The following is a 57671-nucleotide window of genomic DNA, read 5'->3' as shown; positions in this document are numbered from 1 at the left end:
ACCTCCGTGGGGCCGGTGCTCCCCCGGATGGCGGACGAGCTGGCGCTGTCCGAGCCGCTGCAAGGGCTGCTCGGGGCGCTGCCGCTGCTCGCCTTCGCCGTCGGGTCACCGCTGGTGCACCGGCTGACGCGGCGCACCGGGGTGGATGTCGCGCTGCTGCTCGCGCTGCTGCTGCTCGCCGCCGGACTCGCGCTGCGTTCGTTCACCGGGCTGCCGGGGCTGTGGATCGGCACCGTGATCGCCGGCCTGGCGATCGCCGTCGGGAACGTCCTCGTGCCCGTGGTGGTGCGCCGCGACTACCGCTCCCGCGTGGCTGTGGCCACCGGCTTCTTCACCATGTTCATGACCGTGGCGGCCGCGACCGCGTCGGGCACCGCAGTGCCGCTCGCGGACGTCTGGGGCTGGCGGGGTGCGCTCGGCTTCTGGGCGATCCCCGCGCTCGCGGTGGCCGCGATCTGGATCGTGCGGATGCGGATCGCACCCTCGCCGCCGAGCCCGTTGCCGAAGCCGGGCGCGATGACGGTGAGCGTCTGGCGTCAACCCACCGCGTGGTTCGTGACCGCGCTCATGGGTCTGCAGTCCACCTCCTTCTACATCCTCGTCACGTGGCTCCCCACGATCGAGGCGGCTGCAGGTGTCCGCGACGACGCCGCCGGGGTGCACCTGTCGGTCTACCAGCTGGTGGGCACCGTGAGCGGCCTGACGATCCCGCTGCTGATGCGCCGCACCGGGTCCCTCGTGACGGCGGCCGTGACGGCGAGCGCCCCGATGCTCGTGGCCGCGCTCGGACTGCTGCTCGCACCCGGGTTGCCCGTGCTCTGGGTGATCTTCGCCGGGCTCAGCTCGGGCGCCTCCCTCGTGGTGGCGCTCACGCTGATCGGTGTTCGTGGCCGCACCCACGCCGAGACCACCCAGCTCTCCGGCATGGCTCAGGCGGTCGGCTACCTGCTCGCCGCGTGCGGCCCGGTCGCCGCCGGCTGGCTCGCGCAGGCGAGCGGTGGCTGGCAAGCGCCGCTGGTCATGCTCGCGATGATCGCGGCGGTGCAGGTGGTGGCCGCCGTGCTCGCCGGCGGGGACCGCCCGGTCAGCGCCGCCGCGTGACCGCCTTCACTAGCTCGACGGCGAGGAACACCAGGGCGGCGAACCCCGCCGTCATCAACCACTCGCGCACCCCGATCGGGGTCGAGCCGAACCACGCGTTCATGAAGGGGACGTAGGTGAAGACGACCTGCAGCAGCACCAACGCGGCCCCCGAGATCCAGATGACGGGGTTGCCGGTGAGCACCCTCCTCGTCAGCGCCGACCTGGTCAGCAGGCGGCACGAGAACAGGAACGCGAGCTGCCCGAGCGCCAGCATCAGCACGGCCGTGGTCTGCGCGGACGCGAGGTCCGCACCGAGCTGCAGCTCGGTGAGGTAGGCCAGCAGCGCGGCCCCGCCGATCAGCAGCGAGGCCGCGATCACGATCACCAGCGCCTGCGGCGAGAGCACCTGCTCCTTCGGCGAGCGTGGCCGGCGCTCCATGATGCCGGGCTCGGCCGGCTCGCGAGCCAGTGCCAGCGACAGCGTGATGGCGGTGATGAGGTTGATCCACAGGATCTGCACCGGCGTCAGCGGCAGAGCCAGGCCCAGCAGCACGGCGCTGAGGATGACGAGCGCCTGCGCCCCGTTGGTCGGCAGCAGGAACACGACCGACTTGCGGATGTTGTCGTAGATCCGCCGCCCCTCCTCGACCGCGCGCACGATCGTGGCGAAGTTGTCGTCGCCGAGCACGATGTCGGCGGCGTCCTTGGTGGCCTCGGTGCCCTTGATGCCCATCGCCACGCCGACGTCGGCGCGCGTGATCGAGGGTGCGTCGTTGACGCCGTCACCGGTCATCGCAGCGACCTCGCCGCGACTCTGCAGCGCCCGGACGATGCGAAGCTTGTGCTCCGGAGAGGTGCGGGCGTAGACGTCGATGTCGCGGACCACCCGGCGCAGCTGGTCCTGGTTCATGGCCTCGAGCTCGGGTCCGGTCAGCGCCGCCACCTCGCCCTCGCTCGCGACGACGCCGAGCTCGCGCGCGATCGCGGTCGCGGTGCCCTTGTGGTCGCCCGTGATCATCTTGACCCGGATGCCGGCGGTGTGCGCCTCCGCGATGGCGGCCGTGGCCTCCGGCCGGGGCGGGTCCACGATGCCGACCAGACCCAGGAAGGTCGCTCCGCCGTCGAGATCGGCGAGGGCGATCGAGGTGACACCCTCGGCCGGTCGGCGCGCGACCGACAGCACCCGTAGACCCTGCGCGGAGAGCTCGTCGATGCGGCGGGACCAGGCGGCGCGGTCGAGCGGCTCGGGGCCGTCCGGTCCGAGCTCGAGATCGGAACGGTCGAGCAGCGGCCCGGGTGCGCCGAGCATGTGGATCGCGCGGAGCGGCTCGCCGAAGGCCTCGGCACCGACGTCGTCGAGCGTGGCCGAGAACTTGTGCGTCGACTCGAACGGCACCTGGGCCACGCGCGTGACCGCGCCGAGCGGGGCGCCGGCCTTGTGCGCCAGCACGTCGACGGCGCCCTCGGTGGGTTGCCCCACCACGCGCCAACCGTCCTCGCCACGCTCCACGCGGGCGTCGTTGCACACACCTCCGGCCAGGACCAGGGCGGCGAGATCGGGATGGGAGGAGAGCTCCGCCGTCGAGCCATCGATCGTGACCCGCCCCTCGGGGGCGTACCCGATCCCCTCGACGGCGTAGCTCGCCACCCGGGTGACGACCGCCCGGGCCGTCATCTCGTTCTGGGTGAGCGTGCCGGTCTTGTCGGAGCAGATCGTGGTGACCGAGCCGAGGGTCTCCACCGAGGCCATCTTGCGGGTGATCGCACGGTGGCGGGCCATCTGCTGGACGCCGAGAGCGAGCGTGATGGTGACGAGCGCGGGCAGCCCCTCCGGCACGGCGGCCACCGCGAACCCGATGGCGGCGGAGATCAGCTCGTCGCCGGAGAAGTCGTGCACCAGGCGGCCCACCAGCAGCATCGCGAACGCCGCCAGGCCGATGCCGACCGAGAGCTGCTTGCCCAGGTGCGCCAGCTGGCGGGTGAGCGGGGTGTCGATCTGGTCCTGCTCGGAGACCAGCGTGGAGATGCGCCCGATCTCGGTGCGCGCGCCGGTCGCCACCACCAGACCGGTGCCGTTGCCGGCCGTGACGATCGTGCCGGAGAACAGCAGGCTGGCGCGATCACCGACGCCCGAGTCGAGCGAGACCGCCTCCACCTGCTTGGTGGCGGGCACGGACTCGCCGGTGAGGGCGGACTCGTCGACCTGCAGGTTGGTGCCGTCGAGAAGGCGAAGGTCGGCGGGGACCCGGTCGCCGCTGCGGACGCGGACGATGTCACCGGCCACGAGGGTCGCGGCGTCGCGGACGCCCCAGACGTCCTCGCGAAGGACCTGCGCGTCCAGGGACTGCATCCGCTGCAGGCCCGCGAGCGCGTCGGCGGCGCGGCCCTCCTGGATGAAGCCGATCAGCGCCGTCACGACGATCACCACGACGATGACCGTGAAGTCCACCCAGTCGGTGCTGATCGCCTTGAGGATCGCAGCCGCGAGCAGGATGTAGGTGAGCACGTCGTCGAGCTGGGTCAGCAGCCGGCGCCACCACGGGCGCTGCCGGGGGGTGGCGAGCTCGTTGCGGCCGTCGCGCTCGAGGCGAGCCGACGCCTCCTCGTTGCTCAGGCCGCCCGGGGCGGAGCCGGTCGCGCTCCGAAGCTCGTCGGGACTCGCCGCCCACGGGGCCGCGAGCGGGCTGGACTCGGTGGTCTCGGTCGCCATGACACCTCCGCGCCCCAGTGTGTCCTACGGCCGGACGACGGCGACAGGACCTTTGCCCCGCGCGCGTGCGCGAAACTGTGGGCATGGTCGAGAAGAGCCTCTGGACGCGGCAGGTCGAGCGGAACCCCGAGCACTCGCACTGGTACGTCCAACGCTTCAAGGAGATGGCCGCCGCCGGGCAGGACCTGCACGGCGAGGCACGGTTCGTCGACGCGATGGTCGGACGCAGCGCTCGGATCCTCGACGCCGGATGCGGTCCGGGTCGGCTGGGTGGTGAGCTGGCACGGCGAGGGCACCACGTGGTCGGGGTGGACGTCGACCCGGTCCTGATCCAGGAGGCGCAGGCCGAGCACCCAGACGCGACCTGGCTCACCCAGGACCTCGCCGAGCTCGACCTCCACGGCGCCGGGGTACGCGAGCCGTTCGACGTGATCGTCTCGGCCGGCAACGTGATGACATTCCTCGCCCCCAGCACGCGCCGGCTCGTGCTGGCGAACCTGGCCGGGGTGCTGGCCGACGACGGCCGGCTGGTCGCGGGGTTCGGCGCCGGCCGGGGCTATGAGTTCGACGAGTTCTACACCGACGCGCGGGAGTCCGGGCTCGCGCTCGACCTCACACTCTCCACGTGGGATCTACGTCCGTTCGACCCGACCTCCGACTTCTTGGTCGCGATCCTGCGCCGTTCAGTCGGGTGAGCACCCGAGCGGGGGTTCCCGTTTCGGCGCTCGACCGATAGGGTCTCCACGATTCTTGAATCGACAAGTATGCGGGGGGACGTCGTGACGGGTACCGACAGGGACCGGACAGCCGTGCGTCGAGTGAGAGCGCTGGGCTCGACGGCGGCCGTCGCGGCTGTGTTGTCACTGGCGGGGCTCACGCCGCCGGCGAGCGCCGCGGGCGTCACGTGGTACGTCGACCAGAGCACCGGGACGGATGCCCCGGTGTGCGGCAGCAGCACGGGCGCGAACGCCTGCGCGAGCATCGGCGCGGCACTGGTCCAAGCGGGTGCCGACGATATCGTGTCGATCGCCGCGGGCAGCTACGCCGAGACGCTGCCGATCACGACGGCGGTGACGCTCCAGGGCAGCGGTGCTGCCGACGTGGTGCTGGCGGGTACCGACGCCACTCAGCCCACGATCGTCGTCAACGCAGCCGTTCGGATCGCCGACATGACGATCCAGCCTGCTCCTGGCGCGAGCGTGGGGCAACCCGTCATCGATATCGAGCACGACCGTGCCCTGGTGCTGAGCCGGGCCGCGGTGAACGGCGCGCCCGGAGACCCGGCCACAGCGGTCGGTGTGCTCGCCGGCGTCGGGAGCACGCTGACGGTCGAGGACTCGACGATGTCCGGGCTCTTCACCGCGATCGGGGCAGGCGCCGACGAGCTCACCGGCACGAACACCGGTCCGGCCACGGTCTCGATCAGCTCGAGCTCGCTCGACGGGAACGGCAACGGCGTCGCCGCGTTCGCGGGGACCGTGACGATCGTCGGCGGTTCGATCTCCGAGAACATGGGCAACGCCATCGTGTCGTACGGGCCCGATGTGGTGATCGATGCCACCGGGACGGCGATCAGCGGCAACGGCGGCGCGACCGGCGGGACGTTCAGCGGCAGCGTCGCGCTCCAGGCCGGCGGCACGTTCACCGGGCACGGCGTCACGATGGACGGCAACCGCAACGGCGTGACGCTCGAAGGTGGCGATCTCACGCTGATCAACAGCTCGGTGACCAACAGCCTCGACGGAGACGGAGCGGCGATCCTGGCTCGGCCCGGAGCATCGGATGCCGGTGTGCTGACGCCGACGGTCAGCCTCACCGGGACCGAGCTCTCCGGTCACTACGCCGGGCTGATCGTCGACTCGGGGCAGACGCAGATCATCAGCAGCACGATCGCGGACAACCGAGCCGGCATCGTCACGCACGCCTCGGTCGAGCCGGGGCGCCTCGAGCTCGTCGAGAGCGTCGTGACAGGCAACGGCGACGGCGCACCAGGCGAGGTCCCACCAGCCGGAGTCGCGCTCGAGGGAGCCACCGAGGCGATCGTGACCGACAGCCAGATCACCGACAACACGTTCGGCTTCATCTCCTACGCAGGATCACAGGCCACCGTCACCGGCAGCACGATCTCCGAGAACGACTGGGTCGGTCTCGCTGCGTTCGGCTCCGGAAGCGGGGCGACGGTCGATGTCACCGGCACCTCGATCATGGGCAACGGGCTCGACGTCTCGTCCGAGCTGGCCGGCCCGGTCTTCGGCGGCATCGTCGTCCAGGAGGCCACGATCACGGGGAACGAGCTGACCGTCAGCGGCAACGCCGCCGGTGCCATCGTCCTCGGCGGCAACCTCACGCTCACGGACAGCACGATCAACGACAACGTGCGGACCCCCCTCGACGACGTCATCGGCCTACCGATCACCGGGCGAGGAGTGCTCGCCAGTGACCTCGGCGCGGCGACACCCGTCAGCGTCCACCTCCTGCGGACCGAGGTCGCAGGCAACGACGCAGACGGCGTGCAGATCTCGGGTGGCGCCGGCGTGATCGAGCTCAGCACCATCGCCGAGAACGGCGGGGCGGGGATCAGCACCGAGGTGCCCGGCGGTGACGTGACCGAGGCTCCGACGGGATCGCTGCTGGTGGCAGGTAGCACGGTTGCCGAGAATGCCGAGGCCGCGTTGCAGCTCGGCGAGCAGCTTCTCGAGGTGAGCGTGATCGGTTCGATCGTGCACTCGCCCGAGGCTGTGCCCGCGTGCGCGGGCGAGCCGGCCGCGCTCGTGGACACCCGTTTCAACGTGGTCTCCGACGAGAGCTGCGCGTTCGACGCCGCCAGCGTGGTCGCCGACCCGGAGCTGGAGCCGCTGGCCGACAACGGCGGCCCCACCCGGACCGCGCTGCCGAGCCCGACCGGCCCGGCCATGAACCTGGTCCCGGCAGGCACCTCGGTGCCCTGGGCCGACAGCACCATCGACCTGTGCCCCGGAGACGTGGACCAGCGCGGCACCGGATACCCCCGGCTGACCGGCAGCGGCTGCGACGCCGGAGCCGTGGAACGCACCAGCGGGCTGATCACCGTGACCGCCGGCGACGCCACCACCTACGAGGGCGCGTTCGAGCCCGAGATCACGCCCAGCTTCGACGGGTTCCTGGGCGGCGACACCGTGGCCGACCTCGACACGCTGCCCACCTGCGGCTACGACCTCGAAGCCGCCACCACGTTCTGCTCCGGCGCCGCCGACGACTTCTACTCCTTCGAGTACATCGACGGCGCCCTGACCGTGCTGGACCCGCTGGTCATCGTGACCGACTCCCTGCCCGGCGCCACCGTGGGCCAGGAGTACTCGGTCACCCTGGAGGCGACCGGCGGCGACGGCGGCCCCTACACCTGGGGCATCCAGGAAGGCACCCTGCCGGCTGGTCTGCAGATCGACACCGCCACCGGTGAGATCTCCGGGATCCCCGAGACCGCTGGCCCGGCGACCTTCACCGTGTTCGTGGGCGACCCGATCCTCAAGGAGTTCACGATCACCGTCGAGGCAGCCCCGGTCGAACCCACCGACCCGCCGACCACCGACGAGCCGACCGGAGCTCCCACCACGGTCGAGCCCACCGATGCGGCTCCCGCGCCCACCGGTGGCTCGGGCGGCGCGGACCAGGGCCTCCCGGACACGGGCTCCGGCGGTCTGACCACGGTGGCCCTCAGCGCGGCGGTCCTGCTGCTCGCCGGTGCCGTCCTGCTCGTCGCCCGACGACGGCGGGCGTAGCCGCTGCCAGGATGGTCGGCATGAGTGCGGCTCTCCCGCTGGATGCGCACCGCGGCAAGCTGACCGGGGACGTCCTGACCGGGCCGGCTGACTTCGACGCGTTCTGGCGAGGCCGGTACGACGCCGCTGCCGCCGTCGAACCTCGTGCTCGACGGGTCAGCGAGATCAGTCGCGAGCCCGGGTGGCGGCTGAGCGAGGTGCGCTTCACCAGCACCGACGGCATCGAGCTGGGCGCGTTCCTGCTCGAGCCCGACGGCGGTGTGGAGCGCGTGGTGGTCGGCCTCGCCGGGTACGGGGGTGCGCACGAGCCGTTCGACCCCTTGCGCCGCCCCGGGGTGGCCGAGTTGTCACCCGCGGTGCGTGGCATGCCCGCGCTGAGCGAGCTGCCCGGGGTGCCGAACGTCGCCGCGGAGCACGTGCTGCACGGGATCGCCGCACGCGAGAGCTACATCATCGGTGGGTGCGTGGAGGATGTCTGGGTCTCGATCACCGCGGCGCAGGAGCTGTTCCCCGGTGCCAGCCGGGTAGATCTCCGGGGCGGCAGCTTCGGTGGCGGGCTCGGTGCGCTCGCCCTGCCGTGGGACGAGCGCATCACGGCAGGCGCGCTCAGCGTCCCGACGTTCGGGAACCACCCGGCGCGGCTGCGGACACCGTGCACCGGCAGCGGCGAGTCGGTGCGGCTGCTGGCGCAGCGGGACCCGAGCGTCGTGGCGACGGTGCGGTACTTCGACGCCGCGACCGCGGCCGCCCGGGTGGGGGTTCCGGTGCTGGTCGGGGCGGCGCGGGTCGATCCTGCGGTACCACCGGTGGGTCAGTTCGCCGTCTACGAGGCGCTGGCGGGACCGAAGATGCTGGTCGAGCTCACCGCCGGGCACCTGGAGTTCGACGGCGTCGAGCGTGAGAAGGCAACCTTCCACGGCGCCACCCTGGGCTGGCTGGACCTGCTCTAGCACTGGGTGCATCTATTGTCGTGACGACACTACCGGGGGTAGGATCGCCGTCGTCAGTGCCGTTCGACGACGAACGAGAGCGAGTCCCATGTCCATCGAGACGTTCCGCACCGAGGTAGCCGCGCCGGCGATCGAGTGCCGACCCGAGCTGCGGTGGTGGCTGGCCGAGGGGCTGCATACCGACGAGACGCTGCGGCGCGAGGTCGCCGACGCCCATCGGCTCGGGTTCGGCGGCATGGAGTTCCTCGCGATGGACGAGGGCGACATCGACCACAGCCGCTACGGGTGGGGCGCCGAGGAGTGGGTCCACGACTCCCAGGTGGTGGTCGAGGAGACGACGAAGCGGGGCATGTCGGTCAGCTTCACCTCGGGGACGAACTGGTCCAACGCCAACCTCCCCAGCATCACCCCGGACGAGCGTGCGGCGGCTCAGGAGCTGGATGTCGCCGTCGAGGATCTCGACGGCGGTGCGTCCCGTTCCGGGCCGCTTCCGCGGATCGACCTCGCAGGACCGGTCGCCCAGACCACGCTGCCCGGGCACCGGGGCACGATCACCGAGCAGCACCTCGTGGCGGTGGTGGCGGCACGCGTGCTCGGCGACGGCGTGCTCGACGCTGCCTCGGTCATCGACCTCACCGGCCAGGTGAAGGAGGAGTCGCTGGAGTGGACCACACCTGATGGCGAGTGGCGACTCTTCAGCTACTGGATGCACGGGACCGGACAGACGGCGAGCCCGTCTGCATCCGTCAACTACACCGTCAATTATCTCGACCGTGACGGCGTCGACGCGGTGATCGCCTACTGGAGCGACGTGGTGCTGACACCCGAGCTGCGCGAGCAGATCGCCGCGAACCCGCGCGCGCAGATGTACATGGACTCGCTCGAGCTGTCGACGTTCGGCGCCGGTGGGCTGTTCTGGGGGTGGACCGTGGCCGAGGAGTTCCGCACCCGGCGCGGCTACGACATCACCCCGTGGCTGCCGTTCCTGACCCGGGATGCGGTGTTCATGGCCGTCTCGACCGTGTACCACCACCAGCCCGCCGAGGCGGATCGCGTCACGGTCGCCAAGGTCCGCTTCGACTACGTGCGCACCCTGACCGACCTGTACATCGAGAACATGCTGCGCCCGTTCGCGACGTTCCTGCACTCGGTGGGGCTCACGCTGCGGTCCGAGATCAGCTACGGGCTCCCGTTCGAGCTCACCCGCCCCGGTCCCGAGGTCGACGGCATCGAGACCGAGTCGCTCGAGTTCGGTGCGCAGATCGACGCCTACCGCCTGCTCGCCGGGCCCGCGCACCTGTTCGGCAAGCAGTACTCCTCCGAGACCGGGGCGACCACGCGCAACCACATGCTCGACCACCGCTTCTACGACCAGATCATCGCCACCCAGCTCGCGGCCGGCATCACCAAGACGGTCCTGCACGGCTGGGCCAGCCCGGCCGGTGCCGAGGGTGCGACCGAGTGGCCGGGGCACGAGGGCATGTGGCCGATGTTCTCCGAGCGCTTCGACACCCGGCAGCCCGCCTCCGAGTTCTACCCGCTGTGGAACGCCGCCATCGGGCGCCTCCAATACGCGCTGCGGCGCGGGAAGCCCCGCATCGACGTCGGCATCCTGCGCACGGACCACTTCACCGACAACCTCGTCGGGATGACACTCATCGGTCCCGACGGCGAACGCATCCCCGACGAGGTCGCCTACGGCACCATGTGGATGCGGAACCGTGAGAACCACTGGTGGCAGGACCTGTCGATGCAGGATGCCGGCTTCACCTACGAGTTCTTCGACGGGGCGTTGCTCATGCGGGACGATGTCACCTTCGATGGTGAGGTCGTGCAACCTGTCGGGCCCGGGTACAGCGCTCTGATCGTCTACCAGGCGGAGCTCGACGCGGACGTCGCTGCGCACCTGCTCGCGTGGGCGCGGCGCGGGCTCCGGCTGGTCGTCGTCAACGGGGTGCGGGAGGTGGAGCACCTGCAGGCGGGACGGCATCGGCTCCACGAGCGTGCGGCTGCACGAACGCCGGGTCTCGACGGCCGCGACGAGGAGCTGGCCGCGACGATGGCCGCGCTGCGCGAGCAGCCGGGCGTCGTCGAGGTGGGCTCACCGGCCGAGGTGGTCGCCGCCCTCGACGGACTGGGGGTGACCGGGCGGGCTCGGTTCGTCGAGGACAACCAGGAGGTGCTCACCCACCTGCGCGAGGACGGCGACCTGCTCGTCCTCTACGCCTACCACTTCCTCTACGAGTCGCCCGAGGCGACCGCCGTGCAGATCCGGCTGCCCGGCGAGGGTGCCGTGCACCGCCTCGATGCCTGGTCGGGCGAGCTGTACCCGCACGCGGGCGTGAGGCCCGACGGCGGGTCCACTGTCGTCGAGCTCACCCTCGCTCCCGGTGAGGTCGCTGTGCTGGTGCTGGACCGGGCCGCCGAGGCGAGGCTCTCCCCGAGCCCGACCCGAGAGACGGTGACCGAGCTGACCGGGTGGAGCGCCGCCGTCGAGAGCTGGGACGCGGGCGAGGCCGAGGTCATCACCGAGGATCGCGGGCTGGGGTACGTGACGCGCGAGGTGCGCCCGACGACGGCGGTGACCCGGATCGAGGTCGGGGCCACGGAGCTGGCGCCGTGGACCGCGCTCGAGAGGGTGGGACCCGAGGTGTCCGGCGTGGGCGAGTACCGGGCGCAGCTGACCGTGCCGCAGCCGGCTGGCGGCGTGCGCTACCTGCTGGATCTCGGATCGACGGCCGGTGGGCTCGGTTCGGTGCAGCTCGGGGATGGGCCAGTGCGCGGGTTCGACACCTCCCGCCCGGTGGTCGACGTGACCGCCGACCTGCACGGGGGTGAGGTCGAGGTGGTGGTCCGGACGGCGAGCTCGCTCAACAACCGGCTGCTGGCGCGCGGCTACTACGACCGGGTCCCCGATGTGATGCTGCAGACGACGGGTGTCGAGCAGACGCAGCAGGCGATCGTCCGGGAGCATGGGCTGCTGGGACCGGTGCGTCTGGTACGTGAAGGCTGAGAGCGGGAGGTGCCGTGGCGCGAGGTGATGTGGGGGACCCCGCGGCCGCTGACCTCAGCCCGGTCATCGGGCCGGGGTCGGACGACCTGCTGACCTCGATCACCACGATCGTGCACTGGGCCGACAGCACGCCGGTGCGGCGGCATGCGATGGCGGCCGTCGACTTCCCCTACGACGACATGGGCATGTTCCTGGTGGTCAACCAGCTCTCCTACAACGGGGCGATGCGCCCGGCTGAGCTCGTGCAGGTGCTCGGGGCGACGGCGACCAACATGAGCAAGATCGTGGGCCGGCTGGTCGATGCCGGGCTCGTGGTGCGGGTGGCAGCGCCCGACGACGACCGCGGCGTTCTCGTGGCCCTCACCGAGCAGGGGCGCGAGATCGGCGGGCGCATCATCGCGCGCGCCGAGTCGGCTCTGGGCGCCGCCCTCTCGGAGTGGTCGGCCGAGGAGGTCCGGGTGCTCAGCAGGATGCTCGCCCGGTTCGCGCAGGAGACGACCGCGGACCCGCTCGGTCGGTGGATGCATTCTGGTCATCGTGAACGAGAGGAGGCACCATGGTCACCATGACGGCGGCGCACGCGTTGCAGAGCGACCTCATCATCCGCGAGGGGCCGTTCACCGTCGCCGAGCGCGATGGGTGGCCCGATGACGGGCGTCGGCACGAGCTGCTCGAGGGGCTGCTGGTGATGGCACCGACGCCCAGCGTGCCGCACCAGATCATCGTGGGCTCGCTCTATACGTTGCTCCGCGCGCACGCGCCGCGCGAGTTCCGGGTTCTCGTGGCCCCGACCGATGTCGTCCTGGGTCCACGCACGGTCATCGAACCCGACGTCATCGTGGTTCGACGGTCTGACTCCGAGGGTGAACGACTTCAAGGGATTCCGCTCCTCGCCGTCGAAGTAGCCTCGCCGTCGACCCGACTGCTCGACCTCGGTCGCAAGAAGGACCTGCTCGCCCAGGCGGGCTGCCCGTCGTACTGGACGATCGAACCGACCGGTCCTGTCGTCACGGTCTGGGCACTGAGCGACGGGGAGTACATCGAGACGACCCGCGTCCGTGCAGATCAGGCGCACCCGGTGACATTGCCGTTCCCCGTGACGATCACGCCGGCGGATCTCCTGGACGACTGAGCGACCTCAGACCCGGCGACCGGTGACCCGGAGTCCGCCAGGGGTGGCGAGCACGTCGTGGATCTCCGCGCGTACGCGCGGCGTGTTCATGCCTCGGTGCAGAACGAGCACGAGATCGCCGTCATGGGTCGTGAGCGGCATGCCGTGACCGGCGTTGCCCTCGACCAGCACCTCGCCCTGCTCCCACGGCCCGCGCAGCGAGCCGGAGCGGGAGATCGCCTGGGTCTCGACGTACTCGCCGCCGGTGAGCTGCTCGTCCGGTCGGTAGGACGCCCAGATCATCGCGAGCGCGCCGCCGGGCAGCGGCCACAGCTGTGGGCCGTCGGTCACGTAGGGCGCGAGCGCGGACGCGGTGGGAGCCACGCTGCGGTACCAGGGCGCCTCGGAGGCGCGGAACAGGTGCACGGGGTCACCGATGACATCCAGGTCCTCGCTCAGCGGGACGGCCTCCATGGTGCCGTCGACGGCCTGCACCCATTCGTGCGCGTAGACGAGCCAGGCGGCGCCCTGCTCGTCGCGGATGAGCGTGCCGTCCAGGGCCATGAACTCCCACGGCGTGTGCGGTCGCTGCGGGTCGAGCAGCTCGAACGGGCCGCGCGGATCGTCGGATACCGCGAGCACGGTGCCGCGTCGCACCGGTGTGAAGTCGCCCCAGCCCGAGGACGACATCGCGATGCGGGTGCCGCGCTGGGCGGCTTCGGGCAACCGGTCGGCCGGGTTGTGCAGCGTGGTCGCCAGCACGTACCGCCCGTTCCAGCGGTGCACCTCGGGTGCCCACGGAGCGACCGCAGGATCGGCCCACGCGCCCTCGGGAACCTGGAACACCGCCGTCGGCGATCCCCACGAGACCAGGTCCGGGCTCCACCATGCGAGGACGCCGGTTCCCGGCGGCACCGGGTAGTCCGACCCTTCAGGTATCTGTCGCGGCCAGCGCCCCGAGTCGTAGGCGGTGTAGAGCAGGTAGCCGCCCTCGACGGCGAGCACGTAGGGGTCGTGGCACGGGACGTCGTCGAGCGGGTGCGGCGCCGCGAGCGGCTGCGAGATCGAAGGCACGCTCCATCCTTGCGCGTCGAGCTGCCGTCAGACGGGGGTTCCGTACCGTCGACCGTCAGCGGCTGCGGCGGTCGAAGGCGGCGCGGACGTCGGCGGGGATGCGTCCCCGCGCGGATACCGCGAACCCGTTCGCCTGCGCCCAGGCACGGATCGCGGCGGGGCTCGGCGCTGCACCGGAGGACAACTCCTCGGTGCGCGCGGTGCCATGCACGTCGCCCTCGACCTCGATCAGCGCGGCCGCCAGGAACCGGTAGGTCCATTCCTGCGCGAGCGCACGGGTCTCGCAGAAGACGATCGGCACCTGCGGGAACCGGGCGTGGTGCTCTGCCACGGCCTCCGCCGCGACGGATCCACGCACGTACTCGAGCGCGAAGAGCTTTGAGTAGCGGTCCTCGACCACCACAGCTGCTCTGGGAACCTGGCTCAGGTCTGCCGCGAGATAGCGCATCTTGCCCGAGGTGAGCGTCGCGACGAGGTCCTGCAGGCTCTTGCGCTCCACCGACGCGACGACCGCGCCGTCGACCTCGACCGCGTAGTCGCCCGCCGCGAGCGCCGCGCGGCGTGTGGTCACCTGTTGATGCGTGAAGCGCCACGCGTACCGCTCGTGACTGTCGACGACGATCTCCAGGTCCGCCAACCCGCTCGCCCGAGCGGTCGGGATGCTGACGGCGGGGCGCGCCTGCTTCGCCGTCCGTGCGGTCTGCCAGAACACCGCCTCACGGCCGCCCTTGACGCGCGTGAGCACGAACTGGCTTCGGTTCTCGCGCGACCGATCCAGCACCAGGTCGATCGCGGCCCCGCGGCGCACGCACGAGCGGACCGGAACCGACTCCAGCACCTCGGGGTCGCTCGGCCAGCCGACCGCCCGGTGGCAGTACACCTTGCCGGTGCGGGGCCACATCTCACGGGCCTTCAGCACGATGCCGTCGGCACCGAGCGGGATCCGGAGCAGGTACGGCAGCGTGCTGGCATCCTCGGGGTTTCGTGCGATGACGAAGTCCTCAGCCACGACTCCAGCCTATGGCTGGGCCGGGTCGGGTGGAGGGGTCAGCGCGTCGCGACAGCGAGCAGCCCGCCCTCCTGCGGCACGGCCTGCAGCGCGTGATCGAACGCGTCGATCTCGAGGCACCGCCGCAGGTCGTCCGGGTCCACACCTGGGTTGGCAGGGTCCGCGCCCTTCTCGGCACATTCGCGCCCGGCGTCCGAGCGCACCACGCGCTCGAGGTAGGCCGCAGGATCGACCTGGCCTGCGCCGTCGAGCATCGCGATGAGGTAGTCGGCGAGGGCGACGTCCTCGTCCCCCTCGGTCGGGACGAGGAGCAGCCGCGTGGGGGCGAGGGCACGCACGGCGCGCGCCGTGGCAGCAGCCGTGACGAACGACGCGCACAGCACCGCCGGCACGGCGCTGACGGCGTGCGCTCCCCTGGTCCCGTTGCCCGTCACCTGGATCACGGTCGCGCCGCTCAGGTCCTCGCGCGCGATCCGGCCAGGCGCGTTGGGCAGCGGGAAGCGGAGGTCGACGTGACGGTCGGTGAGCAGCAACGCGTCCGGGTAGCGCTCGTCGCGTGCGGTCACGGCGGCATCGGCTCCTGGCGCGAGCAGCAACCGCTCGGCGCCGCGCGCAAGGCACCACGGCGCGACCGTGAAGGCGCGGACCACGTCGATGACCACGGCGACGTCCGCCTCGATCGGCCCCTGCAGGTCGTTGACGTGCCGCGTGAGGATCTCCACCGCGTCAGGGTAGGCGGCGCGCGAGCATGCTGAACGCGTTGGGCAGCCGGCCGTCCCATGCGCCGGCCGTCTCACCCTCGGGCTTCCAGAACGGCTCGGGGTGCTCCTGGAGATGCTCGACGGCGAAGCCCGCCTCGAGCGTGTCGGTCACCATCTGCGCGAGCGTGCGCTGGTGCTCGTAGGCACCCCGGGCCGGGAAGGTGTCGTTGACGTGGCCCGGCGCGAAGTAGGAGCGATCCGCGCGGACGCGCGCCTCGCCGGGCTCCCACGTCCACAGCGGTACGAGCGGGTGCGCCTCGTAGACGAAGAACGCGCCACCCGGCCGCAGGATCCTGCGCATCTCGGCGAGGAAGCTCGCGAGGTCGGCGACCCAGATCAGCGCGCCCTTGCCGGTATAGACGACGTCGGCGCCGGCGTCGGGCAGGCCCGTCCCGGGCAGCTCCACCTCCTGGTAGCGGCACGGGAGGTCGAGCGCGTCGGCGCGTGCTTGGGCGGACCGCACAGCAGCCGGGCTGTAGTCGAGGCCGAGCACGCTCGCGGCGCCGAGCCTGGCGAGCGCGAGGTCGTCGAGGCCGTGGCCACTCATCGGGTGGACGACGGCGGCGCGCTGCACCTCGGCCGTGAGCACCTCCTCCTCGATGGGCTCGAGTCGGTAGCTGCGCGCCATCTCGAGGTGTTGCGCTGCTTCGTGCTCGTACTTCTCCGAGGCGGCCGCCCAGGCCTGGCGTGTCCGGTCGTCCATGTCGCCGATCCTGCCGGACGGCGTCCTTCCAGGCCTCGGATTTTCGCCGCGCCGTGCCGTCCTGCGGATCTCACGCGAGCAGTCGCGCGATCTGCACGTGGATCCTGAAGCTCTGCTGCATCGCGCGGTCGGAGTGAAAGTTGAGCACCACGTACGCACCCTGCTCCGGGTAGGCGAACACGTGGGTGGCCCAGAACCCGAGGTGACCCACCGGCTCGGGCAGCCCGCGCATCAGCAGTGGCACGAGCTCACCGAACCTCAGCGTCATGGTGCCTGCGCCGTACGCGATACCGCGGCGGAACCGGTGGCGCGGTCGCTGCAGGTGCGCGAACGTGTCGGCTCCGAGAAGGACGCCACCGCGCAACGCCTTCAGGTACCGCACCCAGTCGTGCGGCGGCGCCACGATGTTGCCGCCCGCCCAGTCGAGGCTCACGGCGTGCGCGCGCGACAGCTCGTGGCCGCCGATCCAGAAGGGCTCGACGTCGAGATCGCTCAGGTCGTCGGGGATCAGCGTGGCGTCGTAGGGCGTCGAGGCACGCTCCATCCCGGCGGGCTCGAAGATCCGCGTGCGCAGCAGGTCCGCGAGCGCGGTCCCGGTCGCTTCCTCCGCAATGCGTCCCAGCAGCACCCAGTTGGTGTCGGAGTACACGAACCGCTCGCCCGGCCGCCCGTGCGCCGGCAACGTCCCGGCCTCGTTCAGCAGGTCGGTCGGCGTGAACCGGCGTTCCGGGTGCTTGAGGATGGCGTGTGCGGACGCGGCCGTGTCCCGCCCGCGGGGTGGCTCGAAGAAGTCCGGTAGCCCGGAGGTCTGGTCGAGCAGGTGGTCGATGGTGATACCGGTGGCGACCTCCACACCCGCAGCGGCCGGGAGCGCCGCGAGGTCCGCGGGCGGCAGCAGCGCGCCGAGCGGGGAATCGAAGCTCAGCCGGCCCCGCTCGACGAGCTGCGCGACGAGCGTGGCCGTGAGCAACTTCCCCGCGCTGGCGCCGTGGAACGGCCGGTCGACCTGGCCGAACTCGAACGACCAGTCGGGTGTCTGCACGAGCACCTGGGGCGCCGGCAGCCGCGGGGCTCGCCTGCGAGCGAGGCGCTCCAACGAGCGCTCCAGCTTGACGAGTCGCGCGGGTGTGGTTGCCGTCGGTGTGGTCACCATGACTCCAATCTATCTCATAGATAGGTCTACTAGACATGTCTATGACGTCAAGGACTCTAGGCTGGCGGGGTGGCCCACGTGATCCTCGGCCTGCTGCTCCTCGCGCCGCAGAGCCTCTACGACCTGATCAAGTCGTTCGAGGCCGGCGTCTCGCTCTTCTACAGCGTGTCCTCAGGCAGCATCAAGCGCGCGCTCGACGGCCTGCTCGCCGACGGCCACATCGAGGTGGCCAGCACCGACGGCGCCCGCGGACGCAAGGTCTATCGCGTGACCGACTCCGGCCGGGAGGCGTTCCGCCGCTGGATGACCGGCGAGCCGACCGGGGACGCCGAGACGGCCGCGCTGTCGCGCCTGTACTTGCTCGGACTCCTGCCCGCCGACGACCGCGCGACCGTGCTGCGGCGGATCGGTCAGCGCCTCGAGGCCGAGCTGCAGGAGCTCGAACGGCTCGCCGATCGACTCGCGGAGATCGAGATCCCCGAGCACCAGCGCGACATCGCCACCTACCAGCTCGCGACCCTTGAGTACGGGCTCAGCGCCCACCGTCACGCAGCGACGTTCTTCCGGGACCTGCTCGACAAGGAGTAGCCGAGCGGGGCAGTGCTTGCGGTGCGGATGCGACGCACCCAGTACGTCCGATCCGCATCACAGTGACTCTGAGCTGTGTCCACAGGGTGCTGCCGATGCCGCTTTGTCCACAGCACCCCCTCGACAGCGAGGCGCTCCGGGCTGTGGATCTGCCACGGTTCCGCGATGACCGAGCGGTTCGATACCGGCGACCAGGCACTGTGCGAGCTGCTGCTCCGCCAGGATGGCGTCGTCTCCCGGCGGCAGCTGCTGGCGATGGGTGCCCGGCGGCACGACCTCGAACGCATGCTCCGCCGCCGCGAGCTCCGGCGCCTGTGCGCCGGCGTCTACGTCAACCACACCGGGCCACCCACGCAACGGCAGCGCGAATGGGCAGCTGTGCTCGCAGCGTGGCCCGCCGCACTCACCGGGCCGTCGGCGCTGCCCGGGACGACACCCGGCAAGGTGCACGTCGCGATCGCCCGAGGCCGCACGGTCTGCGCGCAGGACGGCGTGGTGATCCACCGCACGAGCCACCTGCGGCAACGCGTGCTCTGGTACCGCGCACCCCCGCGCATGCGAGTCGAGCACGCTCTCGTCGAGGTGATGTCTCAACGGCTCGGTGCCCACGACGTCGCCGGCGCCTTCTCCGAGCTGACCCGCGTCGCATACTCCAGGCAGACGACGGCCGAGCGAATCCTTGACACGCTCACCAGCCGGCGCCGCGTGCCCGGCCGGACACTGATCCGCGCGATGCTGGAGGACTGGCGCGACGGCGTGTGCTCGGTCCTCGAGCGCGGCTACCGGTCGGAGGTCGAGCGAACCCACGGCCTGCCGCGCGCCAGTCGTCAGCACCCGAGTGACGCCACCGGCGCCCGGATCCATCAGGATGTCCGGTACCAGCGCTACTCGCTGGTGGTCGAGCTCGACGGCCTCGTCTTCCACGCCGACGCCGATTCTCGCGACCACGACGCCGCTCGAGACCTCGCCGAGCTCGCCACGTCCGGAGCCCCGACGGCGCGGGTCACCTACGGCCTGGTGTTCCGCACCGCCGGGTGGATCGCCGAGATCCTCCGCCACCGCGGCTGGACCGGCACGCTCACGCCGTGTCCCCGCTGCCCGCCGCGCGCGTGACGCTAACGATGCGGATCGGACGCGCATGCCACGTCCTATCCGCATCACAAGCGTTGTTCAGGCCGTGAGGACCACCAGTTCCTGCGTGGCGCGGGTCATCGAGACGTACCGGTCCACGGCTCCCTCGATCCCGTCACCGAGCGCGGCAGGCTCGACGAGCACGACCAGGTCGAACTCGAGGCCCTTGGCCAACGTCGGCGTCAGGGACCGCACGCGCTCGGTGGTCTCCAGGTCGCCAGCGCCGATCACGCAGGCGATGCCCTCGTGCTCCGCGAGCCAGCCGTCCAGGATCGAGGTGAGCTCCGCCGTCGACCCCTCCCGGACACCTCGACCGGTGCGGCGGATCGAGGTCGGCACGTTGGCGTCCGGCAGCGCGGCGCGGATGACCGGCTCGGCGTAGTCCATCACCTCGGCCGGGGTGCGGTAGTTGACGCCGAGCGAGCTGATCCGCGCGTTCCGGACGCCGACGCGCTCCAGCCGCTCCAGCCACGACTCCGTGAAGCCGTGGCGGGCCTGCGCCCGGTCACCCACGATCGTCAGGCTCCCGGAGGGGCAGCGCCGCAGCACCATCTGCCACTCGGCGTCGGTCAGCTCCTGCGCCTCGTCGAGGACCACGTGCGCGAACGGGCCCGCGAGCGCGTCCCGCTCCCGCTCCGGCAGCCGCGAGGTGTCCACCAGCGCGTCCCGCAGGTCGCCGCCACGGAGCATGCTCATGACCTGCAGGTCGCTGTCGTCGTGCTCGATGAGGTCGGAGACGATGCCGTCCATGTCCGCTCGCTGCTGCGCGATCATGGCGCGACGGCGGCGGGTCACCTTCTCGATCTCGGGGTCACCCAGGCGGTCGCGTGCGGCATCGAGCAGCGGCAGGTCCGCGACGGTCCACCTGTGCGGGCGCTTCCGTTGCAGCGCGGCGACCTCGTCGCGGCCGAGCCACGGCGCGGCCATCCGGAGGTAGGCGGGCACCGACCAGAGGTCGCCCACCACGTCGGAAGGCTGGAGCAGCGGCCACGCGCCGCCGAGCACGTCGGAAAGCGCACGATCGCTCTGCAGCACGCGCCGCAGCAGCTCCGGCTCCGCCTCCTCGAGCTGGTCGGCCACGGCCTCGACGAGCTCGTCCCAGATCAGCTCGCGGGCCTCGTTGTGCGGCGTGCCACGAGCGGCGTCGAAGGCGGTGGCCCAGTCGTCGGCGCGCACCCAGGCATCACCCCAGGGGGTCTCGACCTCGACGCGCTCGGTGGGCGGATCCTCGTAGAACCGCACGGCCGACTCGATCGCAGCCACCATCTCGGCGCTGCCCTTGAGGCGGGCGACCTCGGGATCCGGCTCAGGCTCCGCCGTCGTCCCTTCGGGGAGGAGATCGCGCAACGTGACGGTGCGGACATCGTCCTCGCCCAGGCTGGGCAGCACGTCGGCGGTGTAGCTGACGTAGTGCTGGTGCGGGCCGAGCACGAGCACCCCGCCGCCACGGCCGTCGAGGCGGGGATCGGTGTAGGTGAGGTACGCGGCGCGGTGCAGGGCGACGACCGTCTTGCCGGTGCCCGGCCCGCCGTCGACGACCAGCGCACCGGCGCTGGGCGCCCGCACGATCGCGTCCTGATCAGCGGCGATAGTGCCGAGCACGTCCCGCATCTGGGGCGACCGGCTCGCACCGAGGCTCGCGATGAAGGCGGACTGGTCGTCGAGGGCCGGCGAGGCCGCGAGCGCATCGCCAGCCTGCTCCAGGACGAACGCCTCGTCCCAGTAGTCGACGATGCGGCCGTTGGCCCACCGGAAGCGGCGGCGGCTCGCGAGCCCCATGGGATGCGCGTGCGTGGCGGCGAAGAACGGCTCGGCAGCGGGCGAGCGCCAGTCGACGAGGAGGCTGCCGCCGGCGCCGTCGGTGACACCGATGCGCCCGATGTAGGTGGCCTCGCCCGCCTCGGTGACGATGCGGCCGAGGCAGAGGTCGAGCCCGTAGCGGCGCAAGGTCCGCAGCCGGGCGGTCATGGCGTGGATGCGCTGGTCGCGCTCCAGCGCCTCGGTGCCGCTACCACCCGGGGCGCGGCGCTCGGCGGCAAGGCGGCTCTCCAGGTCGGCGATCTGGGTCTCGAGGCTGGTGGCGATGTCGGCGAGATGGTCCTCGTCGGCGGCGATGAGGCTGGGGTCGGCCTTGGCCGAGAGCCGGTCGGGAAGGGCGAACGGACTGGTCGAGGGCAGGGCTGCGACGCGGTGGGACGAAGGCATGGTCGGAGATTCTCCGACACCCAGGGGGCCTTGCCGCAAGGCCCCCCTTGCGCTATAAGTTAGTAGTGGCAAGGGGTGCGAGGACGCACCCGGTCGCCAGTCATTCGCTGAGAGGCGTCAGCGAGCCCGCCAGCACCCGCAACGTCTCGGGAGCGGGGCGGAAGTAGGCCCATCGGCCGCGCTGCTCACGCAGCACCAAGCCCGCGTCGGCGAGCAGCCGCATGTGGTGCGAGACGGTCGGCTGGCTGAGCCCCACGGGTTCGGTGAGGTCGCAGATGCACGCCTCCCCGCCGGGCGCTGCCGCGATGAGCGAGAGCAGCTTGACCCTGGTCGGGTCGCCGAGCGCCTTGAACATCTGCGCCAACACGATGGCGGCGTCGTCGCTGATCACCCCCGCCGTCACGGGCGAGCAGCAGGCTGCGAGGCCGCTCGGGTCGACCGCTGTCGTCATGAGCACATCATGGCGCACTCATTGACAAATGTCGATATGTGGCGGCACGATGGCCGCACCATCAAATCGATGTTCATGAATGTGAGGACCGGATGCACGAGCTCCCCGTCGCCGTGATCGGAGCAGGCCCGCAGGGCCTGGCCGCCGCCGCCCACCTGCTCGAGCGGGGCCTGCAACCCCTGGTGCTGGAAGCGGGCAACGGGCCCGGCGCGGCCGTCTCGCAGTGGGGACACGTGCGGCTGTTCTCGGCGTGGCCCGAGCTGCTCGACCCTGCTTCGGTGCGCCTGCTCGAACGCACCGGGTGGGCAGCGCCGGAGCGCGGCTACCCCACCGGGCAGCAATGGATCGAGTCGTACCTGGCACCGCTGGCGGCGGCCCTCGGCGAGCACGTGCGGTACGGCTCTCGCGTGGTCGGGCTCTCGCGCCGGGGCCGGGACCGGCTGGTCGACGCCGACCGCGCGCAGCAGCCGTTCACCGTGCTGGTGCGGAGCTCGGACGGCACCGAGGAGCGGCTGCTCGCCCGCGCGGTCATCGACGCCTCGGGCACGTGGGGCTCACCCAACCCGGTCGGGGCCGACGGACTTCCCGCGCTGGGCGAGCACGCGGCGGCCGCCGCCATCAGCTATGGCATCGCGGACCGCGCCGACGTCGCACGTCACGCCGGCAAGCACACCGTGGTGGTCGGCGCAGGGCACTCGGCCTTCAACTCGATACTGGAGCTCGAGCAGATCGCCGCGCGCAACCCCGGCACCAGGATCACGTGGGCCATCCGGCGGCCGCTGTCGGCGGGCACCTTCGGCGGCGGCGCTGCCGACGAGCTGCCGCAGCGGGGCGCCCTGGGCAGCATGACGCAGCGGGCGGTGCGCTCCGGAGCCGTTCAGGTCATCGCCGGGTTCCGCACCGAGCAGGTGCTGGGCCAGGACGGGCAGACCGTGCTGGTGGCCGAGGACGGCAGGCAGGTAGCCGCCGACGCCGTCGTGGCATCGACCGGGTTCCGCCCAGACCTGTCGTTCCTGTCGGAGATGCGGCTGGACCTGGACCCCACCCTGCAGGCGCCGCGCCGGCTCGCGAGCGAGATCGACCCCAACGTGCACTCGTGCGGGACGGTCCGCGCGACCGGCGCAGCCGACCTGGCCCAGCCGGAGCCCGATCTGTACCTGGTCGGGATGAAGTCATACGGGCGGGCACCCACCTTCTTGGCCCTGACCGGCTACGAGCAGGTGCGCAGCGTCGTGGCTGCACTCGCCGGCGATCACGAGGCGGCAGGCCGGGTCGAGCTGGAGCTGCCCGACACCGGGGTCTGCGGCGGTAGCGGCGTCTACGACAGCCCCGACGGCGAGGCCGGCGGCGGTTGCTGCGCCCCGGCACCGGTCCGACTGGAGCTCTCGACGCCGCTCTGAACGCGCACCGAACAGCTCGCCAAGCAGCGACTGACCGATCTCAGCCGACGAGCTCTGGAGGGTCTTCTCAGGACAAGAAGTCGCGCACCAGGCGTTTCACCCGTTCGGGCTCCTGGCGGTTGACCCAGTGCCCGGCCCCCTCGATCATCTCGAGCCGGGCGCCGGGGACCTGGGCCGCAGCGGCCCGCGTGTGCTTCGGCGCGACGCCGATGTCCGCCGTGCCCTGGATGAACAGCGTGGGGCACGAGATCGTGTGCAGCCGGGGGCGCAGGTCCACCCGCATCCGCCAGAAGCCGATCGAGGCGTTCTGCCAGTCGGACGAGCCGCCACCACCGGCGCGCGCCAGCTCGGTCACGACCTCGTCGACGATCTCCTCGACGTCCTCGACAGGGCCGGGGATCAAGGAGGAGCGCACGAACCGTGCCACCCCGGCGCGAGTGCGGAACATCAGCGATGGCAGCGTCGCGTTCAGCAGCGGCAGCTTCGCCGTCAGCCACAGCAGCTGGTGCACAACGGGCGAGAACGAGATGATCCCGGCCGGCGCCATCGCGACCAGCCGGCGGACTCGCTGCGGATGGTCGATCGCGGTGGCCAGCGCGAGCGCAGCGCCCTGCGACAGGCCCACCAGGTCCACCTGCTCGAGCCCGTAGTGATCGATCAGGGTGATGACCACGCGCTGCAGCCGGGCGTGATCCGCCAGGCCGTCCCACGGGATGCTGCCACCCTGCTTCGGCCAGTCGACGGCATAGACGGACCGGTCCACGGCCAGCGCTGGGATCAGCCGCGCCCAGCTGAGATGTGCGTTGTCGACACCTGCACCGCTGAGCAGCACCACCGGATGGCCACCGCTGCCGGCCCTGGTGACCTGGAGGCGACCCTCCGGCTGGTCGATCCACTCGTGCGTGACGATCGGCTCGGGGCCGCTCACGGTCGGCCGCCCTGCTGGCGCGAACGCCACCGCTCCAGCAACGCGGGGAGCTCGCTCTCCAGGAACCGGTACAGGTCGGTCACCTGCTCCAGCCGCTCGCGCCGCGCGGGCTCGGCGCCGGCCAGCAGCTCGAGCCCACGCTCGGTGACCTCGCGGAACGCCGTCGTCTGCGAGTACCGACGCATCAGCATCCGGCTCCAGCCCTCCGGGGCGATCCGGAAGTACTCGGACCGGTCGCCGCGCCGACGGGTGCGCTCCACCAGGCCGCTCGGCGTGAGCAGTCGCATCGCCGAGGAGATCGAGCTCCTGCTGACCTGCAGCGCCGCCGTCAGCTGCGCCGGGGTCTGCTCGGGCGGATCGCTGATCAGCAGCCACCCGATCACCCGGCCGGCGATGAGCGGCAGCCCCTCACCCACGAAGAACTCCGCGATCTCGTCCACGTAGGCGGCCTCCGCCTGCGTCAGCTCCTGAGTCGTCGTCACCTCCCGACCGTACCGTCGTTGCAGTTATTACTGCAACGACTGGAGTCTGTGACGTGCGTGACGGTCCGCTTCTGGCGGGGAATCTGCGGGACCTGCCGCGACGTTGCGGCGAGCATGGACTTCAACCAGCAGATCATCGACACCTTCCGAGCCAACGCGGGGGAGGTCAACGAGCCCATCGCCTTCGGCAAGAGCCTGGTGCTCGTGCACGTCCCGAAGAAGGACGACACCATCCGCATCGCCCCGCTGGCCGCCGTGCAGGCCGACGGCGCCTGGCACATCGTCGGTTCCGCCGGCGGCTCACCGAAGCACCCCGCCTGGGTCTACGGACTTCGCCGCACCGAGCAGGTCGACATCGAGGTTCCCGGGGATCCCGTCGAGACTCACCGCGCGAACGTCGAGGAGCTGACCGGAGCCGAGCGCGACGCGATGTGGGAGCGATTCAAGAGCATGTCCAGCGCGTTTGCCGGGTACGAGAAGACCGCCGAGGGCCGCGTCTTCCCGATCTTCCGGCTGGCTGCCTGACCGGGCCGTCAGGACGCCGTCGGCGCGTCCTCGATGCTCGCCGGGCTGGCAGGCTCCTGTCCCGCGGTGCCACGCCAGCGCCCGATGGCCCGCATCAGGTGGTAGACGCCGATGGCGGCGACCGTGCCGAGCGCGATGCCCTCGAACGTCATCGCGCCTGGCCTCCAGGTGTAGTTCGCGATGCCGACGATGAGGGCGATCGCCGCCGTCGTCAGGTTGATCGGGTCGGCGAAGTTCACCTTGTTCTGCACCCAGATGCGGGCACCCAGCACGCCGACCATGCCGTAGAGCACGGTCGCGGCGCCGCCGAGCACGCCCGCCGGGATGGTGGCGATCAGCTCGCCGAACTTGGGTGAGAGGGAGAGCACGAGCGCCGTCGCCGCGGCGACCCAGTAGGCGGCGGTCGAGTACACGCGGGTGGCCCCCATGACGCCGATGTTCTCGGCGTAGGTGGTGGTGCCGGAACCGCCGCCGGCACCGGCGAACACGGTGGCGACACCATCGGCCAGGAGCGCGCGGCCGGTCACCTTGTCGAAGTTCTGACCAGTCATCGCGGCCACCGATTTCACGTGCCCGACGTTCTCCGCCACGAGCACCAGAACCACGGGGACGAACAGTCCGAGCACGGCGGGCGTGAACGTCGGCGTGGTGAACTGCGGCAACCCGATCCACGCGGCCTCGCCCACCGCGCTGAAGTCGACCTCGCCACGCACGGTCGCGGCCACGTAGCCGATGACGACGCCGACCAGGATCGACAGCCGGCCGAGGATGCCGCGGAACAGCACGGTGACGAGCACGACGGCGAGGATCGTGATGATCGCGGTGACCGGGGCGGCGCGCACGCCGTTGGTGCAGATGGAGACGATCTCGCCGTCGACGATCTCCTGCTGGCAGGTTCCCCAGGCCGCGGGTGCGAGGTTGAAGCCGATCAGCGCGACGATCGTGCCGGTGACGACCGGCGGCATCACCACGTCGATCCAGCGCGACCCGGCCAGGTGCACCACCAGGCCGACGATCGCCAGCAACGCGCCGGTGACCACCACCCCGCCGAGCGCACTCGACATCCCGTGGGTGCCGGCCGCGGCACCGATCGGGGCGATGAACGCGAAGCTCGAGCCCAGGTAGCTGGGCAGGCGGTTCTTGGTGATCAGCAGGAAAGCGACCGTGCCGATCGCGGAGAAGAACAGCGTCGTGGCCGGTGGGAGCCCGGTCAGCAGCGGGACGAGGAACGTCGAGCCGAACATGGCCACGACGTGCTGCATCCCGATCCCGATCGTGCGCGGCCAGCTGAGCCGCTCGTCGGGAGCGACCACCGCTCCGGGCGCGATGGTGCGGCCGTCGCCATGGCGACGCCAGGTGAAGTTCAGCAAGGGTTTCCTCCGGCTGCAGTGCTCGGTCACGGGCCGAGAAGTGACCCTAGTGGCCCGACCGGCAGTTGCTGAGCGCGCCGTCGATCATCTGGGCGGTGTCGTCGACGCTCCCGAGGGTGCCGGCGTCGTGGGAGACCAGCAGGACGGCGGCATCGAGCTCGCGACCGAGGCGCGTGAGAAGCTCGACCACCTGAGTGCCGCGTTCCTGGTCGAGCGCGGAGGTCGGCTCGTCGACGAGCAGCACGTCCGGCGAGCCGACGAGGGCGCGGGCGATGGCGACGCGCTGCCGCTGTCCGCCAGAGAGCGTGGCGGGTCGCTTGTGCGCCTGTTCCCCAAGCCCGACGGCGTCGAGCAGCTCGAGCGCGTGCGCCCGCACCGTGGACCTCCGCTTGCCGCGCAGATGGGCCTGCAGCTCGAGCTGCTCGAGCGCCGTCAGCGATCCGATCAGCTGTGGCTGCTGGAAGACCAGGCCGATGCGGTCGAGGCGGAGTCGGGTGGCATCGGGGTCGCTCGTGGTCGGGGTGAGCACCACCTCGCCTCCGATGCGCACCTGCCCCTCGGAGGGCCGGGTGAGGCCGGCGGCCACGGCGAGCAGGCTCGACTTGCCGGCACCGGAGGGACCGAGCAGCGCCGTCGTCGTTCCTGAAGGAACGCGGAGCGATACGCCGTCGACGGCGGTCAAGGTGCCCTCGCCGTCGGGGTAGACGAGGCGGATGTCATCGAGTCGCAGATCCATTCGGAGTTCCTTCTCTCAGCGAGACGCCAGCGCGGCGTGCGGGTCGGTTCGAGTGATGCGCATGACGGCGGCACCGGCGCCCAGGAGCCCGAGCACGACCAGCGCGGCGGCGGGCACGAGCGTGGTGGCGGGCGAGACCAGCACCGGGAGGGCCCCGCCGAGCAGGGTCGCGGCGCCGGCCGCGATGCCGGTGCCCACGGCCACGCCACCCACGAGCAGCAGCGCCGCCTGTCCCACGGCGTCCAGCAGCAGGTACCCGGTCGGGGCGCCAAGTGCCTTGAGCACCGCGATGTCGCCCTGCCGCCCGATGGTCCACACGGTGAAGAACGCACCGACCACCAGCGCCGAGATCGCCATCAGGAAGCCCTGCATGGTGGTCAGTGAGGTGTTCTCGGCCGTGAAGGAGGAGACCGCGGCGCGCGCGTCGTGCGTGCTCACGGTGGTAGTCCCGATGGCGGCGTCGGCGGCCGCGAGGTCCACCGAGCCGTCGGTGGTGAGCGCCACGACCGTGGCGACCGAGCCGTCGTCGGCTACCCCACGGGCCCCGATCGCCTGCCAGTCGGCCAGCGACATCCACACCACGGGGGTATGCGAGTACTCGAGATCCTCTTCGGCGAGCGCACTGACCTGGAAGGCTTCGCCGTCGAGTATGAGCTCGCCGCCCACATCGATCCCGAGGTCATCGGCAGCGCCGGCAGTCAGCACCACCTCGCCGTCGGCCAGCCCGGCGGGCGCGAGCGCGGAGCCCGGGTCCACCCCGAAGGTGGTCACAGCAGTGGTGGTCTCGGCGGTTGCGCGCGTAGTCACGATGCCGAGCGGGTCGGCGGCGCTCACGCCGGGCTCCTTCGCCCAGGCCTCCCACTCGGTCTCGGTGACGCGGGAGGAGGTGACGTCGGGATCGGCGCCCTCCTCGGACGTGGTGAACGCGAGATGGTCGACGGGCAGGTCGGTGATAGCCGAGGTCGAGGCACGGGCCAGCCCGGCGGTGAGCATCGACAGGAACGTAACGAGCAGGGCGACCATGACGACAACGGTCGTGACGAGGGCGAAACGACCGCGGGCGTGACGCAGATCGCGCAGGGCGACGAACAAGATGACCTCCTGGAGAACGGGACTCCCCCACACTCGCTCCCCGGCGCGCTCGAGCCATCGGACGCCGGTGTGGTCCTGCGTGGCCGGGGGGCTGAGGCCAGCTTCATTCCTTTGGCCGATGCCGCGGGCGGCGTCCGGGCTAGCGTGGCGGGGTGCGAGGCTGGGTCGACGCTCCGAGAGCGATGCTGCGTGGACTCGACGTGCTCCTGCTCGGGCTGGTCGCGCTCGCCGTGGCGCTGACGTTCGGAGCCGGGCAGGGCTGGCGGACGCTCGCGACCGGCGCAGTGCTGGTGGCGCTCTACGCCGCGGGGCGGCGGCGGGTGCGGGTCCACGAGCGACCCGTCGAGGGGCGCGGCAGCGCGTGGTGGCCCGAGCGCGCGTGGATGCTGGCGCTGCTGCTGGCGTGGGCGGCGATGGTGCTCGCCACGCCTGGCGCGCTGTGGATCGCGTTCCCGCTCATGCTGCTGCAGCTGCACGTGCTCGGCCCGCGCTGGGGCGCCGGCGCGGTGGCACTCACGGTCGCGACCACGGTCGGGTTCGGCCTGATGCGGATGGCGGACGGCGATGGCTCGGTCGGGTATGCGATCGGCCCGGTGATCGGTGGTCTGGTTGCGATCGGGTTCGTGGTCGGGCTAGAGGCGATTGTGCAGCAGTCGCAGGAGCGGCAGCGGGCCTTGTCCGAGCTCGCTGCGGCGCGCGTGCACCTGGCCGACGCCGAGCGAGAGCGGGTGCTGGCGGTGGAGCGCGAGCGCATGGCCCGCGAGATCCACGACACGCTCGCGCAGGGGTTCTCAGCGGTGGAGCTGCTGCTGCGGGCAGCGCAGGACCAGCCGGACTCCGAGCGCGCCACCGGTCTGGTGACGCAGGCACGCGAGGCCGCGAAGGACAACCTGGCCGAGGCGCGCCGGGTGGTGCGAGCGCTCGCTCCGGGCGATCTCGACGGGTCGACGCTGCTGGCAGCGCTCGAGCGTGTCGCCGCTCGCGCGGAGAGCGTTGACGTGCGCGTGCGTGTGACCGGCGGGGCACGTGGCCTCGACGTCGCCGTGGAGACCGCGCTGCTACGGATCACGCAATCAGCGCTGGGGAACGTGACGCAGCACGCGGCTGCCTCGCGTGCCGACGTGACGCTGACCTACACGACGGCACAGGTCATGCTTGACGTGGTCGATGACGGCCGTGGCTTCGATCCCGCGGCGGCCGTCACCTCGGGCGGCGGCTACGGGCTGGCGGCGATGCGCTCCCGCGTGCGCGAGTTGGGCGGCAGGCTGGTCCTGGAAACCGCCCCCGGGGAAGGCACTGCGCTGGCAGTGATCCTCCCGCTCGGCGCGGAGTCGGAGGAGGGGCTGTGATCGACGTCGTGGTGGCCGACGACCACCCGGTGGTCCGCGCCGGCCTGTCCGCGCTGATCCGGGCGCAGGACGACATGCAGGTCGTGGCCGAGATGGGCACTGCGGAGGAACTGCTGCGCTGGTGTGGCATGCACACGGCCGACGTGGTGCTTCTGGACCTGCGGTTCGGGCCAGGAAGGCTCGGCGGTTCCGACGCTGCACGCACGCTCGCGCGCGCGGGCGGCCCGCCGGTGCTGGTGATCACCACCTATGGCTCCGACGCCGACATCCTCGCCGCGATCGAGGCAGGGGCGACCGGTTACCTGCTCAAGGACGCTCCCACCGAGGAGCTGGTGCGTGCGGTGCGCGCGGCCGCCTTGGGCCAGACCACGCTCGGCCCCGCGATCCAGGCGAGACTGCTCGGGCGGGTCCGCGCACCCGAGCTCGCCCCGACCGAGCGTGAGCTCGACGTGCTCCGCCTCGTCGCCGCCGGCCGCACCAACGACGAGATCGCCCGCGCCCTCTTTGTCTCCCGCGCCACCGTCAAGACGCATCTCGCCCACCTCTACGACAAGCTGGACGTGGAGTCGCGCACAGCCGCCGTGGCGGTGGCCAGAGAGCGCGGCATCCTGCCTAGCTGATCGGCTGGCGCGTCGCGCTCAGGCGACCTCGAGCACGCGTCGCAGCCACCCGGTCGCGTGGTCCCAGCCCTCTGGGGCAACCCCGGCCCGCGCACTGAGCGGGGCCGCCGCAACGTCCGCGGGGTGTCTGCGCTACTCCCCCGTGCCCAGGTTGCCGGCGAGGCGGGTGTGGCGCGCCTGGCTCTCGGCGTTCATCCCGACGATCGTGACGGTCTTGCCCTTGCGCTCGTACTTCTGCGTGATCGCATCGAGCGTGGCCACGGTCGAGGCATCCCAGATGTGCGCCTTCGACATGTCGATCACGACCTTCTTCGGGTCGGCCGTGTAGTCGAACTGGTAGACGAGGTCGTTGGAAGAGGCGAAGAACAGCTCGCCCTCGACGGCGTAGACACGCTCGTCGTCGTCATCGCTGGCATCGAGGCGGGTCACGCTCGTGAGGTGCGCGACGCGGCGGGCGAACAGCACCATCGCCACCAGCACGCCGACGATGACCCCGTAGGCGAGGTTGTGCGTCGCGACCGTCACCGCGACGGTCGCGACCATCACCGTCGTCTCGGACTTGGGCATCCGGCGCAGGGTGCTGGGCTGGATCGAGTGCCAGTCGAAGGTCCCCACCGAGACCATCACCATCACGGCGACCAGGGCAGCCATCGGCATGATCGCGACGACATCGCCGAGCCCGACGATCAAGGCGAGCAGGAAGGCTCCGGCCAGGAAGGTCGAGATCCGTGTCCGCGCGCCGGACGCCTTCACGTTGATCATCGTCTGCCCGATCATCGCGCAGCCGCCCATGCCGCCGAAGAAGCCGGTGACCAGGTTCGCGACGCCCTGGCCCCACGCCTCCCTGGTCTTGTTCGAGTGGGTGTCGGTGACGTCGTCGACCAGCTTCGCGGTCAGCAGCGACTCGAGCAGGCCCACGAGCGCCATCGCGAGCGCGTAGGGGGCGACGACCTGCAGCGTCTCGAAGGTCAGCGGTACGTCGGGGATCAGCAGCTGCGGCAGCGACTCGGGCAGCTCGCCCTCGTCGCCCACGGTCGGCACCCGGATGCCCGCCACGACCGTGAGCACGGTCAGCAGCACGATCGCCACCAGCGGCGCGGGCACCACCTTGGTCCAGCGCGGCAGCAGCACCATGATGACGAGGCCGGCCACGAGCAACGGGTACACCTGCCACGGGACGTCCACGAGGTGCGGCAGCTGCGCCACGAAGATGAGGATCGCGAGCGCGTTGACGAACCCGACCATCACCGACCGCGGGATGAAGCGCATCAGCTTCGCCACCCCGAGCACGCCGAGCAGCACCTGCAGCACCCCCGCCAGGATCACGGTCGCGATCAGGTAGTCGAGACCGTGGGAGGTCACGACGGGCGCGACCACGAGCGCCACCGCACCGGTGGCCGCCGAGATCATGGCGGGCCGGCCGCCCACGATCGCGATCGTGACCGCCATCGTGAAGGAGGCGAACAGACCGACCCGCGGGTCGACACCGGCGATGATGGAGAACGCGATGGCCTCGGGGATGAGGGCGAGCGCCACCACCAGGCCGCCGAGGATCTCGATCCGCAGCCGGCGCGGCGAGCGGAGCGCGGCACGCACCGAGAACGACTCGTCCGCCTCGGGGGGCCCCTCGATCGAGGCGGAGCGGGGCGCGACAGGGCTGTCGGGGCGGTGCGACACGTGGATCCTTGCGGGCAGTTTCGACGCCGCAGCGCCGGGACTTGGGTCAGCACGCCACGTTGCGCACATCCGGACGAGGGTGGGGCGGGTCTCGCCCCGGTCGCACACCCTACCCTGACGTTAGGTGAGGTTTGTGCGGGCGTCCACGCCTGGGATCATCGGCGGATGCAGGAGCGGGAGCAGGCGGCAGCCACCATGCACATCGGTGCCGTCGCCGAGCGCACCGCGCTCTCGCTGCGCACGCTGCGGCACTACGACACCGTGGGCCTGGTCACCCCCTCGGGCCGGACCGAGGGCGGGTTCCGGCTCTACACCGAAGCCGACGTCCAGCGCCTGCTGCTGGTCCGGCGCATGAAGCCGCTGGGCTACACGCTCGAGGAGATGGCCGAGGTGCTCCGCGCCTCCGACGATGCCGCTGCCGGCGAGCCGGGCTCGCGCGACCGGCTCCAGCAGTACCTGTCCGACGCCGAGCGACGGCGCGCCGACCTCGCCCGCAAGACGGCGATGGCAGACGAGTTCATCGCTCAGATCGGGGCGGTCCTCGCACAGCCGCCGCGCTGACACCCATCCAGGTCGCCTGCGGCCACGAACAAGGGTCGAACATGGGTCGCAGGTGGGTCGAAAGGGTGTCATGGGAAGAATGGGCGAAGGCGCGATGTCGCCGTCGGGAGGAGAATCGGGTTCCGGGCCGTCGGTCCCAGTCCCTACGATGTGGCTCATGGGTGAGCGGAGCACCACGGGTGCCTCCGGAGCGCGTCCGGCTCCTGCCGGAGGTGAGTCGATGCGCGACCTCCCGCCCGGCTACGGTCCCGACGGGCGCCTCCACCTGAACGAGACGACCAGCCCGGTCGTGCTCACGGACTTCGACGTCGACAAGTACGTGAAGAACGCCCGCGGCCGCATCGCGGTGGGCGAGTCGGGTCTCGAGATGAGCGGGCGCGACGCCCGCGATCTCGCGTTCCTGTGGCGCCTGGAGGTGGCCGCCCTCGGTGAGATGCGTGCGCTGCTGATCTCCTGGACCGGCAACGAGACCCGCATCACCGCGTTCCTCGCCACCTGGGCCTACGAGCGGTACTGGCTCGCACGCGCCGAGCGTGACCTGCTCACCGCCTCCGGGTGGCCTCGGCAGGCGACCGGCCGGCGACCGCTCACGGCCCGCGTACGCAGCAGCTACCTCGACAAGGTCCTCCCGCTCGTCTCACCGCTCGTCGGCAGCGCGCTCGGCGAGCCGCTGACCGCAGGCCACATGGCCCGGATGGCGATCCAGGAGGGCGCGCTGCTCGCAGGCCTCGATGCCCTGCGAGCCAGGCTGGAGGGCGAGGGAAGCGACGTCGTCGGTGAGATCGTTCGCCGTCGCACCGACTTCGTGGACTACTTCCGCGGCGAGGCGGTCGCGAGGATCGAGAGGTCGACGGCGGAGCGCCTCAGCGCGCAGGTGATGCTGGCTCGGCCCTGGGCACCGCTGCGGGCCGTCGGCGTCGCCGATGCCGCCGAGGTGCAGGCGCTCGGTTCCATCTTCGACACGACGGCGGCGGTCGCCGACCTCGAGGCCTCCGACCGCGTCCTCGCCGATCGTCTGCCCGGCCGGCCAACCCCGGCGCTCGACCTCGTCCGGCGGGCTCGTCGCCGCCGTCGCCCCGCGCCCTCCAGGAGCAGCCATGCCGTTTGACCTCGACACCTTCGCCGAGACCTCGGAGGCCGTGACGTGGCACGACCTCGACTTCGACGCCTTCGACGAGCGACCGCTGGACATGCAGACGCTCCGCACGCTGCGCTACATGTGCGATGTCGAGTACCACACGTCCTGCTTCCTGCGAGAGATGCTCGTGACCCCCTCGCACCGAGAGGAGGATGCCGCGGGCTTCATGACGATGTGGAACCGGGAGGAGTTCTGGCACGGCGAGGCATTGTCAGCCGTGCTGGCACGGCACGGGATCGTCGTCGACTACGACGAGCTGAAGGCCAAGCGGGTCAAGCTGGGGTGGCGGCTGGCGCTCAGCACCGTGAAGCAGTCGGCGCTGGCCAACCTGATCGGCAGCGACTTCGTGGCGGTCCACATGACCTGGGGCGCGGCGAACGAGCTGTCCGCCGTCGCTGCCTATCGCCGGCTGGCCCAGATGCACGACCATCCTGCGCTGTCGCCGCTGCTGCAGCGGATCGCGCAGCAGGAGACCCGGCACGTCGCCTTCTACACCACGCAGGCGCGGGACCGCCTGGAGGCGTCCACGCGGGCGCAACGCCTGGTCCGCACGATCCTCGAGAAGGTCTGGAAGCCCGTGGGCTCGGGGATCATGGACGAGCCCGAGGTCCAGCACGTGATGGGTCACCTGTTCGGCGGTCACGGCGACGAGCTGGACAAGCTCGACAAGCGGCTGCAGCGCCTCCCCGGCCTCGAGGGCATCACGATGTTCCGCACCGCGTTTCAGAGGCTCGGCATCGTGTGAGGCCAGGCCACGTCCGGCCGATCAGATCCCGGGCCACCCGGGGTGCGGTGCGAGCAGCAGCGGGCTCGCCTCGATGTCACTCTCTGGCAGCGGCTCGAACGGAGCGATGTCCTGCTCGCAGGTCGCGCCGTCGACCGCCTCCAGCTCCACGAGGTAGGTGGCGATAGCGCTGTTGGCGCAGCTGCTGATGCCCAGCGTGGTGTGTCCGTAGCCCTCGACCGTGAGCACGCTGGCGTTGGTGAACCTGTCCGCGTACGGCTGGGTCTGGTCGTACGGGGTCGCGGGGTCGTGCCGGGTGCCGATCACCATCACGGGTGCCTCGGTGCTCTGGTCCCACGGACCCAGGTAGGCGTCGTCGTCGGTGAAGTCGACGAACTCGCACTGCAGACCCACCCAGGAGCGGTAGCGACCGAAGTGCGGTGCCTCGGCATCCGCGACGTCGGCCTGTGCCTGGTACTCCCACGGTGTGAGCGGGTGCTCGCCGTCCACGCACATGCTGGCGAGCGCGGCACCGATGCCTGAGTAGTCCTCGATGAGCCCGAGGTGCCGCAGGAGATCACCGATCGAGTCGACATCGGAACCGCTGCGCTGCGTGCTCATCTGCTGCGCCGGAGCCGCGAGCTCAGCGAACGCGGCCGCGAGGTCGCCCCACGCGAGTGGCGAGTAGAGGGCGCTGAACGACGTCGCGACCATCTCGTCGTAACCGAGCTCGGCCGTGGTGCCGTCGGGTAGCGGGATCTGAACGGGCTGCTCCTTGAGCCGGGTGAACACCTGCTCGACCACCTCCGCCGGGTCACCGGCAGCTGCGAGCGCACAGGAGTCCGGGCCTGCCTCGGCGCACGCCGCGAGGAACTGCTCGAAGACCTCGGCCGCTGCCTCGCCCTGCCCGATGCGGTACCCGATCGAGCCGTCGCCGCCGGACCAGCTCGCGGGGTCGAGCGTGCCGTCGATCGCGAGCGCACGGATCCGCTCGGGGAACAGCGCCGCGTAGGTGGCGCCGAGGATGCTGCCGTAGGAGTAGCCGAGGTAGCTCAGCTGCTCGTCACCGACCGCCTGCCGGAGCAGATCCATGTCACGGGCGACGTTCGCGGTGGACGCGTGCTCGATGCGGTCGCCCGACAGCATCTCGCAACCCGCGGCGATGGAGGCGAAGACGGCATGGGTCTCGACCTGCTCGCTCAGGTTCATCGGGAAGACGGGCCTGTCGGCGGCGAATGCGTTCTCGCTCGCCTGGTCGGGGAAGCAGGTGACCGGGTCGGAGAGCCCAACTCCGCGGGGGTCGACGCCGATGACGTCGAACTGCGCGTGCACCTGCGGGTCCAGGAAGGGTCCGCCCAGCGTGTGCATGTTGGCCACCCCTGGGCCGCCGGGGCCGCCGAAGTTGACGAAGAGGCTGCCGATCCGCTGGTCGGGGTCGGTGGCCGGCAGTCGCGTCATCGCGATCGTGGTGGTCTCGCCGTTGGGCTCGTCGTAGTCGGTGGGGACCTCGACGCTGGCGCAGTCGAAGGCGGCGAGGCCCTCGCCCTCGCAGTCCTGCCACGCGATCTCCGGCACCGGCGCCTCGACCTGCGCCGGTGGCTGCGGCTCGGTCTGCTGCGAGGCGGCCGAGGCGGCCGAGGTACCGGCCAGCAGCAATGCGCCTGCACCCACGAGAGCGGTCGTTCGGAGGAGAAGTCTGTGCTGTCGTCGCGGCATGCGATCTTTCCTAACACGGCGGGTCGACGTCCAAAAAGGGCGCTACGGGGGTTCCGTGTGGCGTGCAGACGTGTTATTCGGGACCCTGCCGGCACCGCCCGGACAACCGGGCGCTGCGCCCTGGTGCCCGGGACACGGCCCGGCCGATCGTGGGCCTCGGCCGCCCGCCGACCGTCGGCGGGCCATCACCGAGGAGTGACATGTCCACGCACCTGACCGAACCGATCCCCGTCGCTACCGAGCCCGCCGCGAGCCGGCGCCCCTCCCGGGCCTGGGCCTGGAGCGGCGTCCTGGCGGGCGTGCTCGGCACCGCGACCATCCAGGCCTCGATGGCGGCGTCCATCGACTGGGAGGCCACCGCCGGCGACGCGGACAAGATGCTCGCCGACGCCGCCACCAAGCAGGGGACCTATCTGGTGTTCCACGTGCTGGCGGCGCTGACGCTGCTCGTGCTGCCGGTGTTCGGGGCCGGGCTCAAGCGCCGACTCGACCAGCAGGGGCCCGCAGGCGCGCTGCACGGGCAGGTCGCGCTCGGTGGGCTGCTGCTCACCGCCGCGGCCCTGCTGCTCGGCAGCGGGCTCGACACCCAGTTCGCGCTGGGCCTGGCCGATCCGGGGATGTACGTGCCCGAGTCGGCAGCCTTCTACACCGACTGGGTCGCGACCATCCCGTGGCTCTGGGTCGGCGTCGGTCTGTCTGCGCTCGCGCTGTCAGCGGCCTCCCTGCGCCACGGCGCCGCCCCGCGGTGGCTCGGCGTGGTCTCGCTGGTGCTGGGCGCGCTGACGGTGCTCGCCGGCGTGTCTCCGTTCCAGTACATGGCCGGGTTCATCGGCCCGATCTGGGTGCTGGTCGCCGCGCTCGGCTTCGCGCTCGGCGACCGACGCTGAGGGTGAGCCTCGGCCCGCTGCGGTCCACCCCTGCGGTCCATGCCGCAGGGGTGTTCCGCCGTGCCCCGCGAGGCCCTACGGTTCAGCGCATGAGCACCCCGCCGCGCTACCCGGGTCGGCCGCGCGCCGCCCTGGTGGTCGCGGTCCTCGCGGCGCTCCCCGCGGTGGCGGGCGGCGTGCTGCAGATCGCCAGCGGCACCCCGCTCTCCCCCGACGTGCTGTTCCTGGTCGTCGACGTGATGGTCGGCCTCGTCTACGGCACGGTGGCGGCGGTGATCCTGTCTCGCCGCAGCCACCCGGTCGCGTGGCTCGTGGCGCTCGCGGCCATGGGTGGCGGGCTGGCCGCTCTCGGCGGTGGCTGGGCGTCCTACGCGATGACCCACGAGGGTGCGCGCGGTGCCGAGCTCGCGATCGCGCTGTTCGGATCGGCATGGGTGCCCGGCACGCTGTCGTTGTTCCTCGTCGTCCCCTGGCTGGTCCGGGAGACCAGGCTCGACGCCGTGAGCTGGGTGGGCGTCGCCGTCGGCATGCTGACGGCGGTAGCCCTCAGCGTGCAACGGCTCGCCGCCCCGATGGCCGACAACCGCGGCCTGCTGCTCGCGGTGGTGCTGGTCGGGCTCGGCACGGCAGCGGCGGTGCTCTGGCGCCGAAGCCGCGGACCGATCGCCGAGCGCGCCGGGCTCGGGCTGCTGGCCGCGGGCACCGCGGTGATGGCGCTGTCGTTCCTGCCGTTGCTGCTGCTGCCGTACACCCGGGCCGACATCCTTCTGCTCGTGCCGGCCTCGCACCTGGCGTGCCAGGCGTTGTTCCCGGGCGCGCTGCTCGTGACGATGCTCCGGAACCGGCTGTGGGGGATCGACCTGGCGGTGAGCCGGGCGGTGCTCGCCGGGCTGCTCACGCTGGGGATGGCGCTGGTCTACGCCACTCTGGTGTGGACGGCGACAGCGGTCGTGGGCAGCTCCGCGCTCGCCCAGGTGGTCGCGGCGGTCGGGGTGGTCGTCGCGGTCCAGCCGGCCCGGCGGCGGCTCGGCGCACAGGTGCACCGGCTCGTCTACGGCCACGCAGCCTCACCCGACCTGGCCGCGCTGCGGATCGGGGCCTCCCTCTCGGGCGCCGACTCCGCCGAGCTGCTGGACCAGCTGGCCGCGGCGGTCGGCGAGGCGTTGCGGCTGGAGTCCGTCGAGCTGGCACTGCCTGACGGCGACTGCGCCAGCGGGCGGTGGGGCACGCCGTCGAGCGCGCCCGTGCATCGCACGGTGCGCCAGGGCGGCGAGGAGAGCGGCCCGGTGCTCGGGACGCTCGCGCTGACCGCGCCGCCAGGTGAGCGGCTCGACCGGCGCACGCTGGAGGCGCTGGAGGCGCTGCAGCCGGTGCTCGCCGTCGGGCTGGGGCTGGTGCGCGCGACGCGCGACGTGGTGCGGGCCCGGGATGCGGCCACGCATGCCCGGCTCGCCGAGCGGCGGCTCATCAGACGCGAGCTCCACGACGGCATCGGGCCGTGGCTGTCGGGGCTCCGGCTTGGGCTGCAAGGTGCGCGGAACGTGCTGCGCACCGACCCGGGTGCCGCGGACACGGTGCTGGCGGCGCTGCAGCAGGAGGTGGCACAGCGGGTCGAGGACGTGCGCCTGCTCTCCCGGAGCCTGCTACCACCCGTGCTCGAGGAGCGCGGTCTGGCCGCGGCACTGGTCGAGCTGGCGAGCCGGCACGCCGAGTCGGGCTTCGCCGTCGAGCTCAGCGGGCTCCCGCTCGAGGATCCCGAGACGTTGCGCGGTCTCGACCAACGGGTGGCCGCGGCCGCCTACGCGGTCCTGTCCGAGGCCGTGCTGAACGCGGCGCGGCACTCGGGGGTGCGCGGCTGCTTCGTGGACGTCTCGCTGGAGGCGGCGGCCGCTGACGGCGTGGGTGCCGCCCTGCTCGTCACGTGCCGCGACGAGGGGTCTGGGCGGGTGGCCGACGCGACCGACGGCGTCGGGAGCCGATCGATGCGCGAACGCACCGAGGAGCTGGGCGGCACGATCGACGTCGGCCCAGCCGTGGGCGGCGGCACCCGGGTGACCGCCCGGCTGCCCCTCGCGCCGGCGGCGGTGCCGGCGTGAACGGGAGCCGGGGCGTGCGGGTCACGCTGGTCGACGACCACCCCGTCTTCCGGATCGGGATGGCGGCGCTGCTCGACTCGCTCGAGGGCGTCACGGTCGTGGCGCAGGCCGCCGGGGCGGCTGCGGCGCGTGACCTGTTCGCCGGGAACCACGAGACCGACGTCGTGCTCATGGATCTCGACCTCGGCGACGGCTCCGGCATCGACGTCACGCGGGACCTGCTGCGAGCACGGCCGGAGCTCAAGGTCCTCGTGGTGACGATGCGCGAGGATGATGACGCCGTCGTCGCGGCTGTCCGCGCCGGGGCGCGCGGTTACCTCGTGAAGTCGTCACCGCCCGACGCCGTCGAACGGGCGGTGCGCGCCGTCGCGCAGGGCGAGATGATCCTGTCACCGACGGTGGCCGAGCGGGCGATGGCGTACGTGCTGGGCGGGCAGCGTGCCGCGCGGCTGCCGTTCCCGCAGCTGACCGGCCGCGAGCGCGAGGTGCTGGACCTGGTCGCGCGCGGGCTCGACAACACCGCGATCGCGCACCGGCTCTCGCTGAGCCCGAAGACGGTGCGGAACACCGTGGCGACCGTGCTCGCCAAGCTGTCGCTGCGGGACCGGTCGACGGCGATCGTGACGGCGCGTGCCGAGGGCCTGGGCGGCCACGAGGCAGACGACCATCGCTGACCCTGCCTACTCGAGCAGCCCGTGGTGCAGGGCACGGAGCACGGCCCGGGTGCGGTCGCGCGCCCCGAGCTTGAGCAGCACCGTTGAGACGTGGTTCTTGACCGTGCCCTCGGCCAGGTGCAGCGCGGCCGCGATCTCGCGGTTCGAGTAGCCGCCGGCCAGCAGCCGCAGGATCTCGACCTCCCGGGAGGTGAGGTCGTCGAGGACCAGCGGTGCGTCGTCGTCGCCCGTGCCCGCAGCACCCTCACGGATGGCGCGCAGCACCCGCTCGGTGATCGCGGGCTGCAGCAGCGTGCCGCCGCCGGCGAGGGTGCGGATGGCCGCGACGAGGGAGTCCAGGGTGACGTCCTTGAGCAGGTAGCCGCGCGCGCCGGCGCGGATGGCGGCCAGCACCAGGTCGTCGTCGTCGAACGTCGTCAGGACGAGCACGGGGATCTCGATGCCGCTGCTCCGCAGCGCCTCCAGGGTCCAGATGCCATCGTGCTGCGGCATCCGGAGGTCGAGCAGCACGACGTCGGGATCGTGCTCACGGATCGCCACGAGGCCGGTCATGCCGTCATCGGCCTCGGCGACCACCTCGACGTCGTCAGCCAGGTCGAGCAGCCCTCGGATTCCTTGCCGGACGAGGGTCTGGTCATCGATGACCACCAGTCGGATCACGAGGCCGGCACCCGGGCCTCGACCCGGAACCCGCCCGTGGTGGCGAAGGTGGCGTCGCCACCGAGGTCGGCGAGCCGCTCGGAGATGCCCCGCAGACCGTTGCCGATCACGAGCTGCTTGGCGCCGCGACCGTCGTCGTGCGCCGTCAGCAGCACCGTGCCGCCCTGCTGCGTCACCTCGATCCAGAGGTTGCCGGCGTCGGCGTGACGGATCGCGTTGGTGACGACCTCCTGCACGCACCGGACCAGGGTGACCGTGCGGGTCTCGTCGAGATCCACGTCGTCGGCGACCCGCACGTGGATCCGTGGTGCGGGGATGTCGACGACGATCCGCGCGAGCATCTCCCGCAGGTCTGGTGCCCGGCGGCGCAGCTCCCCGACGGTCTGTCGGACATCGGCCAGCAGGTCTCCCGCGATCGCGCGGGCGCGCGCCACGTGCTCGACGGCCGGCGGCTCGGCACGATGGGAGGCGATCTCGAGCTCGAGCGCGAGCACGGTGAGCTGGTGACCGACGGCGTCGTGCAGGTCGCGCGAGATCCGCAACCGCTCATCGGCGCGCGAGGACTCGGCGAGCAGCGTGGACGTGGCGCGCAGCTCGGCGTGGGCCGCCGCGAGCTCGTTCCGCATCCGGATCTCTCGGTCCTGCGCGCGGACGGCGAAGTAGGTCCCCAGCTGCAGCAGCGTGTACACCGCGGCGCTGAGCACGGCCGGCAGCAGGTCACCGTTGACGAGCCACGACGCCACGGCGACCGCGACCGAGTTCGCGGTGATGACGACCGCGGTCGCCCGCCACGTCACCACGTGAGCGCTCAGCGCCGCGGTGTACACGAGCAGGATGGGCAACCAGCCGGCGCCGGGCGCCGTCGTCACGATCCCGATGCCCAGCACCACCTGGAGCGCGAAAGCCAGCTGCGCACCACGGGGCCGCCCGACGGCCTCGAACCACTGCGCCGCGACCAGCCCGACCATGAAGGCGCCGTAGCCGGCCCACCACAGCGGGGTGGGGACGCTCGTGAGCTGCCCGCCCTGCATCAGCAGGAACACGAGGCCCACGGTGAGGCAGACCAGCAGTCCGAACACCCCTGCCCACAGGTTCGGGTCGCGCCTGTCCACCCCGCGAGCCTAGACGCGGGGTGCTCGGCGCGCCCGTGCCGGAAGTCATGCCGCGAGCTCGTGACCACCGGCACGCGCGCCCGCCCGGGGCCGCCGCCTAGCGTCGAGAGCGATCGCAGCAGCCACGATCTGGAGGTCTCATGCTCGCTGTCCGTGCCGACGCCCTACGCAAGCGCTACGGCGACCGCGACGCCGTCGCCGGCGTCGACCTCGCCGTCGGGGAGGGAGAGGTGCTCGGCATCCTCGGGCGCAACGGCGCCGGCAAGACCACCACGGTCGAGATGATCGCCGGGCTCCGCCGGCCCGACTCCGGCACGGTGCAGGTCCTCGGGCTCGATCCGTGGCGGGACCGCCGGCGGGTGCGGCAGCTGCTGGGCGTGCAGCTGCAGGAGAGCGAGCTGCACGCGGCGCTCACAGTGAGCGAGCTGGTCCGGCTCTACGGCACGTTCTACGCTCAGTCGGCTGACGCGGGCGAGCTGATCGAGGCCGTCGGGCTGACCGAGCAGCGCGACGTCCGCTTCGAGCGACTCTCGGGCGGGCAGCAGCAACGGCTCTCGATCGCGCTGGCTCTGGTGGGACAGCCGCGGGTGGTGATCCTCGACGAGCTCACCACCGGGCTCGATCCCGAGGCGCGCCGCCACATCTGGGCGATCGTTGAAGGGATGCGCGACGACGGCGTCACCGTGCTCCTGGTCAGTCACCTCATGGAGGAGGTCGAGCGGCTGTGCGACCGGGTCGCCCTTCTCGACGGCGGCCGAGTGGTGGCGCAGGACAGCCCCGCCGGGCTCATCGCCGCGGCAGGACTGGGCCAGCGGGTCCGGTTCCGGGTCGCGGGGGCCTTCGACCGCGGCACGATCCTGGCGCTGGCGGAGGTCACCGACGTGCAGGTCCGCGGCGACCGGGTGACGGTGCACGGGAGCGGCGACCTGCTCGCCGCGGTGAGCACCGCGCTCGTGGGGGCCGGGGTGGTCGCCATGGAGACGCGGCTGGAGCAACCCACGCTCGACGACGCCTTCCTCGCCCTGACCGGGCGCAGCCTCGAGCACGAAGGAGCGGCCTGATGAGTGCAGCAGTGACGGACACCCCGGCCTTCCGCCCTGGGCCGCGTGCGTGGGCAGCGATGGTGGCCGCCGAGGCGAGGATGGTGGCGCGCGACACGGCCGGACTGGTCGTGCCGATCGGGCTGCCGATGCTGTTCCTCGTCATGAACGGCCTCGGCAGCAGTACCGAGCCGCTGCCGGGTGCAGGCGGCATGTCGGCCTTCGACATCTACGTGCTGCCGCTCATCCTCGTCATCGGGGTGGCGACGATCGGTGTCGTCAACATGCCGAGCTTCCTGTCCTACTACCGCAAGAGCGGGGTGCTGCGCCGACTCGGTGTCACGCCCGCCTCACCGGTGATGATCCTGGTGGCGCAGCTCGTGGTCAGCGTGCTGCAGACGGCGCTGGGCGTGGCCCTAGCGGTCGGCGTCGCGGTGCTCGGTTTCGGCGCGAACCTGCCGGACCGCTGGGGTGCGGCGATCGGCGTGTTCGCGCTCGCGGCGGCGGCGATGTACGCCGTCGGGCTGCTGGTGGCGTCGATCGCCCCCTCGCCCAACGCCGCTGTCGCGATCGGTCTCGGCACCTTCTTCGTGCTCGGCGCCGTGGGCGGCATGTTCGGGCCGGCCACGAGCCTCCCCGACGGCGTCGCCCGCGTGGGCGAGCTGCTCCCCTTCGGCGCGGCGGTCATCGCGCTCGGCACCACCTGGCTGGGTGAGGCGCCCGAGCTGCGGCACCTGCTCGCGCTGGCAGCCGCGATCGTGGTCAGCGGGCTGCTCGCAGCGCGGCTGTTCCGCTGGCAGTGACGCAGGGGCTCAGATCCGGCGAGGCCCCGGCCCCTCGTCGGCCAGTGCATCGTCGGGGTTGAGGAGGCGGCAGGCCTTCATCGACAGGCAGCCGCACCCGATGCACCCGGTCAGCTCGCGCTGCAGGTGCTCGAGCTGTGTGCGGCGGAGCTCGATCTCGGCCCGCCAGAGCTGTGCGACGCGACGCCAGTCGCGCTGCGACGGCGGGTGATCGATCGGCAGGCTCCTGAACACCTCCTGCACGTCGCTGAGCGGGATGCCGAGGCGCTTCGCCACCACGATCAGGGAGATCCGGCGCAGCATGTGGCGTCGGTAACGGCGCTGGTTCCCGGCCGTGCGTGTCGCGACGATCAGGCCGAGCTCCTCGTAGAAGTGCAGTGCCGACACCGGGACGCCCGAACGCCGTGAGACCTCGCCGACGGCGAGGAGATCATCGGGTTCGAGTGACATGGCTCACCTCCAGTTGACCTCAAGAATACTTGAGGTTTTAGCGTCCTACGCAGCGCCCACCAGTGGCGCTCGGACGCCCGAGGCGCCCGGTACACGACGCCGTAGAGGACGATGCACAATGGCCCAGGTCGAGCGGGAAGCGGTCACCGGAACGTGGCGGGAGCTCCTCGGTACGCGGTACGGACCGATCGGGGCGGTCCTCGCGGGCGGGGTGCTGGTCGAGGCCAGCAACGTCTACCTCACCACGAGCCTGCTGCCGACCATCGTCGCCGAGATCGGCGGAGCGGACTTCTACGCCTGGACGATGATGACCTTCCTGCTGGCCTCCGTGGTCAGCTCGATGCTGGTCAGCAGGATCCTGATCCGGCAGGGGGCCGTGCGGGCTTACCTGCTGGCCCTCGGGCTGTTCGCGCTGGGGTCGGTGCTGTGCGCCGCGAGCCCGTGGATGTCGGCTCTGCTCGTGGGACGAACGGTTCAGGGACTGGGCGGCGGCCTGTTGGCGGGACTGGGCTACGCCCTCATCCAGCGGGCACTGCCGGAGCGGCTCTGGGCTCGCGCTGCGGCACTGGTGTCTGCGATGTGGGGGGTCGGCAACATCGTCGGTCCGGTCATCGGCGGTGTCGCTGCGCAGCTTCATGCCTGGCGGGTGACGTTCGTGGGCCTGGCCGTGCTCTGCGCGCTGATCGGGGCGGTCGCGGTGCGCTCGCTGCCGGCCACCGAGCGGGGCGTGTCGCGCGAGCCGGTGCCGTTGACCTCGCTGGTGCTGCTGACGGGCGGCGTCGCGGCAGTCGGGATCGCCAGCATCGTGCCGACCGGCATCGCGACGGCGCTGGCGCTGGTCGCCGGACTGGCGCTCGGCGCCTGGTTCATCCGCTACCAGCGGCGCGGCGGCAACAGCATCTTGCCCACGGTCACGTTCACCTCGTCGTTGCGCTGGGTCTACCTGACGGTGGCCGTGATGGCCTTCGGGATCGGGACGGAGGCGTTCATCCCGCTCTTCGGTCAGGAGATCGGCGGGCTCATCCCGTTCGCCGCCGGGCTCATGGGTGCGGCGCTGTCGCTGGGGTGGTCGCTGACCCAGATCGTCACGGCGAACGCCAACAGCGACGCCGCTCGGCGCCGGCTCATCGTCGCCGGACCGTTGCTGCTGGGGGCCGGGCTCGCGGGGTACGGACTGCTCCAGCACACGGGGCCTTCGACGCTGGTGGTCGCCCTGTGGTTCGTCACCTTGTTCGCCGCGGGTGCCGGTATCGGCCTCGGCTTCCCGCACCTGACCGTGGCGGCGCTCGGAAGCGCCGGCGACGGCGAGGAGGGCGCCAAGGCTGCTGCCGGTGTCAATACGGTGTTCCTCATCGCGAGCGCGTTCAGTGCGGCGCTGGCGGGGGTGCTGGTCAACCTCGCCGCACCCGACCTGGTCCGCTCCGCACAGCTGTTGATGCTCGTCTTCGCTGGGATCTGCGTGGCAGGCGTGCTCGCTGCGAGGGGTGCCGGCGCGGGCATCGGTGGCCGCGCGGCCGCAGCTTCGGTGGATGCGGCTGCCTGACGTGGCAACGGCGACTGCTGCGTGTCAGCGCAGGTGCGCAGGCAGGGCGTCCAGACGCAGTGTCGATCCCATGGCCGTGAGGATGCGTTCAAGCGAGCGGACCGTGGGACTGACGGCACCGGCTTCGTAGCGCGCGATCATGCCCTGGGAGGTACCAACGGCTTCGGCGAGCGCACGTTGGGTGATGCCTGCGCGCTGCCTGGCCTCCTTGATGAGCTCGCCGGGCTCCGGCCTCTCATGCCAGATCTGATATGGCACGGCCGGATTGAAGCGCGCGGTGGAGCCCAGCGTGCTCGCACGCACGAGCAGGTGATGGGAGACCAGCCCTCGTCTCGGCGGTGCCGCCGGGTCCGCGATGCGGGCGGCCAGGAGCTGGAACGCACGTGCGCCGAACTCCTCCATGCTCGGCGCGATGGTGGTCAGGGGCGGCCAGGAGTACTCCGCCTCAGGGGCGTTGTCCCATCCCAGCACCGCCACCTCCTCGGGCACTCGGATGCCGAGCGATGCCAGGGCGTGCAGGGCACCGATCGCCACCATGTCGCTCGCGCAGATCAGCGCGTCCCACCTCCCGCCTTCCGCGAACGCCTCGCGGGCCCGGGCGAAGCCTTCTGAGCGGGTGTACTCGCTCGTCTCGATGTAGTCGAGCGATGCGTCGGTCCCCGCTTCCGCCAGCGCCGCCTGCAGCCCGGCGATCCGCAACGCGGACGCCTTGCGGTGCGGGCCGATCTCGGCACCGAGGAAGACGAACCGACGGCGGCCGAGCGTCAGCATGTGCCGCGCAGCATCGCGTGCCGAGGCCACGTTGTCGATGCCGACGTAGTCGAGACCACCTGGCTCCGCCTGCTCGCCGAGCAGGACGATCGGCGTATCCGTCTGAAGCGCCGCCACCTCGGTACCCGAGAGCCGGGAAGGGCTGAGGAGCACTCCGTCGGTGAACCTGACGGTGTAACCGCGGGCAGCTACTGACTCCCGCGTCACCGAGTGGCCGGTCTCATCGATGAGAACCGTGTAATCGTCCGCTCGAGCGCGCCGAACGATCGCCCGGGCCAGCTCGGTGAAGTACGGCGTAGCAAGATCCGGAACCGATACCGCCAGCAGCCCTGTGCGACCACGGCGCAGCTGCCGACCCGCAAGGCTTGGACGATATCCGAGGTCGATGATGGCGCGCTCCACGTTGCGCCGCGTGATGGCGGCGACGTTCGGGCGGCCATGGATGACGTTCGTGACGGTCTTCCACGAGACCCCTGCGCGCGCGGCGACGTCCTTGATGCCGACGACGCGGCGGCCGCCGACCGGGTCGTCCGAGGCGCCTTCGCTCCCGGATACCTGTTCTGGCATAGCCGACACGTTATCAGGCATGAGCTGTACGCCGACGGGTGCGTATTGGCAGTTGACAGGCCTGGGGATCGCCCTGTCAGATGGGTCTAACGTTGTAAGCGCCGCTCACCGAGGCTCGGCCACCAGGAGGAACGATGAAGTCCACTCGACGTGCGACCCGCAGGGCTGCCGCGACCGTTGCACTGCTCTCCGGCGCACTCGCGCTCGCCGCCTGCGGAGTGGGCGGTGACCCCGGCGGCGATGGCGGCGGGAGCGGGCCCGCGACAGACAGTCCCATCCGGACCGCGTGGTGGGGCGTTGACAATCAGCACCGCGCCCTGGAAGCAACGATCGAGGCCTTCACGGCGGCCGGGGGTCCGCAGGTGAGCGTGGAACCGCAGCCCTGGGACGGCTACTGGGACAAGCTGGCCACCCAGGTCGCCGGCCGGGACCTCCCGGACGTCCTCATGCAGGCAGCTAGTCAGCTACCCACGTATGCGGGTCGCGACTCGCTGCTGGACCTGTCCGAGGTCGACCTCGATGTCAGTGGTCTCGACGAGGGCATTCGTGAGTTCGGCTCGGTCGGGGACGCCACCTACGGGGTGGTGGCCGCCACCAACGCGACCGGGTTCGTGACCAACGCCGACATGCTCGACGAGCTGGGCGTCGCCGCACCCGAGGGCGAATGGACCTGGGACGACCTCGCGAGCTTCGCTGAGGAGGTCCACAGCGCGAGCGACGGCGAGTACTGGGGCGTTCAGGACAACGCCGGCGACCTGATCCTGTTCATCCTCTACGTCCGTGACTCGGGCCGCGAGTTCTACGCCGAGGACGGCTCGATCAACGCCACGCCGGAGGATCTCCGTAGCTGGTTCCAGCTCTGGGCGGACATGCGAGAGGCGGGAGTCGCGCCGCCTGCGGACATCACCGCCGAAGCGAGCGGGAACCTACCTGCCGCACCGCTGGCGGCCGGCTCGGTGGCGGGTGGGTTCTTCTGGACACAGGACTTCGTCGCCCTGCAGTCCTTCACGGACGCCGAACTCGAGGTCTCGCTGCCCCCTCACAACGCCGAGAACCCGAGCCTGTGGATCAATGCCGCGAGCCTCTGGTCGATCTCGGCGTGGTCGGAGAACCCGCAGGGAGCCGCCGACCTGATCGACTACTTCGTCAACGACCCCGAAGCGATCGACACGCTCGGGGCCACGCTCGGCATCCCGCCGACCGCAGCTGCGCGCGCCCAGATCGCTGACTCCGTGACCGACGAGGAGCGCCCGGCGATCGAGTACATGGACGTCGTCGCCGAGAACTCCCGCCCGCTCAACCGCCTGTGGCCCGATGGCTTCGCCGACTCGCGAACCCTGATGTCACAGCTTGCCGAGCAGGTCGCGTTCGGCCAGATGTCGATCGACGAGGCCGTTGACGCCTTCTTCGCGGATGCGCAGGGCTGAGCTTCACGTGACAAGCACAACGACCGCGGCCGGAGGGGCACGCACGTCCCCCCGGCCGCGGTGGACAGCGCGGCGCCGCAAGGACGCCCGAGCCGGCTATCTGTTCTTGCTGCCGTGGTTCATCGGGCTGGGTGCGCTCGTCATCGGCCCGATGGCAACCTCCGCCTACCTGTCCTTCACGCAGTACGACCTCTTCAACGACCCGGTCTGGGTCGGTCTGGACAACTACCGCACGCTCTTCACCGACGATCCGCGCTACCTGCAGTCGTTGCGGGTGACCTTCACCTATGTGCTGGCATCCGTGCCGTTGCGCCTCGTCGTCGCTCTCGGTCTCGCCGTGCTGATGAACCGGACGCTGCGAGGCATGTCGTTCTACCGTGCAGTGCTGTACCTCCCTTCGCTGCTGGGTGGCAGCGTGGCCATCGCGGTCCTCTGGCGTCAGCTGTTCGGCAGCAACGGCGCGGTCAACCAGCTGCTCGCTGTGATCGGCATCGACGGACCCAACTGGATCGCCTCGCCCGAGACCAGCTTGGCGACGCTGATCGTGCTCGCTGTGTGGCAGTTCGGGTCACCGATGGTCATCTTCCTGGCCGGCCTGCGTCAGATCCCGGCTGAGCTGCTCGAAGCCGCGCGCGTCGACGGGGCCGGCAGCGTGCGGCGCTTCTTCTCCGTGACGCTGCCGTTGCTCACACCGCTGGTGTTCTTCAACCTCGTGATGCAGACGATCGTGGCGTTCCAGGCGTTCACCCCCTCCTACATCATCTCGAACGGGACCGGCGGACCGGTGGACTCGACGCTCTTCTACACGCTCTACCTCTACATCAAGGGCTTCAGCGAGTTCGAGATGGGCTATGCCTCCGCGATGGCATGGGTGCTCGTCGCCATCATCGCCGGCTTCACTGCGATCAACTTCCTCAGCGCCCGCCGCTGGGTGCACTACTCGGATCAGAGCTGATGACATCGACGCGCGCCCGCTCGCCATGGATCACCACCGCCTGGCACGGCCTGATGCTGCTGCTCTGCGTGGCGACGCTGTATCCCGTGCTGTGGATGACCCGCAGCTCGGTCGTCCCCGAGCGAGAGATCTTCTCCAGCCCCTCGATCGCGCCCTCGCAGGTCGACCTCTCCAACTTCCCTGCGGGATGGGTCGCCAACCCACCGGGGTTCGGCACCTTCATGCTGAACTCCTTCATCATCTGCGCCGGTGCGGTTGCCGGGAACCTCATCGCGTGCACGCTGGCCGCGTACGCGTTTTCCCGGCTCGACTTCCCGCTGAAGAAGCTCTGGTTCGCCCTGATGCTCGCCACCGTGATGCTGCCGGCGCACGTGACGCTCATCCCCCAGTACGCGCTGTTCTCGGCCGCCGGCTGGGTCGGTACCTACCTTCCACTGATCGTGCCGAAGTTCCTCGCCACCGATGCGTTCTTCATCTTCCTGCTCGTGCAGTTCATGCGGGGCATCCCGCGTGAGCTTGACGAGGCCGCCGAGCTCGACGGCGCCAACCGCTGGCGCATGTTCCGTTCCGTGATGCTTCCGCTCACGGTGCCGGCGCTGGCAACCACCGCGGTCTTCACCTTCATCTGGACCTACGAAGACTTCCTCGGCCCTCTGATCTACCTGAGCGATCTCAACGAGTACCCGGTCCCGCTCGGACTGCGGATGTTCATGAACGCGATGGGCCAGTCCTCCTACGGACAGCTGTTCGCGATGTCTCTCGTGTCCCTGCTACCTGTCTTCATCTTCTTCCTGCTCTTCCAGCGCAAGCTCATCGCCGGCATCGCCACGACAGGCCTCAAGGGCTGAGCTCTGCAGCGCTCGCACCACCCACACCGAAACGAAGGAATCTCGTGCGTACTCGTGTCGAACATGCCCAGGTCGTCGTCTGCGGAGGTGGCCTGGCAGGAGTCAGCGCTGCCGTCGCGGCCGCCCGGATGGGCCTGGAGACAGTCCTGATCCAAGATCGCCCGGTACTCGGCGGCAACAGCTCCTCGGAGGTGCGCGTGGTCCCTCGCGGCGCCGCCAACTACCACGCCTATGCGCGCGAGACCGGAGTCATCGGGGACCTTCTGGAGCGCGAGCGGCTGCTCAACCACGAGGAGATCTTCGAGAACGGCTTCACCAACAGCGTGTGGGACCTGACGCTGTACGACCTGGTGGAGCGGACCCCGGGACTGCGGCTGCACCTCAACACCCTCGTCCGCGACGTCGTCCTGGGTGACGACAAGCGGATCGACGCTGTCGTCGCCCACACCCCCAGCGCCGAGACCGAGACGGAGATCCGCTGCGACGCCGTCGTCGACTGCACCGGTGACGGCGTCGTCGCCGCACTGGCCGGCGCGCCGTGGCGGATGGGTACCGAGGCCAGGTCCGAGTTCGACGAGCCGCATGCTCCTCTCGACGCATCCGCGGACGTCATGGGCAACTCGATCCACATCAAGACCAAGGACGTGGGTCGGCCCGTCGACTTCGAGCTGCCGGAATGGGCGGTCTCCTACGACGACGCGGCCTTCTTCTACCGCGGCGGGCGCCGTCCGTCGACGCTCAAGGGCGGTTACTGGTGGATCGAGATCGGCGTGCCGTGGCACACGATCCACGACGCCGAGACGATCCGGCACGAGCTCACCCGGCACGCACTCGGCGTGTGGGACTGGATCAAGAACAAGGACCCGCAGCTGCGCGACCGGGCGAGGACCTACGCCCTCGACTGGATCGGGCAGGTGCCCGGCAAGCGCGAGAGCCGGCGCATCATGGGCCAGCACCTGCTGACCGAGGCGGACCTGTCCCGGGCAGAGCCGTTCAAGGACGAGATCGCCTACGGCGGGTGGAACATCGACCTGCACACGCCGGGCGGCCTGCTGGCCGAGACGAGCGAGCCAACGGCTGCGGAGGGGCACGAGACGACCGCACCCGCAGCGGTGGCGGCGTACGTCGGACCGTTCGGCATCCCGCTGCGGTCGTTGATCGCGCTCGAGGTGCCGAACCTCCTGATGGCCGGGCGGAACGTCTCGGCGACGCACGTCGCGCTCGGCTCGGTCCGGGTTCAGGCGACGACGGCGATCATGGGACAGGCAGCCGGGACCGCGGCAGCCGTCGCGGTCCGCGACGGGATCCCCGTCCACGAGGTCGCCACCCGGGGTATCGACGTCGTCCAGCAACGCCTCCTCCGCGACGGTGCGTTCTTGCCCTCGGTCGCGAGCACCGACGACTCCGATCTCGCACGGCACGCGAAGGTTCGCGCGTCGTCGAGCGCCGTGAGCTATGGCGCAGACCCTGACAGCCTCGGTGTCACCGGAGGTGTCGGCAACCACTCCAAGCCCGACGACGCGCTCCTCGAGCGGCGTGGGCAGTGGATCGCCGTCGGCAGCGGAGCGAAGGCGCCCGGCCTGGAGCAGGTCTCGGTCTGCTTGACCAACCCGACTGCCGGTGACCGCACGATCACGGCGAGGCTGATGGCCATGGACCACATCTGGGACTACCGCATCGACGATGCCCCGGAGGTTGCCGTGTCCGAGCTGGTGGTGCCGCCGGGCGAGCGGGTGTGGGTCACGTGGGACGTCGACCTCAGCGCCGAGCAGCTCCGGTCGGGAGCCACGGGCGATGTGCGGTATCTGCGCCTGGACCTGGACGCGGACCCCGAGGTCTCGTGGCACCGCGCAGGGAGCGTTGTTCCGGGCTGTGTCTCCGGGGTGCGTATCGCCTCCGGCCGGATGCGCCGGTATCTCGACGCCATCACCTTGGCGCACCGTGTCGCGCCCGCCCAGCCGGCCTGGCCCGCGTCCGAGGTGCTCACCGGTGTGACGCGACCGCACCGGTCGACCAACCTGTGGCGCTCGAACCCGGCACAGCCCTTCGACCAGTGGCTGGAGCTGTCCTGGGACGCGAGTCGCAGGATCGGTCTCGTCGAGCTGACGTTCGCGGGCAGCTTGCTCCGGGAGTACGACCGCTACCCGCCCGGCTACCGGGACCCCCAGTGCGTCCGCGACTACTCGATCGACGTCGCCGACGGCGACACCTGGCGCCGGGTCCTCACGGTCCGGGACAACGCCGCGCGCCGCCGGCAGCATCGGCTACCAGAGGCCGTCGACACGTCCCGCCTGCGGGTCGTGGTTCACGCAACGAACGGCGACCCGTCGGCGGCCGTCGCCGAGGTGCGCTGCTACACCGAGTAGAGGCGTCATGCCGCGCTAGGTGCGCGGCTCGCCGTCGACGATCTCGTACCCGAGCATCCCGAGCAGCCGGCTCATCAGCCGGACGGGACCGCGGTCGTACTCCTGCACGCCGTCGGCGAGCCCGGCCCAGGTCACGTTGAAGGTGTGCGTGGCTCGGCCGTTGCGGAGCTGGAAGTGCACCCAGCGGCGATGCTCCATCTCGGCGAGCATCTCCACGGCGTCGTCGCTGATCTCGTACGGTTGAGCCTCGGCTGCGGGGCGCCAGGTGAGGCCCAGTGCGGCCAGCTTGACCGGGATGTCGACGACCTGCGCGATGCTCGAGCGCTGGTCGGTCTCGGAGAGCTCGTCCCAGGTCAGATCGGCGTTGCCGGAAGCGGTCGCGTTGCCGGTGGTGGCAGCCGTGCGCACGTAGTCGTTGTGGACCTCGAGGGCGAGGGTGCGCACGCTCTCGTCGGTCAGCGGCGCGTGCGCCGTGCCGCGCCGCACCGGGACCAGCCCGGCTCGCGCCGCGAGCACGGGCAGCCGCGCGGCGAGCTCGATCCGCCGCAGCCGCGCCTCGTCCGCACGACGGCGGAGCGAGGCGTCCCCCTCATCGTCCGCCTCGTCGCCGCTGTCCTCGGCGGCGGGCGCAGCCGCCGGATCGCGGAGAACGCTGTCGAGTGCGCCCTCGATCGCGGTGAGCTCGTCGGGTCCCAGCATCAGCGTCGGGACCTCGGCCGGGTACCCGGCGTCGAGCTCCAGGTGGGCGGCAGCGAAGATCTTCTCCACGTGCTCGGCAACCGATCGGACCGCCTCCTGGACCTCGGGACGCTGGCGGGCGAGCTGGGCGCCGTCGCGTCCGCGGACCACGGCTCCGAACGGACCGGCCACGTCGGCGGGCCATCGGCCGGCGTCGGCCACCAGCTCGGCCGCGAGCAGGTCGGCGACCGAGAGCCGGATGGTCGCAGGGTCGCTGAGGAGCGCCTGCGAGGAGACCAGGTGAAGACGGTTGTCGTCACCGAGGGTGTCGCTCCAGGTGGCGGCGTCGTCCACGACCGCGGTGACCTCCACCTCACGTACCCGCCGCGCGACCGCCGCCGCGATCGGCACGGTGCGGGAGTTCTCCGAGTACGCCACGTACACCCGTGGGCCCCCGTGGGTGAAGCGCGGGTCCCGCGGCGGTTGCTGCGCGAGGATCCGGTAGATCATCCGCGGCGCCAGCGCGACGTTCGCGTGCATCGGCACCCACACGAGGTCGGCGCGCTCCTCGATCCCGACGGCGGCGTCCCTCACCCACTCCTCGTGCTCGCCCAGGCAGTACACGCGCAGCTTCTCTCCGGGCTGTTGCCACCCGGTCACGATGCGGCGCGCGAGCTCGGCAGCCAGCGGGCCGTCGCCCACCACGATCGGCGGCGGCACCACCGCGTCCTCGAGATACGGAGGAGCGGAACGCAGGGCGGCGATCGCCACCCGGGCCGGCCGGCACACGACCGCCTCGGGTGCGAAGCTCGCCCAGTGGCCGGCGAGGTTGCGGTCGCTCAGCAGCACCGTGGTGGGGAACCGCGCGGCGACCTGCAGGCCGCGGAGGCGGTGTGCGAGCTCGGCCGTCTGCTCGTCGGTCTCGCCGATCACCAGGACCTGATCGGCGTGATCCACGACCCGGCGGAGAGCGTCGTCAGCCAGCGGTGGCAGCCGAATCAGGCCGGCATCGCGAGCAGCCGCGACGTCGTCGCCGGCGTCGTTGATGACCAGCACCTTCGAGGCCAGGCCGGCGGTGCGGAAGTTGGCCGCGGTCGGCAGCGTCTCCGGTCCGTTGCCCACTACGACCACGTGGCCGCGCAGACGCGAGGCACGCGCCAGCGAGAACTGCTGGCCGAGAAGACCGATCGCGGCGAAGGCGACCGCGAGGTACACCACGGCACCGGCACCGAACCGAGCGATGTCGAGCGCGAGCGAGGGTTCGCCGTCGAGATCGAACTCCAGGATGAACAGGCGGATCGTCGCGTACAGGGCGTCCACGAACCGGATGCCGGGGATCGACTGGTAGAAGCCGACCATGCCGAGCACGAAGACCGCGGCGCCGAGGATCCCGACGGCCGCGTAGCGCCAGCCGGCGTAGATGTCGCGCACCCGCGTGCTGGGGCCCTCGCGCGCCGGGTCGGGCTCGCTCACCGCACTCCTTCGACGTCGGACACGCGCGCGCCGCGCGTCAGGCCACGATAGCGACGCACCCGCCCGCAGCGGCGCACCCCGGAGCTCAGCTCAGGTGAGAAGCAGCATGGTCAGCGGGACCGCGGCGGCGACCACGGTCGCGATCGCCGCGAGCCCGAACGCCCGCACCGGCAGCGGCCACAGGTCGCGGAGCCGGATGGCGAGCCCCATCCCGAACATGCCCGCTGCCAGGAAGAGGGTGGCGGCAGGGCCGGCGACGTCGAGGATCTGGGGCGAGATGTCCACCACCGTCCGCAGCGCGACCGCGCTCAGGAACCCGGTCACGAACCATGGCACGGATGCACCCTCGCCGGCACCGTGCTGCCGCTTCACGATCGCGGTCACCGGGGCCACCATGACGACACGCGCGAGCTTCACCGTCGTCGCCGTCGCGAGTGCGCCACCGCCGAGCAGGGACCCGGCCGCGACCACCTGGGCGACCTCGTGGATGCTGGCGCCGGCCCACATGGCCGCCTCCTGCTCCCCCAGCCCGAGCACGTGGGCGAGCCAGGGGACGACGACGATCATCGCCGTCCCGAAGATCGTCACCAGGGTGACGGCGAGCCCGACGTCGCGGCTCTTGGTCGGCACCGTCTGGCTGATGGCCGCGATGGCGGCGGCCCCGCAGATCGAGAAGCCGGCGGCGATCAGCGTGCTGAGGCCGGCGTCCAGCCCGAGGCGGCGACCGAGACTTGCGGTGACGACGAACGTCGCCGCGACGGTGGCGAGCACCAGCGCGACGCCGCGCCACCCGATCGCGGCCAGATCGGTCAGGGACATCTGGAGGCCGAGCAGCACGATGCCGAGCCGCAGCAGGTGCTTGGCGACCTGCTCCGCGCGCTGCAGACCGTCGGTGCGCTGCTGCCCCTCGGGGAGCCGACGACGCGGCGCGAGGTTCGCCGTCAGGGTGCCGATGACCAGTGCCACGAGCAGGGCGCTCACGAGCGGGGCGAGCGCGCTGGTCGCCATGGCGGCGAGCGCCACCAGCACGGGGAGCGCCGCACCGATCGCGAGGGTCGCGAGGCGTTCCTCCTGCGACAGCCGGTTCAGCACGTCTCCATGCTCGGGGCGGCCACGCCACGGGGGTAGACCACCGCATCGCGGTGCGCCATAGGCTGTGGTTATGGCTCCGGACGTCGACATCGAGACGCTGCGGCTGCTCGTGGCGCTGGAGCGGTGCAGCAGCATCGGCGCCGCGGCTCGGTACGTCGGGGTGAGCCAGCCTGCCGCGAGCGCGCGCCTGCGCGAGTTCGAGGCGCGGTGGCGACTGGGCGTCGTCGAGCGCTCCGCCCGCGGTTCGACCCTCACCGAGGAGGGCCACGCAGTCGTGTCCTGGGCTCGCCGGGTGCTCGACGAGATCGACGTGATGCGGGCGTCGATGATCGCGCTCGCCTCGCAGACCGACGAGCTGAAGATCGCCGCGAGCCTGACGATCGCGGAGTTCCTGCTGCCGCGCTGGATCGGCGAGCTGCGCACCATCGGGTTCGACGTCCACCCGCAGCTGCGGGTCGTCAACAGCGTCACCGTCGCCTCCCTGGTCCGGGCGCACGAGGTGGATCTCGGCTTCATCGAGAGCACCGACACCCCCGACGACCTCGCGGCCCAGGTGATAGGCCGCGACCGCGTCACCCTGGTGGTGCCGCCTCAGCACCCGTGGGCGCAGCGCAGCACGGCCGTCTCCCCGCAGGAGCTGGCGGCAGCCGACTACGTGCTGCGAGAGCGGGGCAGCGGGACCCGCCGCACGTTCGAGGCCAGCATGCCTGGTGACGTCGGGGTGTCGATGGAGGCCACGTCCACGACGGCGCTGGTCGGCGGCGTGCACGCGGGCCTGGGCATCGGGGTGGTCTCCCGTACGGCTGTCGCCTACGACCTGGAGATCGGCCGCCTGGTCGAGGTGCCGCACGGGCTCGACCTCCGACGGCCGCTGACCGCGGTGTGGCATCCGCAGCGCCGCTTGAGCGCGTCCGCGACCGAGCTGATCGCCGTGGCCGCCCGCGCCATGGGGCGCGACCCCCGAAGCTGAGGCTCAGCTGGTTCCATGGTTCGGTGCACGCCTGCGGCCTCTCCACCTTGACCGAGCGCGCTCTGACCGCAACCGCATCGCTGCTGCTACTGCTGCTGCTGCTTAGAAGGGCGGCGGCTCGTCGTCCACGGTGTAGCGGAGCTGGCTGGTGCGGTCGGTGGTGGATGCCCAGCCGGCGGTGCTGACATCGAGGAAGTCGGGTGCGGAGCCTGGCCCGTTCGATGGTCGGATCATGGTGATCTGGCCGTCGGGGTGTTGGAGGTAGGTGTGGTTGGTGGCGGTGATCCAGGTGCGGGAGCCGTCCTCGTGCTGGGTGTACCACCAGCCGCCGTGGGTCAGGAGCAGGTGGTCGCGGCGGCAGTTGGGGTCGATGTCTTTGACGGAGGTGGTTCCCAGGGGCCAGGGGATGCGGTGGTGCAGGTCGCAGCCGTCGGCTGCGGCGGTGCAGGAGGGGTTGGCGCACTCGGGTTGTCTGGCGCGGATGAGCTCGGCCATCGCCGCGGTGGGTTCGTACTGTTCGCGGCTGACCTCCAGCACGGTGCGGTCCAGGGGGTCGGTGACCATCCGCGCCCACGGCCCTCCCGCGGCGAGGGCGCGGGCCACGGAGGCGGGGATGGGTCCGTAGCCTTCGAGGTGGGCGGGTTCCTCGGATCCGGGTAGGTCGGCGCCGGGACCGTGCTGGCCACCCATGAGGGTGGTCAGCGGGATCACGACCCGCACGTGCGCGGACTTACCTCCGATCACTCCGACCCGCATGCTTTGACCGGGTGTGGGGCATGCCCCGGTGGCCGCACCCGCTGCCGTGCGTGCTGCGGCATCCTGTGTCGTTCCTGCCGCACGGTCGGTGCCAGCTCGCGAGACATCCTCGCGGGTGACCCTGGGGACAGGCGGGCCTGCGGCGCCCTGGCCTGGCGCATCGGATCGACGCTGCTCTGCTAGGCCATCGAGTGGCTCAGCGCCGCCGAGGAAGAACGGCGGCGAGCCGCTCTGGTCGATATCGCCATGCTCGGATCCGGGATCACGATGCCGCGATGCACCGCCAGCCGGCCCACCGCTACCGCCGCCACCAACGGGCTCCGCACCCGAGATCGGATCCGGGGTGGCGTCGTGGGCGTGTGGGGTGGCGTCGTGGGTGGGGTGGGGGCAGGGGCCGATGATGCCGGTCACGATGGCGGTCCCACCCATCAGGGCGAGGGCGTCGGCGCGGAGCTGGTCCAGGGTGCGGGGGTCGCCGCTGGTCT

At 71.3% G+C, this 57671-nt stretch carries 50 protein-coding genes (1 of these 50 running past the window's edge); 28 read left to right on the top strand and 22 right to left on the bottom strand.

Annotated elements, in window-relative coordinates; all coding sequences use genetic code 11:
* Positions 1 to 1101: the 3' portion of an MFS transporter gene (locus GPA03_RS17325; RefSeq protein WP_156253312.1), read on the top strand. Its footprint begins 99 nt before the window's first position; the window shows 1101 of its 1200 coding nt (coding positions 100-1200); its start codon lies beyond the left edge, outside the window; the stop codon is at positions 1099 to 1101.
* Here GPA03_RS17325 and GPA03_RS17320 read toward each other — a convergent pair.
* On the bottom strand, positions 1085 to 3793 hold the full coding sequence (locus tag GPA03_RS17320) for a cation-translocating P-type ATPase (protein ID WP_156253311.1): 2709 nt from the start codon (positions 3791 to 3793) through the stop codon (positions 1085 to 1087). The genes GPA03_RS17325 and GPA03_RS17320 overlap by 17 nt on opposite strands.
* Before the next feature lie 83 nt (positions 3794 to 3876).
* On the opposite strand from GPA03_RS17320, the gene GPA03_RS17315 reads away from it, so the two are divergent.
* From GPA03_RS17315 to GPA03_RS17290, 6 genes are all read left to right on the top strand, one after another.
* Positions 3877 to 4488, top strand: coding sequence for a class I SAM-dependent methyltransferase (locus GPA03_RS17315; RefSeq protein ID WP_156253310.1), 612 nt, complete (start codon positions 3877 to 3879; stop codon positions 4486 to 4488).
* 114 nt (positions 4489 to 4602) lie between these two features.
* Complete coding sequence (locus GPA03_RS17310) at positions 4603 to 7551, top strand: beta strand repeat-containing protein (RefSeq protein WP_162458410.1); 2949 nt, start codon at positions 4603 to 4605, stop codon at positions 7549 to 7551.
* A 20-nt stretch (positions 7552 to 7571) separates the two neighbouring features.
* Entirely contained in the window at positions 7572 to 8501 is a 930-nt protein-coding gene (locus tag GPA03_RS17305) for an acetylxylan esterase (protein ID WP_162458409.1), read from the top strand.
* Between the two features lie 88 nt (positions 8502 to 8589).
* Entirely contained in the window at positions 8590 to 11514 is a 2925-nt protein-coding gene (locus GPA03_RS17300; protein WP_156253307.1) for a glycosyl hydrolase, read from the top strand.
* A gap of 14 nt (positions 11515 to 11528) precedes the next feature.
* Positions 11529 to 12083, top strand: coding sequence for a MarR family winged helix-turn-helix transcriptional regulator (locus GPA03_RS17295; protein WP_156253306.1), 555 nt, complete (start codon positions 11529 to 11531; stop codon positions 12081 to 12083).
* Positions 12071 to 12646 (top strand): Uma2 family endonuclease, encoded by a 576-nt coding sequence (locus GPA03_RS17290; protein WP_156253305.1) that lies wholly within the window; start codon positions 12071 to 12073, stop codon positions 12644 to 12646. Before GPA03_RS17295 ends, GPA03_RS17290 begins: the two co-directional genes overlap by 13 nt.
* A gap of 6 nt (positions 12647 to 12652) precedes the next feature.
* Here GPA03_RS17290 and GPA03_RS17285 read toward each other — a convergent pair whose 3' ends face one another.
* From GPA03_RS17285 to GPA03_RS17265, 5 genes are all read right to left on the bottom strand, one after another.
* Positions 12653 to 13699, bottom strand: coding sequence for a glycoside hydrolase family 43 protein (locus GPA03_RS17285; protein WP_156253304.1), 1047 nt, complete (start codon positions 13697 to 13699; stop codon positions 12653 to 12655).
* Positions 13700 to 13754: 55 nt separating this feature from the next.
* Positions 13755 to 14708: an Lsr2 family DNA-binding protein gene (locus GPA03_RS17280; protein WP_156253303.1), complete on the bottom strand. Its 954-nt coding sequence runs from the start codon at positions 14706 to 14708 to the stop codon at positions 13755 to 13757.
* Positions 14709 to 14746: 38 nt separating this feature from the next.
* Positions 14747 to 15430, bottom strand: a complete 684-nt coding sequence (locus GPA03_RS17275; RefSeq protein WP_162458408.1) for a 2-phosphosulfolactate phosphatase — start codon at positions 15428 to 15430, stop codon at positions 14747 to 14749.
* Positions 15431 to 15434: 4 nt separating this feature from the next.
* Positions 15435 to 16172, bottom strand: coding sequence for a class I SAM-dependent methyltransferase (locus GPA03_RS17270; RefSeq protein ID WP_156253301.1), 738 nt, complete (start codon positions 16170 to 16172; stop codon positions 15435 to 15437).
* 70 nt (positions 16173 to 16242) lie between these two features.
* Positions 16243 to 17325, bottom strand: coding sequence for a serine hydrolase domain-containing protein (locus GPA03_RS17265; RefSeq protein WP_156253300.1), 1083 nt, complete (start codon positions 17323 to 17325; stop codon positions 16243 to 16245).
* Between the two features lie 69 nt (positions 17326 to 17394).
* Between GPA03_RS17265 and GPA03_RS17260 the strand changes: the two genes are divergently transcribed.
* Complete coding sequence (locus tag GPA03_RS17260) at positions 17395 to 17913, top strand: PadR family transcriptional regulator (protein ID WP_156253299.1); 519 nt, start codon at positions 17395 to 17397, stop codon at positions 17911 to 17913.
* 165 nt (positions 17914 to 18078) lie between these two features.
* Positions 18079 to 19026 (top strand): hypothetical protein, encoded by a 948-nt coding sequence (locus GPA03_RS17255; RefSeq protein ID WP_156253298.1) that lies wholly within the window; start codon positions 18079 to 18081, stop codon positions 19024 to 19026.
* Between the two features lie 57 nt (positions 19027 to 19083).
* Here the strand turns inward: GPA03_RS17255 and helR are convergent, their stop codons facing one another.
* Complete coding sequence (gene helR / locus GPA03_RS17250) at positions 19084 to 21249, bottom strand: RNA polymerase recycling motor ATPase HelR (protein WP_156253297.1); 2166 nt, start codon at positions 21247 to 21249, stop codon at positions 19084 to 19086.
* Positions 21250 to 21349: 100 nt separating this feature from the next.
* On the bottom strand, positions 21350 to 21700 hold the full coding sequence (locus tag GPA03_RS17245) for an ArsR/SmtB family transcription factor (RefSeq protein WP_156253296.1): 351 nt from the start codon (positions 21698 to 21700) through the stop codon (positions 21350 to 21352).
* 92 nt (positions 21701 to 21792) lie between these two features.
* On the opposite strand from GPA03_RS17245, the gene GPA03_RS17240 reads away from it, so the two are divergent.
* Complete coding sequence (locus tag GPA03_RS17240; protein ID WP_156253295.1) at positions 21793 to 23100, top strand: NAD(P)-binding domain-containing protein; 1308 nt, start codon at positions 21793 to 21795, stop codon at positions 23098 to 23100.
* A gap of 67 nt (positions 23101 to 23167) precedes the next feature.
* Here the strand turns inward: GPA03_RS17240 and GPA03_RS17235 are convergent, their stop codons facing one another.
* Both GPA03_RS17235 and GPA03_RS17230 read right to left on the bottom strand, forming a co-directional pair.
* On the bottom strand, positions 23168 to 24028 hold the full coding sequence (locus GPA03_RS17235) for an alpha/beta fold hydrolase (RefSeq protein ID WP_206673618.1): 861 nt from the start codon (positions 24026 to 24028) through the stop codon (positions 23168 to 23170).
* Positions 24025 to 24510: a GbsR/MarR family transcriptional regulator gene (locus GPA03_RS17230; RefSeq protein WP_156253294.1), complete on the bottom strand. Its 486-nt coding sequence runs from the start codon at positions 24508 to 24510 to the stop codon at positions 24025 to 24027. Before GPA03_RS17230 ends, GPA03_RS17235 begins: the two co-directional genes overlap by 4 nt.
* 114 nt (positions 24511 to 24624) lie before the next feature.
* On the opposite strand from GPA03_RS17230, the gene GPA03_RS17225 reads away from it, so the two are divergent.
* The gene (locus tag GPA03_RS17225) at positions 24625 to 25035 is read left to right on the top strand and encodes a nitroreductase/quinone reductase family protein (RefSeq protein ID WP_156253293.1); all 411 of its coding nucleotides are present in this window, start codon (positions 24625 to 24627) and stop codon (positions 25033 to 25035) included.
* Between the two features lie 8 nt (positions 25036 to 25043).
* Here GPA03_RS17225 and GPA03_RS17220 read toward each other — a convergent pair whose 3' ends face one another.
* Genes GPA03_RS17220 through GPA03_RS17210 form a run of 3 tightly spaced genes read right to left on the bottom strand, consistent with a single transcriptional unit; the run spans position 25044 to position 28164 of the window.
* Complete coding sequence (locus GPA03_RS17220; RefSeq protein WP_156253292.1) at positions 25044 to 26405, bottom strand: uracil-xanthine permease family protein; 1362 nt, start codon at positions 26403 to 26405, stop codon at positions 25044 to 25046.
* A gap of 46 nt (positions 26406 to 26451) precedes the next feature.
* Positions 26452 to 27141, bottom strand: a complete 690-nt coding sequence (locus GPA03_RS17215; protein ID WP_156253291.1) for an ABC transporter ATP-binding protein — start codon at positions 27139 to 27141, stop codon at positions 26452 to 26454.
* A gap of 15 nt (positions 27142 to 27156) precedes the next feature.
* A complete protein-coding gene (locus GPA03_RS17210; RefSeq protein WP_241681362.1) occupies positions 27157 to 28164 on the bottom strand; it encodes an ABC transporter permease in 1008 nt (335 codons plus the stop codon).
* A 221-nt stretch (positions 28165 to 28385) separates the two neighbouring features.
* On the opposite strand from GPA03_RS17210, the gene GPA03_RS17205 reads away from it, so the two are divergent.
* Together GPA03_RS17205 and GPA03_RS17200 are read left to right on the top strand one after the other, a co-directional pair.
* Entirely contained in the window at positions 28386 to 29582 is a 1197-nt protein-coding gene (locus GPA03_RS17205; RefSeq protein ID WP_206673617.1) for a sensor histidine kinase, read from the top strand.
* Entirely contained in the window at positions 29579 to 30202 is a 624-nt protein-coding gene (locus GPA03_RS17200; protein ID WP_156253289.1) for a response regulator, read from the top strand. Before GPA03_RS17205 ends, GPA03_RS17200 begins: the two co-directional genes overlap by 4 nt.
* A gap of 132 nt (positions 30203 to 30334) precedes the next feature.
* Here GPA03_RS17200 and GPA03_RS17195 read toward each other — a convergent pair whose 3' ends face one another.
* Entirely contained in the window at positions 30335 to 31834 is a 1500-nt protein-coding gene (locus GPA03_RS17195) for a SulP family inorganic anion transporter (protein ID WP_241681377.1), read from the bottom strand.
* A 210-nt stretch (positions 31835 to 32044) separates the two neighbouring features.
* On the opposite strand from GPA03_RS17195, the gene GPA03_RS17190 reads away from it, so the two are divergent.
* The 3 genes from GPA03_RS17190 (at position 32045) to GPA03_RS17180 (ending at position 34323) form a co-directional block, all read left to right on the top strand.
* Positions 32045 to 32440, top strand: coding sequence for a MerR family transcriptional regulator (locus GPA03_RS17190; RefSeq protein ID WP_156253287.1), 396 nt, complete (start codon positions 32045 to 32047; stop codon positions 32438 to 32440).
* Between the two features lie 220 nt (positions 32441 to 32660).
* Positions 32661 to 33548, top strand: a complete 888-nt coding sequence (locus tag GPA03_RS17185; protein ID WP_156253286.1) for a hypothetical protein — start codon at positions 32661 to 32663, stop codon at positions 33546 to 33548.
* Entirely contained in the window at positions 33538 to 34323 is a 786-nt protein-coding gene (locus GPA03_RS17180) for a ferritin-like domain-containing protein (RefSeq protein WP_156253285.1), read from the top strand. Before GPA03_RS17185 ends, GPA03_RS17180 begins: the two co-directional genes overlap by 11 nt.
* Before the next feature lie 21 nt (positions 34324 to 34344).
* Here GPA03_RS17180 and GPA03_RS17175 read toward each other — a convergent pair whose 3' ends face one another.
* Complete coding sequence (locus tag GPA03_RS17175) at positions 34345 to 35973, bottom strand: alpha/beta hydrolase (protein ID WP_162458407.1); 1629 nt, start codon at positions 35971 to 35973, stop codon at positions 34345 to 34347.
* Positions 35974 to 36218: 245 nt separating this feature from the next.
* On the opposite strand from GPA03_RS17175, the gene GPA03_RS17170 reads away from it, so the two are divergent.
* The 3 genes from GPA03_RS17170 (at position 36219) to GPA03_RS17160 (ending at position 39675) form a co-directional block, all read left to right on the top strand.
* Positions 36219 to 36905, top strand: a complete 687-nt coding sequence (locus tag GPA03_RS17170; protein WP_206673616.1) for a hypothetical protein — start codon at positions 36219 to 36221, stop codon at positions 36903 to 36905.
* 89 nt (positions 36906 to 36994) lie between these two features.
* Positions 36995 to 39001 carry a sensor histidine kinase gene (locus GPA03_RS17165; RefSeq protein ID WP_156253283.1) on the top strand — a complete coding sequence of 669 codons (2007 nt, stop codon included), beginning with the start codon at positions 36995 to 36997 and terminating at the stop codon, positions 38999 to 39001.
* On the top strand, positions 38998 to 39675 hold the full coding sequence (locus GPA03_RS17160; protein WP_241681361.1) for a response regulator: 678 nt from the start codon (positions 38998 to 39000) through the stop codon (positions 39673 to 39675). Before GPA03_RS17165 ends, GPA03_RS17160 begins: the two co-directional genes overlap by 4 nt.
* Before the next feature lie 6 nt (positions 39676 to 39681).
* On the opposite strand, the gene GPA03_RS17155 is transcribed toward GPA03_RS17160, so the two are convergent.
* Positions 39682 to 40335, bottom strand: a complete 654-nt coding sequence (locus GPA03_RS17155; RefSeq protein ID WP_156253282.1) for a response regulator — start codon at positions 40333 to 40335, stop codon at positions 39682 to 39684.
* On the bottom strand, positions 40332 to 41447 hold the full coding sequence (locus GPA03_RS17150; RefSeq protein ID WP_156253281.1) for a sensor histidine kinase: 1116 nt from the start codon (positions 41445 to 41447) through the stop codon (positions 40332 to 40334). The genes GPA03_RS17155 and GPA03_RS17150 overlap by 4 nt, the downstream gene beginning before the upstream one ends.
* 140 nt (positions 41448 to 41587) lie before the next feature.
* Between GPA03_RS17150 and GPA03_RS17145 the strand changes: the two genes are divergently transcribed.
* Together GPA03_RS17145 and GPA03_RS17140 are read left to right on the top strand one after the other, a co-directional pair.
* A complete protein-coding gene (locus GPA03_RS17145; RefSeq protein WP_156253280.1) occupies positions 41588 to 42508 on the top strand; it encodes an ABC transporter ATP-binding protein in 921 nt (306 codons plus the stop codon).
* On the top strand, positions 42508 to 43290 hold the full coding sequence (locus tag GPA03_RS17140) for an ABC transporter permease (protein ID WP_156253279.1): 783 nt from the start codon (positions 42508 to 42510) through the stop codon (positions 43288 to 43290). The genes GPA03_RS17145 and GPA03_RS17140 overlap by 1 nt, the downstream gene beginning before the upstream one ends.
* Positions 43291 to 43299: 9 nt before the next feature.
* Here the strand turns inward: GPA03_RS17140 and soxR are convergent, their stop codons facing one another.
* Positions 43300 to 43740 carry a redox-sensitive transcriptional activator SoxR gene (gene soxR, locus GPA03_RS17135; RefSeq protein WP_156253278.1) on the bottom strand — a complete coding sequence of 147 codons (441 nt, stop codon included), beginning with the start codon at positions 43738 to 43740 and terminating at the stop codon, positions 43300 to 43302.
* Positions 43741 to 43858: 118 nt separating this feature from the next.
* Between soxR and GPA03_RS17130 the strand changes: the two genes are divergently transcribed.
* A complete protein-coding gene (locus GPA03_RS17130) occupies positions 43859 to 45283 on the top strand; it encodes an MFS transporter (protein ID WP_156253277.1) in 1425 nt (474 codons plus the stop codon).
* Between the two features lie 24 nt (positions 45284 to 45307).
* Here the strand turns inward: GPA03_RS17130 and GPA03_RS17125 are convergent, their stop codons facing one another.
* Complete coding sequence (locus GPA03_RS17125; RefSeq protein ID WP_162458406.1) at positions 45308 to 46621, bottom strand: substrate-binding domain-containing protein; 1314 nt, start codon at positions 46619 to 46621, stop codon at positions 45308 to 45310.
* A gap of 134 nt (positions 46622 to 46755) precedes the next feature.
* On the opposite strand from GPA03_RS17125, the gene GPA03_RS17120 reads away from it, so the two are divergent.
* From GPA03_RS17120 to GPA03_RS17105, 4 genes are read left to right on the top strand one after another with little or no spacing between them, the layout of a single operon-like run.
* Positions 46756 to 48048 carry an ABC transporter substrate-binding protein gene (locus GPA03_RS17120; RefSeq protein ID WP_156253275.1) on the top strand — a complete coding sequence of 431 codons (1293 nt, stop codon included), beginning with the start codon at positions 46756 to 46758 and terminating at the stop codon, positions 48046 to 48048.
* A complete protein-coding gene (locus GPA03_RS17115; RefSeq protein WP_156253274.1) occupies positions 48035 to 49003 on the top strand; it encodes a carbohydrate ABC transporter permease in 969 nt (322 codons plus the stop codon). Before GPA03_RS17120 ends, GPA03_RS17115 begins: the two co-directional genes overlap by 14 nt.
* Positions 49003 to 49851, top strand: a complete 849-nt coding sequence (locus tag GPA03_RS17110; RefSeq protein WP_156253273.1) for a carbohydrate ABC transporter permease — start codon at positions 49003 to 49005, stop codon at positions 49849 to 49851. The genes GPA03_RS17115 and GPA03_RS17110 overlap by 1 nt, the downstream gene beginning before the upstream one ends.
* 44 nt (positions 49852 to 49895) lie before the next feature.
* Positions 49896 to 52217: an FAD-dependent oxidoreductase gene (locus tag GPA03_RS17105; RefSeq protein ID WP_156253272.1), complete on the top strand. Its 2322-nt coding sequence runs from the start codon at positions 49896 to 49898 to the stop codon at positions 52215 to 52217.
* A 15-nt stretch (positions 52218 to 52232) separates the two neighbouring features.
* Here GPA03_RS17105 and GPA03_RS17100 read toward each other — a convergent pair whose 3' ends face one another.
* Both GPA03_RS17100 and GPA03_RS17095 read right to left on the bottom strand, forming a co-directional pair.
* Positions 52233 to 54368: a hypothetical protein gene (locus GPA03_RS17100; protein ID WP_156253271.1), complete on the bottom strand. Its 2136-nt coding sequence runs from the start codon at positions 54366 to 54368 to the stop codon at positions 52233 to 52235.
* A gap of 90 nt (positions 54369 to 54458) precedes the next feature.
* Positions 54459 to 55460 carry a YeiH family protein gene (locus GPA03_RS17095; protein WP_162458405.1) on the bottom strand — a complete coding sequence of 334 codons (1002 nt, stop codon included), beginning with the start codon at positions 55458 to 55460 and terminating at the stop codon, positions 54459 to 54461.
* Positions 55461 to 55530: 70 nt separating this feature from the next.
* Here GPA03_RS17095 and GPA03_RS17090 point away from each other — a divergent pair, with 70 nt between their 5' ends.
* Positions 55531 to 56430, top strand: a complete 900-nt coding sequence (locus tag GPA03_RS17090; RefSeq protein WP_156253269.1) for a LysR family transcriptional regulator — start codon at positions 55531 to 55533, stop codon at positions 56428 to 56430.
* A 102-nt stretch (positions 56431 to 56532) separates the two neighbouring features.
* Here the strand turns inward: GPA03_RS17090 and GPA03_RS17085 are convergent, their stop codons facing one another.
* Positions 56533 to 57186 (bottom strand): HNH endonuclease signature motif containing protein, encoded by a 654-nt coding sequence (locus tag GPA03_RS17085; protein WP_156253268.1) that lies wholly within the window; start codon positions 57184 to 57186, stop codon positions 56533 to 56535.
* A 267-nt stretch (positions 57187 to 57453) separates the two neighbouring features.
* Between GPA03_RS17085 and GPA03_RS22685 the strand changes: the two genes are divergently transcribed.
* Positions 57454 to 57671: hypothetical protein (locus GPA03_RS22685; RefSeq protein ID WP_206673615.1), on the top strand; the 218-nt coding region annotated here is incomplete at its 3' end.

This window comes from Pseudactinotalea terrae (genome assembly GCF_009733845.1).
GTDB classification, from domain to species: domain Bacteria; phylum Actinomycetota; class Actinomycetes; order Actinomycetales; family Beutenbergiaceae; genus Pseudactinotalea; species Pseudactinotalea terrae.
The sequence above is the reverse complement of the archived record's forward strand: the minus strand, read 5'-3'. Positions and strand labels throughout refer to the sequence as shown.

Bases quoted from the DNA above. Each gene is read 5' to 3' on its own strand.
- GPA03_RS17320 (WP_156253311.1), bottom strand. From the start codon at position 3,793: ATGGCGACCGAGACCACCGAGTCCAGCCCGCTCGCGGCCCCGTGGGCG.
- GPA03_RS17315 (WP_156253310.1), top strand. From the start codon at position 3,877: ATGGTCGAGAAGAGCCTCTGGACGCGGCAGGTCGAGCGGAACCCCGAG.
- GPA03_RS17305 (WP_162458409.1), top strand. From the start codon at position 7,572: ATGAGTGCGGCTCTCCCGCTGGATGCGCACCGCGGCAAGCTGACCGGG.
- GPA03_RS17300 (WP_156253307.1), top strand. From the start codon at position 8,590: ATGTCCATCGAGACGTTCCGCACCGAGGTAGCCGCGCCGGCGATCGAG.
- GPA03_RS17290 (WP_156253305.1), top strand. From the start codon at position 12,071: ATGGTCACCATGACGGCGGCGCACGCGTTGCAGAGCGACCTCATCATC.
- GPA03_RS17270 (WP_156253301.1), bottom strand. From the start codon at position 16,172: ATGGACGACCGGACACGCCAGGCCTGGGCGGCCGCCTCGGAGAAGTAC.
- GPA03_RS17265 (WP_156253300.1), bottom strand. From the start codon at position 17,325: ATGGTGACCACACCGACGGCAACCACACCCGCGCGACTCGTCAAGCTG.
- GPA03_RS17255 (WP_156253298.1), top strand. From the start codon at position 18,079: ATGACCGAGCGGTTCGATACCGGCGACCAGGCACTGTGCGAGCTGCTG.
- helR (WP_156253297.1), bottom strand. From the start codon at position 21,249: ATGCCTTCGTCCCACCGCGTCGCAGCCCTGCCCTCGACCAGTCCGTTC.
- GPA03_RS17245 (WP_156253296.1), bottom strand. From the start codon at position 21,700: ATGACGACAGCGGTCGACCCGAGCGGCCTCGCAGCCTGCTGCTCGCCC.
- GPA03_RS17240 (WP_156253295.1), top strand. From the start codon at position 21,793: ATGCACGAGCTCCCCGTCGCCGTGATCGGAGCAGGCCCGCAGGGCCTG.
- GPA03_RS17225 (WP_156253293.1), top strand. From the start codon at position 24,625: ATGGACTTCAACCAGCAGATCATCGACACCTTCCGAGCCAACGCGGGG.
- GPA03_RS17215 (WP_156253291.1), bottom strand. From the start codon at position 27,141: ATGGATCTGCGACTCGATGACATCCGCCTCGTCTACCCCGACGGCGAG.
- GPA03_RS17210 (WP_241681362.1), bottom strand. From the start codon at position 28,164: ATGGTCGCCCTGCTCGTTACGTTCCTGTCGATGCTCACCGCCGGGCTG.
- GPA03_RS17190 (WP_156253287.1), top strand. From the start codon at position 32,045: ATGCAGGAGCGGGAGCAGGCGGCAGCCACCATGCACATCGGTGCCGTC.
- GPA03_RS17185 (WP_156253286.1), top strand. From the start codon at position 32,661: ATGCGCGACCTCCCGCCCGGCTACGGTCCCGACGGGCGCCTCCACCTG.
- GPA03_RS17180 (WP_156253285.1), top strand. From the start codon at position 33,538: ATGCCGTTTGACCTCGACACCTTCGCCGAGACCTCGGAGGCCGTGACG.
- GPA03_RS17170 (WP_206673616.1), top strand. From the start codon at position 36,219: ATGTCCACGCACCTGACCGAACCGATCCCCGTCGCTACCGAGCCCGCC.
- GPA03_RS17165 (WP_156253283.1), top strand. From the start codon at position 36,995: ATGAGCACCCCGCCGCGCTACCCGGGTCGGCCGCGCGCCGCCCTGGTG.
- GPA03_RS17145 (WP_156253280.1), top strand. From the start codon at position 41,588: ATGCTCGCTGTCCGTGCCGACGCCCTACGCAAGCGCTACGGCGACCGC.
- GPA03_RS17140 (WP_156253279.1), top strand. From the start codon at position 42,508: ATGAGTGCAGCAGTGACGGACACCCCGGCCTTCCGCCCTGGGCCGCGT.
- soxR (WP_156253278.1), bottom strand. From the start codon at position 43,740: ATGTCACTCGAACCCGATGATCTCCTCGCCGTCGGCGAGGTCTCACGG.
- GPA03_RS17130 (WP_156253277.1), top strand. From the start codon at position 43,859: ATGGCCCAGGTCGAGCGGGAAGCGGTCACCGGAACGTGGCGGGAGCTC.
- GPA03_RS17125 (WP_162458406.1), bottom strand. From the start codon at position 46,621: ATGCCAGAACAGGTATCCGGGAGCGAAGGCGCCTCGGACGACCCGGTC.
- GPA03_RS17120 (WP_156253275.1), top strand. From the start codon at position 46,756: ATGAAGTCCACTCGACGTGCGACCCGCAGGGCTGCCGCGACCGTTGCA.
- GPA03_RS17115 (WP_156253274.1), top strand. From the start codon at position 48,035: ATGCGCAGGGCTGAGCTTCACGTGACAAGCACAACGACCGCGGCCGGA.
- GPA03_RS17110 (WP_156253273.1), top strand. From the start codon at position 49,003: ATGACATCGACGCGCGCCCGCTCGCCATGGATCACCACCGCCTGGCAC.
- GPA03_RS17090 (WP_156253269.1), top strand. From the start codon at position 55,531: ATGGCTCCGGACGTCGACATCGAGACGCTGCGGCTGCTCGTGGCGCTG.
- GPA03_RS17085 (WP_156253268.1), bottom strand. From the start codon at position 57,186: ATGCGGGTCGGAGTGATCGGAGGTAAGTCCGCGCACGTGCGGGTCGTG.